This window comes from Pedobacter sp. ASV28 (assembly GCF_016428855.1).
Lineage (GTDB): Bacteria > Bacteroidota > Bacteroidia > Sphingobacteriales > Sphingobacteriaceae > Pedobacter.
The window spans coordinates 1-57,671 of the sequence record NZ_JAELTN010000023.1; the positions used below are offsets into that span (position 1 = coordinate 1).

Consider the following 57,671-nt stretch of genomic DNA (forward strand, 5'->3'; position numbering starts at 1 on the left):
CTAGAAATTGAATGGTTTCTTTTGGATGTTGTCTTCCTGAACCTTCGGCAATGTTGGATGGTACTGAAACCGCACATCGTCTAATTTGAGAAGTTAAGCCATATGTTTCTTCCTTTGGAAATGCAGCTTAAAAATGATGAATGCATCGATTTGGCAGGAAATTTCCACAGATCACATATGAAGCATTATAAAGAGGCTTAACATTTCCTACAATCAAAACAAAAATTAACCCATTCTTCATTGGCAAAAAGAGTGTCCAAAAATTCTACTTTCTCGCTAAATTAAGGAGATTTACGTTGAGGGAGTTTTCTTTTTAAGGAAAAGAGCTTATGGTTTTTTGGGCACTTTCTTAAAATAATTGACGTTGAGCGTATTCAAAAAGCTCGGCATTCTTTTTTCTGGTTTAAACTTTCTTAGTTGAGAACTCAGGAATCACAAGTAGCGGCAGCTTGATCCGATCTTTAACATGTTGGGTATGACTACCGTTAAAAATTCGATAGAATACACTATGTTTCTTGTGGACCATTGCGAGCATATTTACCTGTCTATGCTCTGCAAACCATTCTAAACCATGATTTATGTCAATATTCCACACATATTCATAATCAATCTTAGCATAGCCAACGCTATTCCCTATCTGTTTCATAAAATGATCTACCTTCTCTTGGTGTTTGCCTTCTGGCGCCTCATCACCAATGTGAACCAAAAGAATTTCTGCATTAAACTTCTTTGCAAAGTCAGCCAGTTGACCAATCAGTTCCACATCTTTTGCGCCAAGGTCTGTAGCAAATGCAATTTTATATATACCATTGAACCGGATATTTTTTGGGATCAGCAAAATAGGTATTTTGGCCGTTTCTATTATTGTTCTTGAACTACTTCCCAATAAAAACTGCGTTATTCCTCCAGATCCAGACATGCCCATCACAATCATCTCTACAACAGGATTACTTGCAAAAGTATTAATCGCTTCAGGAACTGACCCAACCCCTATTGAATAATCAATAGCTGGTCGGAAGGAATCTAAAATGGCTTCCGTTTCGAAAAGTTTTTCCAATTTTTTTGCCGTCATCTTCAGCTCCTGTGTCGATTCTTCTTCCAAGGTATCATACTCTACCAAAGGCCAGGAAGCCTGTGCCATTATGGGGATCTCCAGAGGTACCATAATCACATTGCACAATTTAACATTTACCTGCATTACCTTGGCTAAATGCATGGCATAAATGGCCGCATTTTTGGCTGGCCACGAAAAATCAGTGGGCACTAAGATCTTTTTCATTAGCATATGTTTTTAATGGTTGATGACCATGAGGCTACTTATTTAAATTTCAACAAATTACCCCCCTTAACTAATGACAACCATCATCCTTTCTCATGATATTGAACAAACGAAAAAATCAATTTATACACCTATAGATATTCTATTTTTATCAATTCCATTTGAGGGGAAAAATCATAAACAAGAGGCACCCCAGTAACCACATCAAGTTTTGAGATTTCTTGTTCATCTAATTTTTGCAAATACATAATCAATGCCCTAAGGCTATTTCCGTGAGCTACGATCAGCACCATTTTATTTACCTTTAATTGGGGCATTATTTCTTTTTGATAGTAAGGAACTACACGTTCAAATGTATCTCTTAGGCTTTCTCCACCCGGAGGTCTTATGCTAAAGCTTCTTCTCCATAACAACACTTTTTGCGGGCCATATTTTTTTGCTGTCTCAGCCTTATTCAGTCCCTGTAATTTCCCATAATTTCTTTCATTCAATGCTGGAGACTTGACCACTGGAATTTGGCGTCCAATTTCTTTAAGGATAATTTCAAGCGTACATATCGCTCTTTTCAATACCGAAGTGTAAGCAATATCAATGGGAAATTCTTTTAATAGCTTTCCTGCTTTTTTTGCTTCCTGTTCTCCCTGAAAGGTAAGGCCAATATCCATTTCACCTGTAAACCGGTTCTCCAGGTTCCACTCAGACTGACCATGTCTCAATAAAATAAGCCTAGCCATTATTGATCATTAACGTTCATCATCGGGCGCAAATGTGTTCAGCCTATTTCTGGCCTGCTGTAATTCATGCTGTAATTCAATGATTTGTTTCAACAAATTATTAATGACATCTATTCCTTCTAAATTAATACCCAGTTCATGGTGTAACCGCACCATTTTTTCTACCTCACTTATCTCCTCTATATAGAGATAAAGTTCTTCTCCCTGTTGCTTCACATTAATCAGCCCAAATTGATGAAGGGAAGATATAAATGATGGTTCAACATCATGGTGCAAACAGAACTTGGTGATCAATACCAAATGCTCATTTTCCATTTTTGATCTTACTTAACTCGGTGAACAATTCTATTTCCTTTGCTGAAAGATGGGTAGGCAGTTTAACCTGATAGGTGATAAAGAGATCACCAAAGTCATTTTCTTTTTTATACACTGGAAATCCCTTGCCTTTAAGTTTAACCTTTGTTCCAGGCTGGGTTTCTGGTGGCACTTTCAACTTTACTTTCCCATTAAAAGTATCAACCAGTATCTCTCCCCCTAATACCGCAGTGTAAAGGTCTAACGCTACGTCTGTATATAGGTTTTTTCCATCCCTTTTAAATTTGGTATCGTTGTTAATGGAAAAGGTAATATAAAGATCACCGTTGGGGCCTCCATTTGCTCCTGGAGAACCATGGTTCCTAATCTTAATGACCTGACCATCTTCTATTCCAGCTGGAAAAGTTAACCTAATGTTCTTTCCGTTAACCGTGAGGGTTTGTTGTTGACTACTGTAAACATCACGTAAGTTAAGCTGTAATTCTGCATTGAGATCGCTGCCCCTGAACTTTGGTTGCCGTCCCTGGTTGGCAGAACCACCAAACATGGACCCAAAAACATCGAAAAAATCCTCCTCCGAAAATGGTTGTCCCGCATTTTTTGCAGATGGTCTCTTTTGTTGGTATTCTGCTCTTTCAAATTCCTCTGCATGTTTCCAGTCTTTTCCATGTTGATCATATTTCTTTCTTTTCTCAGGATCACTCAACACCTCATTGGCCTCGTTGATCTCCTTGAATTTTTTCTCTGCCTCCTTATTATTGGGATTAAGGTCTGGATGGTATTTTCTGGCCAACTTTCGATAGGCAGCCTTAACCTCTGCTGCACTTGCCGATTTGGGTATTTCCAATGCGCCATAATAGTCTATATGGTCCATGCTTAAAATTTTAAACTAAACTGTCAGTATTTATTTGGCCAAATATCCCCCGTCAATTGGATAGTAACTGCCATTCACAAATGAAGATTTGTCACTTCCCAACCAAAAGATCAACTCCGCCACTTCTTCACTTTTACCCAACCTGCCAATCGGATGCATGGCCACCAGCTGGCTTTTCATCTGCGCATCAAGAGCGTTAAGCAACGGGGTATCAATAAAACCTGGGCCAACTGCATTTGCCCTGATATTTTGGGCAGCATATTCTAACGCTGCGGTCTGGGTAAGCCCAATAACGCCATGTTTGGCTGCACTGTATCCGGCAGACCCAGCAAAACCTACAGCTCCTAAAATGGAAGAAACATTAATGATATTTCCCCCACCACTCGCTAACATGGCGGCAATTTGGTACTTCATACCATAAAAAAGGCTATTTAGATTTACTGAAATGACCCTTTCCCAACCTTCAATGCTCATATCGGCAATTGGATTCTGCTCCCCGCCAATTCCGGCATTATTTACTGCAATATCCAGTTTACCATAGGTACTTACGGCAAAATCAACCAATACTTTCATCTCTGTTGCAACGGCAACATCTGTTCGGAAAAATGAGGCCTTACCTCCTGCAATATTGATCTCTTGAGTTAATTGTATCCCATCTGGCTCATGGATATCGGATACCACCACATTGGCCCCTGCCTTTGCAAATAATTGTGCCACTGCTTTCCCTATGCCTGAAGCGGCACCCGTAACAATTACTGTTTTACCTTCCATATTATGATTGTATTATTTTATGATAAAAAATGTATGTTTCAATCCATTCCGACAGACAATTTCTGTTGTTAACGATGAACATATTTGCACAACGTCTTAACATCGGTTTCTGTTTTACTTTTATTGAATTTACAATCAACAAGTTGCATCTATATATTGCTCAAGAACTAAACTTTCTACCGCGAATGTTTCTATAAATATACCCTGCCCCGTAACGCCAAGCCACTATAAGACAATTAAAACACTGATTATAAGCAATTCAAACAAACCATTATAGCTGCAACTAATAAGGAAAGATCAACATAGGTACAGGTTTATACAATGTACATTTGTCCTTAAAATACTGTTTGGTAAAGGTGTTAAAATGAAAATGCTGGTTAACAAATACCAACAGATCGGCGTTGAAATCCTTCACCATTGATTGGACTGTTTCTGAAATATCTTCCTTTTTGAGCATGTTTATGGAAATGTTATGATAGTTTACATGGTGGTCTATTTCATCTCTAAAAATAGCATTAGCTTCTTCGGCCTCAATTTCAGGAAGTCCACTAACCGTAGTATGTGCAATTGTTACATTTGCATTCCACTCACGAGCAAGATCTGCAATAAAACTAACGGTTTTCAAGCCGCAGAAGCGAAGATCGGTCAGATAGACCAAATCTCTAAATTCATTAAACTCCCACGAGGAGGGGACGATCAACAAAGGACATTTGATTTCACTAAGCAGCATGTTAATAGCCAAGTTGACATTTAGCAAAGCAGCAGGAAGGAACTCATCCATTCCCTTGATGACCATATATACATTATGATCAGTTGTCAATCGCAAAAGCTCTTCTCCGGTAAAATCTGTAAGTTCAACCTCCTGCACAACAGGATTAAAGTCGGTATAGCGTTTTTCAAGGAGCAATAAGCTACCCATCAAATCTGACCGATGCTTCTCCAAGGTTTCATGGGAAGTCAATTGTTGGTTTGGATAATAGACAGCACCTGTTTGAGGAGAAATGCTGGCCAAAACAAGGCCCATATGCATTTTTTTGGCCAAATCCAATGCAAATAAAGCGGCGTGTTCTGCTTGTGGACTATGGTCATTTAAAACAAGTAAGTTTTTCATCCAGCTCTTTATTTAAAACAAAGGTAGCTCGCCCAATGCTTGAATTTAATGACAGAGGTCATCAGTACAGTTGTTTAACATCAATTCATACCAATATGCAGATTAGGGTGTTATTTAGCATTTAATATACGTTGCGTATGTGCTGCAATCATAAGTTCTTCGTCAGTTTTCATAACCCTAATGGTAACCCTGCTATTAGGGTGGGAAATTAGGCTTCTGCCCTTAATATTGGAAAGATGGTCTAGTTTCACGCCCATAAATTCCATTGAGGCACAGACTTCCTGTCTTACCAAAGCCGAGTTTTCTCCAATTCCGCCGCAAAACACCAACAGATCAAGGCCACCAAGCGCTGCAGCAAATGAGCCTATATATTTTTTAACCTGATAACAGAATAGCTCAAATGCATCCCTTGCCTTTTGATCATGCTTACTTTGCTCAATTATCTCTTCCATATTTCCAGTACCCGCCATGGCCTTTAATCCAGATTTTTTACTCAACAGATCATCAAGTTGTTCAACAGAGAGCCGATCCTGCTTGAGGATAAAAAGAATAGCCCCTGGATCAAGGTCTCCTGATCTTGTAGCCATGACCAATCCGCCCATGGGACTAATGCCCATAGTAGTATCCTTGCCAATGCCCGTAGCAATAGCTGCTAGGCTTGAACCATTGCCCAAATGAGCAATGATCACCTTTTGCTTTCGGACAGTGGTATCTTCCCTAAGTAACTGTCTAAAGATGGACTCATAGGAAAGACCATGGAAACCGTAACGTATAAGTCCATTTTCTCTATAATTTTCTGGCAAGGGATAAAACTTGGAACGGCTTGGCATCTCTTTATGGAAAAAAGTATCAAAGCAGGCAATATGTGGTATGCCGCTATAGACTTTACCAAAGATACTTAAAAGTTTGAGCTCACTGGGCAGGTGATTGGGTGCCAAATAACTATATAAATTAAGATCTATAAGCAGTTTTTCTGTGATTTCCTCCGGGCTCACATGTAATGGGCCGCCTTGTACCACTCGATACCCAATGGCAAGTATTTCCGATTTGTTTATATGACTAGATACCCATTCCATAAGCATTTTAATGGCAGTGTCCAATGTTGGGTGCGAAAATGTCTTTTTAATTAATTGCCGATTCTCTTTTGAACTGATCTCTAACGTACCCTGATTTTCTCCAATTCCAGCTATTGAACCAACATATTCCTTTTCAAGGCTACCAAAGCGAAAGAGATTGAATTTCAAGCTCGATGAGCCCAAGTTAAGAGTAAGGATCAATCCATCTGATTTTTTCCACTTTAACAAAGTTTTGCCTTTCATAAGCGATTAATGAAATAGGAAACAATTTCTCCTAAATATAAATTGAAAATGATCCTTATAAAATGATCACTAAACGGTTAATTTGATGATGAAGATCACCAAATGACTGGATCTATTCATCGATCTTAAAGCCAAAAGTTTAGATAACCTATCATATTTTCAATGGACCATTTGCTGGTTTAGTAAAACAAAATCATCTTATAAATTGTATATATACCATGGCCGATCAACAACTGTAAATCCAATAATTTACAAGTAACCCTAAATGAAGACCTCAGACCACAGCCCTAAATCTGCCATCAAACAGCCAGGCAAAATAGCTGTATGGTTCTTGACGATTTATGACATTTATCGTTTTATTATTAGATTCTTTAAGGAAGCCCTCCTTCCACCTTATGAATTCAAGGAAGTAATGAGACAATGCTATGAAATTGGGTACAGATCTGTACTATTGATCTCTACTACAGGATTTATCACTGGGCTTGTGTTCACCAAACAATCTAGGCCATCGCTCTCAGAGTTTGGTGCAACTTCATGGCTCCCATCATTGGTTGGCATTGCGCTCCTCAGAACATTAGCTCCGCTGCTAACTGGATTAATCGCTGCAGGAAAAGTAGGTTCGAGCATTGGTGCAGAGCTCGGATCAATGAATGTGACCGAACAGATCGACGCCATGGAGGTATCTGCCACTAACCCTTTCAAATACCTAGTGGTAACCAGGGTGCTTGCCGCCACCATCACTATGCCAATACTTGCCTTTTATACAGTCATGATCGGCATGCTTGGCTCTCTACTTAACGTTTCCATCAACGAAGGTACCAGTGCCAGTGCATTTTTTCAGAGCTCCTTGGAGAGTATAACCTTTTTGGACATTACGGCCTCAACCACCAAGGCCATCCTCTTTGGTTTTACAATTGGCATGGTTGGTTGCTATCAGGGCTACAACTCATCAAAGGGTACTGAAGGTGTGGGTAAGGCCGCCAATGCCTCTGTGGTCATTGCCATGTTCCTCATTTTTGTAGAAGAAGTAGTATGTGTACAGTTTTTCAGTTTTTTCATAACCTAAATACTAATGCAACAAAAAGAATTAACCGATACCAATAGAGAAAAAGTAATCGAGATCAAGGGATTAAACAAGTCTTTTGGCGACATGAAAGTACTTTCCTCGGCTAACCTCGACCTCATTAAGGGAGAGAACCTGGTGGTACTTGGTAAGTCTGGCTCAGGAAAATCTGTCCTGATCAAAATTATTATTGGCCTTTTGAAACCAGACATTGGAATGGTGAACGTATTAGGTAAAACTGTTGACCAGATTACGTATAAGGAGCTTTTAAAGCTACGACTGCGGGTAGGCTTTTCTTTTCAGAGCAGTGCATTATATGATAGCATGACCGTTAAACAGAATCTGGAATTTCCCTTGATACGTAACCAAAGATCATTAACCAAGCTCGAAACCGAAAAACGTATAGATGAAATGCTCGATGCAGTAGGATTACTAAAAACCCTTAACCAAATGCCTTCGGAACTTTCGGGTGGCCAACGAAAGCGTATTGGTATTGCCAGAACACTCATTCTTCAACCTGAAATTATGCTCTATGACGAACCATCTGCAGGTCTTGATCCTATAACCTGCATTGAAATCAATAAATTGATCAACGATGTTCAGGAACGATTTCATACAAGTGCAATCATTATTACCCATGACCTTACCTGTGCAAAGGAGGTCGGCAATAGGATTGCCATGTTGGTAGATGGGCATTTTGAAAGACAGGGCACTTTTGAAAAGGTTTTCAATTCGGGCGATGAGCAAGCTCAAGCATTTTATAATTACAATTTTATTCAATAGCAAATGTCAGTAACAGATAACCGAAAAAAAATCATCGTAGGTCTATTCATTACTTTAGGTCTACTGATCTTCATCCTTTGTATTTTCACCCTAGGATCGCAGAAAAAAACCTTTGTAAAGAGCTTTACCCTAAGTGCCATCTTCAATGATATACAAGGGTTGAAGAAGGGCAACAATGTGTGGTTTTCGGGCGTAAAAATTGGCACCGTTAAAAAAATAGAGTTCTTTGGCACCTCGCAGGTCAGGGTTTTCATGAATATTGAAGAAGGCGTACACAAATATATCCATAAGGATGCTGGGGCAAGCATCAGTACCGATGGTTTTATTGGCAACAAGATTGTAGTCATTACAGGTGGGAATCCAAAATCTCCTTTCGTGGAGGACGGCGACAGCTTGGTAAGCAATACTTCAGTCTCTACTGACGAAATTATGAAAACTCTTCAAGTAAATAATAAAAACTTGTTGGACATTACCTCCGATTTCAAGATATTGGCCAACAACCTGGTCAATGGCAAGGGTGCTGCGGGTGCGTTACTTAGCGATGAAAAAATTGCGACCGATTTTAAAACCATGGTGGCTAACCTGAATAGCACCACAATGGCCACAAAACAAACTGCTCAAGACCTGAACAGATTCACCAATACCCTGAACACCAAAAACGGGCTAATGGACAAGCTATTAACAGATACTATTTTATTTGAAAAATTAGAAAAGTCTGCTATTTCTCTACAACATTCCGCAGCTTCGGCAGAGCTACTTACCAACAACCTACATACAGCCTCTGCACAACTGAAATCAAATGAAAATGCAGCTGGCTTATTGCTTAATGACCCTAAAATGGCTCAGCAAATCAGAACCATTATGACCAATCTTGAGCTGAGTAGTATAAAACTTAACGAAGACTTGGAAGCATTACAGAGCAATTTCCTTTTTAGGGGATTTTTCAAAAAAAGAGCCAAGGAAGAAGCAAAAAAAACAGGACAAAAATAATACAGCTTTATATTACCTAATCATTAAATATGATAAACTAATATCCAAAAAAAATAGCATTTCCAAAATTTATACAGTATATTGTAGTTAGCTAAATTTAACCATCCATTCATATTTATGCCCTCTAAGCACAAAACAAAGTTCCTGCTAAGAAGAATCCGAAAGTTATTTGGGCTTTTAGGGCCCGGAATCACTACTGGTGCCGCTGACGATGACCCTTCGGGCATTGCTACCTACTCGCAAACAGGTGCACAGTTTGGCTATGGACAACTATGGACTGCATTATATATGCTGCCCTTTATGACCGCCGTGCAGGAAGCCTGTGCAAGAATAGGACTGGTAACAGGAAAAGGTATAGCCGCTGTTATAAAAGAGCATTATAGCCGTAAAGTTCTTTATTCAGTAGTGGGGCTTGTAGTGGTGGCCAATACCATTAACATAGGGGCAGATATTGGAGCTATGGCGGCGGCCGCACAGCTCCTCATTCCTGTACACTTTGTTGTGCTCACCCTACTTTTTACCGCACTAATCCTAACCTTAGAAATTTTCACCAATTACAGAACTTATTCTAAGATCTTAAAATGGCTGGCACTCACCTTACTGGCTTATCCAATTACGGCATTCATTGTAGATCAGCCGTGGCCAACTGTACTAAAGGCAACCGTAGTACCCCATTTCGAATTTTCCTTTGATTTTCTGTTTATCATTACCGGTGTGTTTGGTACTACCATTACCCCCTATATGTTCTTTTGGCAGGCCTCACAAGAAGTGGAGGAAGAGAAAGCCAAAGGCCTCATGAGAGACGGAAAGCCCAGAATTGGTTGGCCGCATATTCACGCTATGCGCAAAGATAATAATGTTGGTATGATCATTTCAGAATTTACAACATGGTGTATTCTCTTAGTTGGTGCCACAGTTTTGCACAATAGTGGTGTAACCGATGTAAAAAATGCAGCCGATGCGGCCAAAGCATTAGAACCCTTGGTGCATTCTTTTCCAAATTCGGGTTATTTGGCCAAACTGATCTTTTCTGTGGGTATCATCGGGCTGGGTCTACTTGCAGTCCCTGTACTTTCTGGCTCTGCTGCCTATGCCGTTTCCGAGGCTTTCAATTGGAATGCAAGTCTCAATCTTAAGCTTAGAAAAGCGCATGGATTTTATGGCGTAATTACCATCTCTACACTTATAGGACTAATTATCAACTTCATAGGCATAGATCCGGTAAAAGCATTGGTTTATACGGCCGTTATCAATGGTATAGCTGCTGTTCCCTTATTATTTCTGATCGTTAAAATTGCAGCAAGTGATAAGATTATGGGCGAATACAAAAGCAGGTGGTTATCAAAATTTTTTTTATGGGCAACCTTCTTCATTATGGGAGCAGCTGCCGTTGCATTGTTTTTTACCATATAAATCTCGTAATGAAACCTGATAGACATTTTAACCTAGGAAATGTCTGTTTTAAAATTGAACCATTCAAGAATTTTGTTAGCTTTATGGGCAATACAAGGCCTTCAAATGAAATATCACTATCAACCCGTTTCCAGAACAGCTGTCCGTATAGAAGTTATACCAGAAGATCCAAAAGAAAGTACTTTCCTCAATTCCTTTGAGCGAGAAGAAACCCTGTATCATCAAGACCTTATAGCATGCTACGAAAAAGGATTAGAGGCCTATAATACCGATGCTATCTTGCGAAAAACCACTTTTATGCAGTTTCCAAGAGTAGCCCTTTGCAGTTTCGAGCCTGCACAAAAAACTATCGAGCAACTGATTTAGCTGCCTATCATCTACCCTATTTTTCAATAATCTGCTAGCCCCCTTCTACTGGTGCATTCATCTTTTATACCTATTCGATGATGAACCATGATTTTGACTTAGGTTTCACAAAAGCTAAACTCCCCTTATCAAGAAGTACTTCCAACATCGACACGTGTATTCTGCTTCACAACTTCTTGCTCTGTGAGATGGCTTTTAACTTAACATGGCCAAAGTAACTTCGATCACTCTTTTAGTTTCTTCCGGGTCCCTAACCTGTATACAGGTAGCTGCTGTTGCAAGAACGGGATAATCATTCCCTCCTTCGAACAAGGCATCACCTGCAAACATCATCTCAGAGGTTTCGATCCCTAGCATTTCCTTCAGCTTAAAGATGCCATAGGCTTTATCAATTCCCTTATGCGTTACATCAATTGATGTAGCACCTCCTATCTGTACGGAAAAACCCGCCAAGCGCTTATCTAAAATTGCTTTTATCCGCTTTCGTTTGCCAAAGTCTAGATCCCAAATCTTTTTTTCTGCCAGTGGGGCCTGCTGTCCAAGACCAGAATAGGTAATTTGACTTCCCCTATCCTCAATAAGCTCGCCCCATTGTTTTTTAGGCAGAAGACCTTCAGCGGCAACTGCATGACCTAATTCTTCCAAAATAAGTTTTCTTTCTTCAGCAGTAAAATCTTCTTCATACAGCTTTTCCCATCCCAGGTTATAACTATAATATTGGGTACCACAAACTGGTAGTATGGATAAATTGGCCAATCCATCCCCAACCGAAAGTCTAGGTAGTACCTGTTTTTGAAATTGAAGCCAATTTCCTCCTGAAATGATGGATACTTTCATCAAATGAAGCAAACGATCCAATAATCCACCCATCTCGCTATCAATAGGTAATTTGCTTAAAGCTAGAGTACCATCAAGATCAAACACAAAGAGTTTTTTCATAACTTTTTAAAAGGACATCAAAAAAAGAAACAAATATTGGACCGTCTTTTCCATCTCCTAAAATCTATAGCTCCACAATGTTAAAATGATACCTATCATACCTATCGCAAATATTAATCAAACCAACAAACTAAGAGCATCTAGAGGAAATAGCCAGCAGAAGAGACTTATTAACAAGTACAACAACACCAGCATAGCTTTTAGCGATTCTTTAGTCAATGATGAACATCTAATAATACCTTGACGACCATCATTCGTTAAATAGTGGCCAATCATGAATTTTGTAGAGAGCAAACGATATTCAGCAATATTGTTTTGCCTTCCATTAATCTAATCGTTTCAATCATGAAATTACATATCAGGAACATGGTGAGCACTCCCTGTAAGATCATCGTAAAAAACGAACTCGATGCACTTGGGTTAAAGTATCACCATATTACCCTCGGAGAAGTTGATCTGGTAGATGTTCCAGCCGAAGAAGAATATACACAGTTAAAGACGGTATTGAGCAAATTTGCCATGGAGCTGATCACAGATAAAAAAACCATGCTTATTGAGCGCATTAAGAACACTATCATTGATATGGTACATTACACCGAGGAATTTCCCAAAGTGAAAAACTCAAATTACATTAGCGAGAAAATCAAACATGATTATACCTATCTAGCCAATGTATTTTCGCGAGAAACGGGAATGACCATAGAACATTACATCATCAACCACAAAATTGAACGGGCAAAGGAACTGCTGCTTTATCATGAACTCAACCTTACCGAAATTTCCTACCTTTTGAATTATAGCAGTGTTGCACACCTTTCCAGACAGTTCAAACAGGTTACAGGCCTAACGGCGTCATTGTTCAGAAATACCTCTTTTGAAAATAGGATTGCGCTTGAAAATGTATAAGAGATCAATTGCCCTAAATTTTCAGCTTAGTCATTCCATAACCTAAAAGTGTGAATCATGTAACGAAACCTAAGAATTCCATAACCATCATCATTTTAAAGCAAATATTTTTGAGCAGATCGGATTTTTGGTCTTTTAAAATATAAAATAATCATGACAACATCAACAAAACTGGGTATTTGGATGGACCATTCTATAGCAAACCTCATCGAATTCCAAGACGCACCCATGCTTACAAAAACCCTTGAATGCAAATTTACGCATCAAGAAAAAGAAGAAGCCATAAAAAGGGGTGAAAATACCATGCATACCAAGGAACAGGGTGAGCAGGCCGCTTATTACAAACAACTTGCCGAGATTATTAGAAATTACGAGGAAGTTATTCTTTTCGGACCAACCGATGCAAAAGTAGAATTGTATCATACCTTTAGGGATGACCATCTATTTTCGAAGATCAAAGTTGAAATTAGGCAAGCGGATAAGATGACCGAAAACCAACAGCATGCTTTTGTACGCAAATACTTTACAGAAAAAACCCAGGCACGTTGACTATAATATCTTTTCTCCCCCAAATGCAAAAATGATAGAGGATGTCCAAAAAGCTGCTTTCTCCTTTCATTTAATTTAGTAAAGATACCCTCTTATAAAAACCACATTTTATTTATGATGATTTTTTTGGCACCTTATAAAGGATCATGCTTTTTTGGACTTCCTTTCTATGTGTTAATCTACCAGATAGTAATCATATTCAATGACAATGTCATTATCTATGAACCATACGCCGGGCGCTTTCCAAGCCACTCGCTCTGCTTCGTCTTTCTGAAATATGGAATTCACTGTACCGCTAAGGGTTACACGGTTTCCTGAAACATCTACCTTGATATCCTGGTCATTGATGGACCAGTCGCGGGCAATGGCCTTTTCTATTTCTTCTTTTTCCACCCTATCTTTTACTACTGAAATAATATTAATATTATTGATCACACCCTTTATACCTAAAAGATTTTTGACCGCTTTTTTCACTGCATTCTTCTGATAATACCAATCCAAATCGCCTTCTAGGGTTACCCATCCTTTTTCAACCTTCACTTTTATCTTTTCATCTGGCACCTGCCAATTCCATCTAAGCGCATTTAACACTTCCCCGGCAATATCACTATCATCCTTAATGTCTTTGTTGGCAAACTTTACTTCAATTTCTTCTACCACAGCCTTAACTCCGGCCACTTTCTTCGCTGCTGTTTCTGCTTCTGTTTTTTTGACATAATTATCTACAGTGCCCGTTAAGGTGACTACTCCATCCTTAACTATTACACCTATTTCTGCAGCATGTAAAAGTGGTTCCCACTTTATGGCATCCTGAACGTCTTTCTGTAAACTTTCATTGCTTTTCATCACTTAAAATTTTAGGGTGAATTATTTCACAATGCAAAGTTTGCCGATATCACCTATTGTTTGTTATATGTTTAAACAAAATAATTACACAATTCACATTTCCGGTCCCTTCCATCCTTTCAGGTTTTCCTACAAACAGCTACCACTAAAAAGTGTGAATTTTATAAATTTCACTTAAAGTTGTACAAAAAAACGACGAATTTCTCTCCCCTTAGGGGCGCATTTTAGATGCACAACTAAGTGAGCACCAATGTGAAGGTTGGCTTTAAGGCTATTTGCTCACTTGAAGACATGGGGTATTCAATAGCTACTGTAACAGTACAGACCATCAATGTTAATAAGAATGGCAAAAGCCTGATCTTTATGATAATTTTCCTATAAAAAGACAGTTCTATTTACTTTGAACCAGCTATAGATCTAATGAATTAATGGGATGTTCATGTTTTAAGTACCCCTCTACCTCAAGCGATAATATAGCAAAAAACAGGTGAGCAATATTTCATTACTAAATTTGTAATTTAGACTTTACAACCAGCATTTTTAGTACCTCATCATGCAATTGTTATCCCATGGAACAGCATAAAAAAAATCCAGAACCAGATCATACAGCAGTTAGAACGGCTTTGTGGAGGGCACTCCACCTTCAAGTGGATTCGGAACCATACTTAATTGAAGATGAAATAGGCTTAAGATTGATCGCCCCTAGCGAACAGTGGCAGCAACGCCCAGATATGCACCCCACGTTTACCAAACGCCTTCGGGCATCTATTTTGGCCCGTGCCCGTTTTATTGATGACCTCCTTATCGAACAAAGTAATCAAGGGGTTCACCAGTATATTATTCTTGGTGCTGGGCTCGACAGTTTTGCCCAACGTAGGCCAGATATAGCTTCCAAAATCGAAATCTATGAAATTGATCAGCCTGATACGCAAATCTGGAAACAAAAAAGGTTAATGGAACTTGGCTTTGGCATTCCAAAATGGCTACATTTTGTTCCTGTCAATTTTGAAACTTCTTCTTGGTGGGAAGAGTTATTAAAAGCAGGGTTTGATTCCCATAAACCTGCACTGATTACCTGCACTGGTGTTACCTTGTATCTTACTAAAGAGGCAATTGAGGCTATGCTCGCTCAAATAACAAAACTGGCACCCGGCTCTAAGCTGGCGATTACCTTTTATTTACCATTGGAATTAATGGATGAAGAAGACAAAGCCTTACAATTGATAGCAGAAAAAGGCGCCAAGGCTGCTGGCACACCATTCATCAGCTTTTTTACTCCAGAAGATTTATTGAAGCTAGCACATGAGACGGGGTTAAAAAATATAGAAACCGTAAGCAGCAGCAACCTTGCCCAATTTTATTTTTCAAACAGGACAGATCACCTGAGCCCTGCCACTGGAGAAGACTTTTTGATAGCTACTATATAAACAATAGGTCATCTTTAGGCCATGGGGTTCACACCCACTCAACAAACAGCTATTTCTTCAGCTTTTCCTGTAAGATTTCCACTTTTGGTTTTCTTTTAAACTTATGGGGTAACAAATTGGGGCTGGCCTTTATATACAGTTAAGTAGCGAAATATCAAATAAAAAAGCTACCCCATCATGAAGAAAAATATACTTATAACACTTCTATTACTGCTTGCCAAGGTAACATTGGCACAACAAGCCTTCACCGTTTCTATAGGTGGTGGTATAAACGATCCTACATCATCGCTAAAAACTAAATCGTATTTAGGCAATGGCTACAACCTTAATGCAGATGTATTTGTTCCGTTTTTGAGCAAAAGCTGGGATAGTTCCGTAAAAGGCAGTGACAAGTTCGCCTTGGGAATAGTAGCCGGTGGTACTTACCATACCGCTAAAAGTCTTCTGCCAAATGTAGAAACCTTACAGGAATCCTATAAATTATACAATGGAACCCTAGACATCACCAGTGTAAAAAAAGGAGCTTCTGTTAATAAAGGTTTTACTGGTTTCGCAGGTTTACAAGCTGACATTAGCTTTGGATCGCTTAGCTTTTCTCCTTCCCTTAGTGGAGGATATTTTAGTTTAGAACAGGATGGTTTTATACAACGCAGCACAGTGATGGTAAATGGTGCTGCTCAGTCTATTGTGCTCTCCGAATCGCCAAAAACAAAAACTACTGGTTTTATCACCAGGCCTCAGCTCAAACTCAGCTATTCCATTACAGGAAATTTTAGTATTTATACTTCGGCTGCAATAAACATAGGTCCAAACATAAAGAGTGCACAAAGTTATCTTGTGCCTTCAGGTGGATTTAATGAGGGAAGAACTTACGAAGCAACCCAACTTGCCTCTGGAAAAATGTTTGAGCAAGCTACCGAAACTCATTACCAGGCTCTAACGGTAAATGCAGGTTTGAGTTGGAATTTTAGTTCCCGTTCAAAACGTTTAAGAGGTAAAGTGACCAAACCCAGTGATGGAGGTATGCTGTATTCAGCAGTTGCCTCAAAACCTAATAGTGGCAATGGTGCGGCAGCTGCCTCTTACGCTGCTACCGGAAAATGGATAGCTCCAGCAGAACCTACCGGAAAAAGCATCAGTGAAAAAGGATTGAGCGGTACCAAATCACATGCCCTCGTTGCGGGTCAACCCATAGGTGGCATTGTGGTGAAGGGCGGCAAAAACCCTGGTGGAAATGCCATGATAATCAACACCACTGATCAAGGGGAGTTGGAACTTAAAGGATTAGAAGCTGGTCGTTATACCTTTACTATTACCGCACCCGATGAGCCCCAAGGTAAAAGCATCAGTCAAAAGGGTGTAAGCAGCACAAAAGAAAGGCCGAAGGCACATGCCCTGGTAGCTGGTAATCCCATAGGTGGAATTATTGTGAAGGGAGGGAAAAATCCGGGCGGAAGCTTAATGGTCATGATGACTGATCCCAATGGTAAATTTTCTTTTAATGTCAGTGAAGCAGGCAATTATAAGTTTATCCTAATTGCACCTTAGTTAAAAGCCATATATTTAGCAAAACCAATAAACCACAAAAAAGTCATCTTAATAAACTTAAGATGACTTTTTATTTTTCTAATTACTTATTGTTACCACAGTCCCCTTTAGCTACCGAGCATTTTTCCTTCTTTAAGCAATTCTTTTTCTATAGCACTGGTCAGCATAGCTAAACTAAGTACTGGTTGTTCTAGTTGATATAGCTGAAGGGCACAGCGCTGTATCACATTTACCATACTACCACCGGCCAACTTATAATGGGTAATTTCCTGTAGCAAATTAACTGTGGACTTGACAAGCCATTCTTTTGGGATCATTTGTTGCCATAGGTGAAGCCGCAATTGTTGATCAGGCATAGGAAAATACAACACAGATTGAAAACGACGAAAAAAGGCTTCGTCTAAATTATCTTTTAGGTTGGTGGCCAATACCACCGTGCCTGGAAAATCTTCAATACGTTGCAACAGATAAGCTACTTCTTGGTTGGCATGCCGATCATTTGAGGAGTTGGTTTCCGAACGTTTCCCAAACAAGGCATCGGCCTCATCAAAAAAGAGGATCCAATTTTGGTGTTCGGCACGGTCGAAGATCTTGGCCAGGTTCTTTTCTGTTTCGCCAATATATTTGGAAACCACCATCGACAGATCGATACGATAAACATCCATACCATGTTTTTTACCCAGTAAGGACGCTGCCAAGGTTTTCCCCGTTCCAGGCGGACCATAAAACAAACAGCGATAGCCTGGCTTAATGTATTTATTCAGCTCCCAACGCAAACGAATAGCCTGTTCATGTTCCAGCCATTTCGAAATGTTTTCCAAGTCTTCCAATAAATGGAATGGAACGACCAGATCGTTCCATTCCAAATGTGTTTCTACCCGTTTGGCCGGAAAGTCACTACTATAATCGGGACGGTAGTCTCCGTTGTGAAGTATTTTAGCCAGAAATTCATCTGACACACACAATTTTCCACTTAAAAATGGTTCTCCCGCTCCTTGGCCTTCTAGACGCAAAATATTTTGTTGATGAAACCAATGTTCTTTGCCGAATAACTCTATCAGCAGTGAACGGCTTTCCTGGTTATCTATAGCGAGTAGAAAAGCAGCTGTTTCGCCTGTGGGCAAAAAACCATTGTGCAAGGTGCCTTTCCAGCCACCAAATTCGGTATAAGGACGGTCCAGCTCTTTGTTGTGGATAAAAAACAGATCCAATGCCTGCGGGTTAACGTGCGGCATGAGCGCTAACAGTAAAACAATTTGCTCTTCCCAAGGTAATTCCCTTCCGATCAGCTCCCTTAATTCATCTCCGCCTAAAGGGATTTTCCGCAGGGAGGTGTATTCACCTTCTTGTCTAAAATAAAGCGATAAAGCAGTGTGGAGAAGGGTTTGAAATTGCGAGGTTGACAGTTTCATTTTATACATGTTTTTCATGAATAAGGTAAAATTCTAAGCTAATAGAAGTTTAATAGCGTATAATTTTTAATGTGTTATTTAAAAATTTAAGGATGAAAGTAGAATTGGATCTATTTATTTTTTGGTATGGCCTGAACCCAAGTTCTAAGAAACTGTCTCTTTTTATCAGTTGCTGGTGGCAATTGATGCGTCAAAAGCATTTCACTCATTCTTCTTGTTAATTTTCGTTGTTGTGGTGCTTTTATGGGATAGGGCTTCGATTCTACACTAGAATCACAGTGGTCTTCACATCCAGCAAGACTTACGCTATCCATGTTAGGTTTTTGATAATGAGCAAATAATTCATTCACAAAATTACTATCCAATCCAGCCTGTAATAGCTCATCTTTATCATAATGTGTGGCCCCCCTAGTTAATTTTACAGTATTTACTACTATAGGATTTTTTAGAACTAGTTCTTGCATTTGAATATATTCTTTTTGACCTTTAACTTGTGATTTCATTGCTTGACTACTGGCATACTTTCCATTTGGACACAAGAAACTTATTTGTTCTTCAGTGAGTTCTATCTCTTTCAAATATTCAATAGGTACCAAGGCACGTGAAACTTTATTTACCAAGGTACAAAAAAGATAAGCGGTTCGAACGCTCTTGTATAAATCTCTTTCGTTTCCATTTCGTATAAATGTATCAAGTTGTATATTCGAAATACCCCTGTGGTCCCTATAAGGGGTAGTATGATGGATCATTTCGTCCACAAAACTTACCCGACCGCGTTCGGGTATTCTTGTTGCTTCTATTTGTCCCGGTATTGGAAGACGTGTTCTTTCACTAGCTAAATCGCTAAAAAATTCAACTGGGAGTTTAGGTTTTATATGACTATCATGCTCCTCGACAACCATTGGATTAAGAATATATTCTGGCCCAACCAGTTCATGATCGGGATTATTGAAGTTTAAATTTACAAATAGCGATCGTCCAATAGTGTCTTTATGAAATCCAACAGCATCTGCTGGACGCTCATAATAAAAATCAACATCCACGATAACCCTCCATTGATCATCAACCAATTCATTACGCTGGATGTAATCTAATTGACCAGATTGTTCAAGCGTATGTCGAATGTTCTCTTTAATAGCATTTTGAAGTCCTTCATTATCCGCAATCAGGCCATAACCCGGAGCTAATCCATTAGGCACGACCAGTATGGGCGCCGTTAAACTCAAGGCTAAATTTCCGTCAGGAAAGCTAACTTCTACGGTACCAAGCCGATAAACATGTTTTCTTTCCCTTTCATCTATCCCTGTTATCTTTTGATCAAGTTCTTTCATTAATTCAGCCTGTAATTGAAAATGCTCTTCAGAAAGCTGTTCTACTTTAGGTCTAGAGAGTTTATTTAAACTAGCCGCGTCAGCAGTTTGACGTATTACTTCCCAATCGTCTTTCGTAATCTCTACCCAAACAAGATCACCAACATATTGCGGTGCACCTGGTATTCCAGAGTATTTTGCAACCCAAGCTTTATTTTTTGGAGAAAGGGAAATCATAAATTGTGTATCAGTATCAATTCTGTAATACTTCACCATCTCTTTAGCCAGGCCAGCAGGAAGTTGATCGGAAGCAATGTGTTCCCTATGAAAACTATTGGAATTTGAGAATCGAACCCTTTGATATGCCTTCGAACTGTTCTTTGGGGTTTTAAATGACGTTGGTTTAGCTTGATTGGCATTCTGGGCCCTCCCTCCCATCATATCTGCCTCTTTCTCTAAGCCTGTGTCATCATTGACCGGAACCGTTCCCTTTAGCTGCATCGTTGGTTTCACACGTCCCTGCTTTTGCTGCACCACATGCCAAGCTTCGTGCGGTAAATGTTTTTCCTGCCCCGAGGCAATGTGAATATCGGTTCCCTGGGCATAGGCATGCGCCTGCAAAGTAGCCGGTTGGGTGGAATTGTAATGTACTTTTACATTGTCCATGCAGTAACCAGAAAGATGTTCAACACCACTTTTCAGGTTATCGGGCAAGCCTGTATTATTTTCTTCTTTTTGTAAAGGTTCTTCCTCCTCAACCCCATTCTGGGCAGTACTAAATTTTCCCTGAAACAGCTCCTCTTCTACTGGTTGACGTTGGGCAGTTTTATCCTTATAGCTTTGTAAAATGGCATTTACCGGAGCCTGTTTGTTTACCTTAGCCTGTATAGATTGAGGCATTTTGGCATGTTTTGTATGTTTTTTCATCCGTATAAATTTTGTTTTTCACGAGTTCCCATTGCTTAAATAGAAAGAAATAGCGATGTGGAGGAAAAGAAAAAATGTGTTTATTTTCGTATACTTTATAAATTGGACATCGATTATTCAAAAGACTTCAATATCTTAATCATCCTACATAGCTTCCCATCTTCGAATTTTTTCAGTAGTAAGGAATTCGCCAAGCTCCTCAAGTGTCAAATCAGAAATAAAGTCATCACTATTCGGATAAGCTTTTTTTAGATCTTTCAGCAATTGGAATAATACAGGTTTATGATGCGTTTCTTCGCTTGGTACCATATCTCCATGTTCCCATTTCGATATACTTCCTTTTAGGACGAATTCGCCAAGATCATAATTATTAAGCATATCCAAATGCATTTGCTGCAAATTTGGATATATTATAAAAGCTGCCCGTAACCATAATACTAATCTTTGGTTTTTACGAAACTCTGGGCTATTTTTATATGCTATTTGTTTTGTATCTATGGCATCTTTAGTATAACTATCAAAAAAATCACTGACTAAAATATAGGGAATACCCAGTGCTTCAAATCTACTTTTTAAGCGCATTAAATGTGCATTTCCCATATTTGCAAAGGCAAATGAGCCTTGCTTTTGTGCTTCCAATATTCTTACGAACATATGTTCGTCTCGGTAATCATCTGCTTTCCATCCTACTCTATCACCTCCCCTAATTTTATCACGATTCTCGGTATTGTCCAACTTTGCATACTCTAGGGAAGCTCGCTGTTTTGCCGCGTCATAGAGAAATTGGCACACGTTTATTTTAATATTAGTTTCTTTTTCTTGTCCTATCCATGCCCTCTTTTTAAAGTAGCCCCAAGACTTTGATACACTATCCGCATTAGGCAATGGCTCAAAATTAAGTTTCGAAATTTCAACAGCAAAAACTTTTTCGAAAAGGTCTTCAATTGCAGCCAACATCTCAGCCTGTGGATCATAACCAATTGAAGGAGCCGATACTGCCCCGGTAGGTTTCCAGTATTCCTCTTCGCCTCCTTCACCATGAACGATTAGACGCTTAGTACCTCCTCTTTCTTCCCTAATACTGGTATCTCCCCTTGGTATTTTAGGTAAGCTTGGTGCAGCTCCTCCTTCAACCGTTGGTACCCGAACGAGAATACGCCACATTTCAAGAGCACGTAATAACTTTGAAGAGTTTTCATCAAGCCCGGTATCGTTATCTTTTTCCAATTCATCTTTTATCATTTCATCTGAATTCCAACCACTTCGTGCTTCATCAAGAATAGGCGCTGTAATATTACTTGCAGCTTTGATTTGACTACCTTTTACAGCCGAATGATGTTCTCCAAATACAAAGAAACGGGTATTTAAATAAGGAATTCTGTACCACAAGGCACGGGGTCTAATCAATCCGAAATTACCCGGAACATTTTTATCTATATGGTCTAAAGCTTCTTCCTTGTTTTCATAATACCTTAAATACTCATCTTCAATTGCATCTTTTAATACAGGAGAAGATTTTTCGTCAGATTCTGGTGTAAAAACTACATTGTTTATCAATACCTTCCTTTGAATAGACTTTACATTATTGATGTCAAGCGTAGAATTCAATGGTTTATTTATATAGTCATCAACCTTCATTTGCAACGCCTTTGTTCCCATTACATCCGCCTCTTTCTCCAAGCCAGCATCATCATTAACCGGAACTGTTGCCTTCATCTGCATGGTCGGTTTTACTCTTCCCTGCTTTTGCTGCACCACATGCCATGCTTCATGTGGTAAGTATTTTTCCTGCCCGGGTGCGATGTGGATATCGGTTCCCTGTGCGTAGGCATGCGCCTGCAAGGTGGCCGGTTGGGCAGAGTTGTAGTGTACTTTTACGTCGTCCATACGGTAACCAGAAAGATGTTCAACACCACTTTTCAGGTTATCGGGTAGCCCTGTATTGTTTTCCATTTTTTGCAAAGGTCCTTCCTCCTCAGCCTGAAGCTGGGCAGTACTAAACTTTCCCTGCAGCAGCTCCTCTTCTTCGGCACTTTTTAGTTGGGCAGTATCCAATTTGCCTTGCAATAATTCCTCCTCTTCAGGGCTTTGCAATTGCATGGTTTCAAATTTACCCTGAATGGGCTCTTCTTCCTCCAGCTCCATTTTCTGAACAGCTTCAAACTTGCCCTGCAACAACTCCTCTTCTTCTGCCGATTGGCGTTGGGCAGTTTTATCTCTATAGCTTTGTAAAATGGCGTTTACCGGAGCCTGTTTGTTTGCCTTAGCCTGTATGGCTTTAGGCATTTCGGCATATTTTGCAGTTGTTTTCATTCTTATCCATTTTTAAGTATTTGCATAATAGCTTCGGTTTTGCCTACCGGCAAAAACCTTAGTGCACAGCACCTTTCCATCCATCAAATTCGGTATAAGGGCGATCCAAGTCTTTATGTGGAGACAGGTAGTTTCATTTTCTAATTGAAGTTTGTATAAATTCATTAACTTGTTAGTATAACTTACCTTCTTTCCCGTAAAACCGTCATTACTCCTGGTTCCGATGCTGTTAATTTGATTAATGGGTAAGCATTTGTCATGGGAGTGGTAAGTGAAAAACCCCCTATTTCTCTCGGAACACCAGTTTTTGGAATAATGATTGCATTAAGGTGTTCATCTGCAAATATTGTTGTATGAGGAAGCTGTGGCCTTAGGGTTTCACGGATCTGATGTGCAATCCTTTCTAGCGCCAAACTCGCTTTTGGAGATAGGGAAGGATGCCTGAGAAGTTCCAATGCTGTTTTGGGCATCATCGATAAGGCAGATTTTGCAGCAGTACCTTTTTTGAATTTTTTTGAGGTAGAAAGGAGTTCTTCGGCCATTTTTATGATATCCTCTGGGACACCACTTACCGTAACATGTTGTGGTGCTTGTTTGAACGGAATGTTATCTGCTTTGAATGTGTTAAAGTATGAGTTAAATTTACCCAATGCTTCATGGGCAGTACCAATTACAGGTACTAATCTACCTTCCGTTGTTGGTGCCACTGTTGGCCAGGTTTCTTTTTTCCTATTTTCCCGTTTCTGAATTTCTACATTAGGGCTTTCTATATTTATTCCTCCATCCATCGCCCTACTTGCAATTTCAAGTGGCAAGGGTTTTTTTAATCCATTTAATAAGCCTTCCCTTTCAGAGAAAACATTGTCGATAGCGAGATTGCCATAAGGTGTGGTAACAAGAGGGGTTCGTTTGAAATAGGTTAGCATTTCAGTCAATTTTATTAATTTTTGTACATCATCACCTGTTGCACCCTTTGCCGTGTATCTAAATCGTTTTTTTAAACTTACCCATACTCTCCCCCCTTCTGTTTCTGTACCCCATTTAGGTCCAGCCTGTTCGCCCATAGTAATCTCCGGCCACGCTTCATAGCTTGGAACTTCACTTTCGCTGGTTGGTTCATGGAAGGGCTTACCCTGAAGTCTCACCAAAACAAACTTGTTCATCTTTTCTCTCATGATGGCATTAGCTGCTAATGAATGCCATGCGTCTTCTACTTCGTGCCATGAGTGGAGTCCAATAGTTCGTACCAGATCATGGTTATTCCAGTCATCTGCTAATATCACTTTTCTCAAGCAACTCGATACAGAACTTGGAACTCCTGCTAACTGCTCCAATATACCCTCCCAATGTGATAATACAGTTAGCAATTTGGATTGTTTGGCTATTCCCTCTTCGTCAGTTTCATGTAATTCGGTTACTTGATCCAAATAATAGTGTACCATTGTTAAATATTCCCCTGCCTTTTCTACCGTATCCTCATCAACTTCATCAAATACCATCTTCATGTCGTCTATTACTGTGCGGAAATCTTCATATATTTCCAACAACCTTACCGAAGCAAGTTGAACTACTTTTCGTTGCACACGATTGGCGGATGGATGAAAAGTTTTTGAAGTAATCAGATGTCGAGTAGTGGTATTACTTAGTTGTGCGGCCTTGGCCCCCATTACATCCGCCTCTTTCTCCAAGCCAGCATCATCATTAACCGGAACTGTTGCCTTCATCTGCATGGTCGGTTTTACTCTTCCCTGCTTTTGCTGCACCACATGCCATGCTTCATGCGGTAAGTGTTTTTCCTGCCCGGGTGCGATGTGGATATCGGTTCCCTGTGCGTAGGCATGCGCCTGCAAGGTGGCCGGTTGGGCAGAGTTGTAGTGTACTTTTACGTCGTCCATACGGTAACCAGAAAGATGTTCAACACCACTTTTCAGGTTATTGGGTAGCCCTGTATTGTTTTCCATTTTTTGCAAAGGTCCTTCCTCCTCAGCCTGAAGCTGGGCAGTACTAAACTTTCCCTGCAGCAGCTCCTCTTCTTCGGCACTTTTTAGTTGGGCAGTATCCAATTTGCCTTGCAACAATTCCTCCTCTTCAGGGCTTTGCAATTGCATGGTTTCAAATTTACCCTGAATGGGCTCTTCTTCCTCCAGCTCCATTTTCTGAACAGCTTCAAACTTGCCCTGCAACAACTCCTCTTCTTCTGCCGATTGGCGTTGGGCAGTTTTATCTTTATAGCTTTGTAAAATGGTGTTTACCGGAGCCTGTTTGTTTGCCTTAGCCTGTATGGCTTGAGGTATTTCGGTATTTTTTGCAATGGTTTTCATTCTTATCCGTTTTTAATGATCTGCTGAATAGCAGTTACATGAAGCTTGGCGATCCGTTCTTTACCTTCTTGAGACAATATAAATTCACAGTCTTTCCAAGTGTCCATAAATAAGTTTTCGGTAAGTACAGATGGACATTTTGCCTGTCTTAGGATCTGGAAGTTCTCTGATTTCACCCCTCTATTTTTAAATTCGGGCAATGCTTTACTGGCCACTTGGGCAAATATCTGGGCATAAGCTTTAGATACTTCGGAAGAGGGGTAATGAAAAACTTCCCATCCAGTTCCACCACCGGCATTGGCATGCACCGAAACCAGTATACATTTTATTCCCTTGCTGTAATAGACGTTAGCGCGGTTTGCCCTTTCCGCCAAAGAAACATCTGTAGTTTCCGGTACAATAACTTGATGCTCTATATCCAACTGCTGAAGTTCCGCAGCAATAAGCGCTACCATTTCCCGGTTAAATTTCCATTCTAGCAGCTGCTTGCCATTTGGCCATACTGGCGAGCGTTTGCCCGGTGTTTCGGCTCCGTGTCCATTGTCTAGTAGTATTTTCATGAGCGTATTATTTTTTAATAGTGAACAAGTATGTTTTACGGCTTGGGGTCATGCAGCCCTTTCATCTCCATTTTACCTGGATGGCTTTTTCCATCCAGCTGAATTTTATGGTTCTAAAGCTCCAGGGAAGGCTATCCAATAACATATCGAAAGCTTTTGCTTCTACAGTAAGCTCAAACTCTTCTTCTTTTTCTTCGAGTTTTCCTTCTCGCTGCAGAAATCCTTCGCGCAGGCCCTCCACTGTTTTTACCTTGCCCCAATGCTGCATGGCTCCGTTAAGCATCTGATCGACGGTTTCTTTCTCCTGATCCGTAAGCAAATACTTACGGGGCACGGGCACAACCGTATGAAAACTTGTAAGTAACTTGTTAAGCTGTAATTCATGCTCTGAAAATTCGCTTGTTCCAAACACGGCATACTGCATCAGGTATAGGGCCTTTATATAGGCATTTTTATCTTTTATCTTCCCATTTTCTGTTAGGTTTAAGAGCTGAAAAAGCCTGGGCAGAAATGGCGCAAGCAATACTAAACCCGCATTATTGACAAAAGATAGCACAGGGGGTGCGGCTTCAATATCATCTTCTGGTTCGGCCAAAGGTTGATTGGCTTCTTTAAGCAATTTTTCTTTTAACGCTATAGTGTCTTTCAGAAACGGATTCAGGGCTGCCATATGCTGTAATTGTTGACTGAATTGTTCTTGTTGTTCTTCACTCTTTAAGTGATCGGATAAGAGGGTTATAACCTTGATCAACACCTCTACCCTGCTCCATTTGTTATAGTTCGCTGCCAAACGCAGTAATAGAGCGAGTATTTGCCTATGATTGACCCGAATATTATTATGCAGTAGCATAAAGTTACACAAGGCGGAATATACTTGCAGCACAGGCTCCAAATAAGCTACAAACTCCGTATTTTGGGCCAGTGCAATCCTCATTTTTTTTAGTCCAGGTTCGCTGCCCAGATAACGTTCCAACAAGTTGTAACTCTTGTCTTCTCGTTTCTTGGTTTCTAATTCTGCTGACTGATGTATAGTCTTTTCCGGCAATGGTACGCCTGTATATTCCTGATAAAGGTCGGCTATTATTTTTATCAATTGGTATGGTAAACCGAACCCCTTGTTTTGGGTTTCCCGATAAAAGTAGATCAGCAATTCCTTGATGCTAAGATTATAATGTGACCCTATTTTTTTAAAGGTACGCTCTACAATGTGTTTTTTATTGAATGACTGATTTTGGCTTTCGTAGAGTACATCATGTAAAAAGCGCCATTTAAGGTGCTGATACCTACCCGAAGTTTTACCTTGTAATATGCCTTTTTGCTGCTGCTGTTTGATGGTAGCTACATAGGCCAATAGGAATCGACTTTCTTTACCGTAAAGCATTTTTACCAATTGTTCATGCTGATGTTCTTTCAGCTGAACAAGCAATCTGTTCCTAATGGTTTCGTCTTTAAGTAGCTGTTTCCACTTCGGGGCGATATCTATTTCGAGATTATGAGTACCAGATAGCGCTTTAGTTATTTGCTGAATATCCCAAACTGTATCTTGTTGATGGTGGGCTGTCTTAAGGTTAAAACGAGCATATAATTCTTCCAATATAGCACACAGCTCTTTGCTTATCGACAGGTTTTCTACTTGAAGATTAAGGTATTGCAATATGTCTACCATACGGAGGTTATAATGGCCAGCCACTTTCTGCAACACCTGTTGTACAAAATGATGACGGTTAAAACCTAGCCCATTATCTGCCAACAGAATAGGAAACATAATCTGCCATTTAAGCAGGTGGAAACCTGTTCCCGTCTTGCCCTGCAGCAATCCCCTATCTTTTTGACGGTCCAGCTCTTGTGCATAAGTAGCTACAAAAGTATATTGTTGGGGAATAAGCAATTGCACCAACTTTAGAATCTGTTTTTCTTTCAACGTTTGCAACAGCAGATAATTAGTACTTTCATTTCTAAGCAGGTTTGAAACCTTTCTTTTCCAATCCAGGCCAAGGGTACCCTTTTCCTCATCCCTGGTGTTTATACCCCTTAGTAAGTGGTGTAATTGTAGCCAGTTATTGTTCCATTGATGATCTGTTTTATGTTCAGCTTTAAGTGCATTTAACAGCTGAAATAATTCTAGTGAATAATCATTGTCTTTATGTTGGCTATAAAGCAAGAGGTTCAGTAAATTTAAATAAGTAGTGAGGTAGCGATGTGCCAGTTGGCGTATAGTGTGCTCCAAAAATACCTTGCGATTAAAGAATGAACTCCGATTGGTCAGCAGCCAAGCATATACTACCTGCCATACGGCTTCTTTATAGGGCGACTGGCCTATTTTGGGAGAGTTTAACTTTTTATACCTGGATTGTACAAAACGAACATACGACAAAATAAAGACTCCTTCTGTCGGCGCAATTACCCTTATGCCTATGGTAAGGGTCTCTTCTTCCAACTGTAACACTAATCGTTGCTGTAGACTGGTATAATGACCATAGCGCTGCAGGAAATGTCTCAAACCCCTGCTGTCTGTTTTGGCTACTTCTGTAAAGAGGCTATCTATGTTCTTATAGTCAGAAGAGGTATTCCAAGGTAATGAGCCATGCAGCAGAAACTGAAACAGTAGGGCGGACAGATTCTGCTTAAGAGATACTTTACGAAGGCCTACAGGTGAATTTTCGTACAGTAATTTTAATAAGGCATCTTCTAACTGTTGTTCATATAATGCGATAAAGCGCTGTTCAAAATCTTTCTCTTCGATATCTCCCAGATCAAGCTCAAGGGCATCAAGTGCAAGCACATGGTCAACATCGTCTAATTTACTAAATATGCGCTCGGTAGATTGCTCGAGCTGGGTTAACCAGAAATTATCCCAACGTGCATACATTGCACTAAAAAACGCTTGCGAAGTTCCGGCAAACTGAAAGGCTATTTTTTGTACGCTGTTCATTTAGTCCATTTCAAAGTGTTTTTGCGTATTGGGTGTTTCTGCTCAAAAAACGACGGATAGCACTACCGGCAGGCATGCTGTTGCTCGGCTCATTTTGGGCCAAAGCCTTGCGCCAGTTAAAGTAAAGATGTTCTAAATGATTAAACTGTTCTCTTGGTACATAGTATAGCTGTACATGGATATGGGCCGGCAATCTTTCTGCCAATAGTTCTTCTATATGCTGCTTGTCTTTCTTACTTTTCGCCTCACCAATGGCCACTACGGCCAATTTCCCCTTATCGTGTAGGCAACAGGGCTCCAACAACAGCTGCTCTATAAAATAGAAGCTATTGTTTTCCTCTTTATGCTTAATCTTTTTCATAAATTCCCAAAAGAGATTGGCAATTTCGGTCAGGGCCTCCATACTTTTAAAGAAAAGCCCCATATTAATCCATTCATTTCTTTCGGGATGTTTGAATACCAAGAGATATTCATTTTCTGGCAAGATCAATATCTTATAATATTCACTGTTATCTGCATATTTCAGGAAGCTCTCAAAAAGTACGTTATACCATAAAAGATTAATATTTTTTCTGAGCAGATGAAAGGTACCTTCACCATAATCTACCTTTTTGTGGGCTATATCCCGAAGTAGGGTTTGATCATTGATTTCGAGTCCGAAAGCAAAATTCTTAAGAAAGGTATATTTATCAAAAAACTCCTCATCGCTTATAATACGCAATCCGTACTTATTAAAGGTATCCGTTGCCGAGCTTCTGTATTTATGATCGGTAAGTAAATCTATCATCAACTGTATAGTAGGCACACTATTGCTGTCGTTGACATTGAACGACTTAAACCTAATGGCATTGAGTTGTGGCAGTTGGCGTATGAGTTTTGCCCTTTTCTCATTCCGTTCGTTATCGTTTTTAGCATATATATCGGTATCTTCTCCATAAATGATATCAAGGAGATCGAGGTAGTTTGATTTTTGTTCATTGTAATAGACATCCCTATTCAGGTTTATTTTACTTTCCCGCTCCTTATCCACTATTTCCTCCCATCCGGAAATGGCTATTTCCGGCACGCTACTTTTTGGGATTTTACCTGAAAAATCGAGCAGATCTTTTACCACACTGGCCTGTTGTATGGTATCGGCCAAAACAAGATCAATAATCAGTAGATAGGCCTTTAATTGCATGATCTTGGATTTATCTTCTATGCTCATGCCCAATGGTGCGCCTCTTTGTCCTATACCATAGTTTTCCGGAAAATCATATTGTATGGATTCATAAACTTTCGAGAACATACCTATATTCGTTTCTACTTCTACAGGTGATTTTTTGTACTGAGGATATTCGTAGGGCTGTGTTCCATGAAAAACATCTTGTACATAGTGCAATGGATCCTTGTTTCTATCAAAATCGAAACTTACTTCTCCAATATTTTCGCAAAGATTACGGTGTTGATGATAGGTTTTCTTTATTTTTTCTTCCCATTTTGTCTGCTCGGCTGAACTTAAAGCTTGCCCTTCATCAAACTGAATAAAAACATCATAGCGTACTGTGTGCTTATTGTATTTCACCCTACATGCTTTTATTTCCCCATGTCTACTTTTAAAAAGTTCCTCGTAATCTGTTTCGGTTACAATACCCTGTACAAATACTTCTTCTGCCGATAGTAATCCTGCATGATCTAATTGAACCGCCTTACTCTGATGAGATTGAAGATAGCTTATGGCCGGAAGGCTTAGGCGATAATGGAGCTCTAAGAGTGCGTAGTTAAAGTAATCGGCAATGGTAATACCGGGATCATGGGCGTTATAGTCTGTCCATTTCTTTCCGCATAGCTGTTCTATACGTTCAAGTGTTGTATCTTGCAGTTGCTTGTAATAGTTATCTTCCTTGTCTCTTTTGGTGATAAACATAGGCTTAGGTATTGGCTACATGGTTCCAAATATGATTGATACTGTATTGGACAATTCCACTACTGTTGCGATATCTGCTACGCAGACACAGCATACATTTGGTTTTACTTCCGCGATCGTCCCTCACTTTCATCCATTTTAACTGTAGTTTATTTTGCCAAAAAAAAGAGCGGGGACACATTCTTCTTATCTTTCTTTTTTTGCCTCCACAATGACTGGCCCAAGCCAAGATTGTACCATACCTATTGTTGTTACCCATATAGGATGCCCTTATCTCATACATGTTTATCCCACTTCGTGCTTCGCTTATACCATACCATTTACCATCAGTAGGACATGTTCCCGAGATGCCTTGTCTGGTGTGACCTACAAGACTAATTTCTGAGGCATTAAATTCAATTTTATTATTTTTCCTTATGGCCAGAAACCCTTCATTTTGACTGTCTTTTTCAGCACTTCGTATATAGAGATCTCCATTTTTTTCTACATCAATGTTCCATCCAGCTTCATTTGCTTTACGTTCTGTAAAAATTGATATTACCGTACGCTGGTCGTCTTGGGCAGCCACTTTCAGCATTTTTTCTTCATTTTTCGAAAAATCATCATCATATATGTTTACCGTCGAGTCGATCAAGTCTGCAAACGCTTTCTCCGAAGGCTGTTGCCCTGATCTGAAATAGTTTTTCAATGTTTCCCGATTTAATTTTGCCATAGCTGAAGCTTTATTTAATGATAAATGTATTTCCCAGCTTCATTTCTTCAATTCCGAAAGTTGCTGAAAAGGGTTGGTTAGGTTGTTCTATATGTAGAATATGTTCTTTTGAAGGTATGAATATGGTATGCGGCTGGGCAGGTGCTATGGTTACCTCTTCTGTAATGCGACGCTCTTCTTCATAATCAATTACCCTATAGCTGTTGGGATGCTTACCGAAACAAATGGCCTGAAAGTTTTTGATGGTAATTTCTGTTCCGAATTCTTCGCTTATTTGCTGGTACATGTTAGTGATGGAAACCACGTATCCAAACTGGGGCAGTACTTGCTGATCTTGCCAAGGAGCGATGCAGTTATTTACCAGATCCAAAATTTTTTTTCTTCTTTTTTTTGAAAAATAGCTTTCCTTGAATTCCAAATTCATCCTTATCATCACTTCCTCATAATTGGGATTGGTTATTTTTATGTGATCTGCATAGCTAGAGTTGATCCGTTGGAGAAAACGTTCCATCTTGACCATGGCATAATTAGCCACCAATGGTTTTTCCGAGTAACTGGCCGGTAGTACGGCAATGGTCACCATATTTTTTTTATTGATGATCTCGTTGTAGCATTTGGCCTTACCAATATCTGCAAACACTTGGAGTATGATCCGTTCATAATCACGGGGCGTAACGGCCTTGCCCAAATGCGTAATATGCTCTGAGATACGAATGAGCATATCATTGTCGGTTTCTTTTGTCCGTCCTTCGAAAAAAGGGCTTAGTGGACGCCAAGCAATTATGCCCGGTATATTTTTTTCTGGTTCTAGCTCAGCTTTTACTTTTGTAAAAGAGGTGTTTGGTGCCATAACTGTCGTATCCAGTTGTAACAGTACGGGGTTTAGGGAGATAGATTTCAAAAGAAACAGGTTTGTTTGTTGCGAACTGATCCCAGCCCTTATCCACAAGTGTCCGTGGTGATCATAAAGAGAGGCATCAATCTTTTCGGGGAGGAAAAACTGTATGCGTCCCGTTAATGAAAGGTGCATGGTTTCATCTATCTGTACAAAATAATCTTGGGAAACAGCTTTCCATTTACGCATATGGCCAATGTACCACTGAATAATGGGCTGGTCATTTTTTGCGGTTTCTTCTTGGGAAGGTTCAAATTCGAAAAATACATTCAATAAATGGCCTGGTGCTGCATTTTGAAGACCAATCAAAACATTAACCTCATCTAATGGGGCCGCAAAAGTGATGGGGTTATCTATATGTAGTGGAAAATTGGTAAGATCATCAAGAGGTAAAATATAATCTACCGCACTTTCTTCATTGATATGAAAGGGGTCGATGATATCTTCGGCCACATAACTGAGTGTTATCCGGTCAATAAGGGGGCTTATGGGTGGGTTTAATTCAGGATATTTCTGATCTTTCCGTGCGCTTTTCATCATTAATTCTGTAAAGCGTTTATGGTAAACACTTTCACCAAAGCCCATTTCTGGCGATTGTAGTACCAACTCTATAAATCCAGATCTGGCTAACTGGTTATATTCATATTCCTCCTCACTTATTTTTATAGGAGGCATTTTTGTCACATCGATATTGGCCAAGCAAGTTTTGCGGTAAAGCTTCGCATTGTTTACAGGGCTTTGATTTATACTACTGTTGTGGGTAGCAAAAAGATATTGGTCGGCATTTTCCTTACTTGCTTTCCAATCAAAATCGGCAAGGTAATAGGTGCGAAGTTTAAAACTGGTATTATCTATGTTCTGGCCATATGGTGCGTAATAGCCTAAAAGTCCTGTTTCATTATCTGGAAGCTGTATCCATCGCATATCTACCGATACGGTTTTGGTATTTTTTATGGCCATTTCATAATTGCCCAGGGCAAACCAGCTTCCTTTCTTATTGCTTATTCCAAAAGGAGCAAATGGTTTTGAACTATCTACTTTTCCCAGTTCATTATATACCTGCACATTACTGCTATTGCTCACTTCGGTCCTTATCAAAATCTTGTTAATCTTAAGGTCTTTGATCCAAGAGTATGGGTACATCCAAGCTTCGAAATTAAGATGCAGGTTTAACTTGGGATATTTCGAAGTAAACTTGTGTTTTTCTAGGGTACACCGTTCCGTTGGCGGAAATTTTTCATCCAATGTAAAAGATAACTTAAGTCCTTTACCTATTTTATCTCTGGTTACGGTATATCTATAGATATTTTTCCAGCCTTCTGTAGTACTGATGGTCAAGAAAAATATATTATCAAAAATCTTTTCGGAAATTGCCCCCTCATATTCCAAACTTTTCAGGTTTGGTTTTCTTCTTTTCAGTTCCCTGAGCTCGTAAATCTTTTGTACCATATCTGTCATCCATTCCTCTTCACTAAAAATGGTAATGGTTACCATACGCAGACCATCCTTTAACAGCAAGGAAGGTGAGGTGATCTTAATACCCAATGTTTTAAGCACATTGGACATATTACTTACCGGGTTTTGTTCTGTGCGCAGCGGTGTTACCCTAACAGCGGTGGCTAACTGTAGATATTTTTCTGGAACTTTCCGATGATCCTTTTCCAAGTTGATCACATAAGCACCTATAAGGCTAGCATTGGTCAATGAAATATCATTCAAAGAAGTATAATATAGTGGTTCATCCTGCTCGTTACGGGTTATAAAGCGGGTTCCCTCTTTAACGGTAACGATTTCATTAGGATCTTTTTGCAGGCCTAGCCATACCTTATTCCCTTTAACTGGCAATGGTTCTACCGCTAAAATATATTTTAGATACCATTCTGGATATTCTTTCCAACGTTGACTAAATTGTTGGGTGGTTTTATTCAGGTTCTCCAGAAAAATAAGCAGTATGGCCATAGCAGGCTCAAAGTGTCCACTCGCGTTATTTTTATCTGCTTCCTCAACTAATAAATCTGGATTTTTAAATGCTTTTAATAACCGATCAAAATGGCCATCGGGCTGGTGCTTAAGATTATAATAGCGTAAAAAGCCAGAAAATTGGTAAGCCTGTGCCATCAGGGCATTCAGATTGGTATCTAATACGGCTAATTTTCTTTCTTTCTGTACACGCAATAGGCGTTTTACATGATCTAAACCATCCTGTTGTTTCATATCTTCTCAATTGATCATCTTGCTGAAACTATTTTTAAATCGGTTCCCTCTTTAAAGTAGAAAGGATAAACCATGTTGCTTCTGCTGTTGGTTTCCTTGATATGGTAATAGAGTTGTATCTCTAGCCTACCTTCCAGTCTATCTATATTTTTTATTTCTATTTTCTCCAATAAAATTCGTGGTTCTCCCATAACAATGGCCTGTTCTATGCTGTCGATAATGAGTGTAGTTTGGGAGGTGTTCATTTCTAAGAATACCCAATGTTCGGTATTACAACCGTAGTCGAACCTAAATATTCGTTCTCCAGGCATTGTAGACAATAATATTTTAAGGCTTTGTACAATATCTACTTCTGTTTCTACCAACACAGCCCCATAGTAATCATCATTGGACATGTCTCCATCACTTAAAGTAAAATGAGGTGGAAATGCCCATCCCCTTCCCAAATAAGGTTTGTCTTGTATCTTTTCCATTTTAACCTCCTATAATAACGTTAACACATCCCAATACTATGGTTCCGCCATGGGCACAGGTGTCGGCCATTCTTGCGGCAGGCTTGCCACCTATCAATACGGTTACCGATCCCTTTACAATACTATCTGGTGGCCCCACACAGGTACACATATCTCCCATTACGGCAGCGGGCATTTTCCCAATGAGCACCGTGGGTACGCCAGGACCAATGATGGCTCCACCTACGTGAGGTATGGGAGGTAGTCCGGGGGTGACCATAGGACATACATGCATGTCGCTTATTCTTGCTGCTGGTGGCATATTCTTTGGTTTAAGTAAATTAATTGATCATCACCATGGCCCCTTTTATCACTGCCTGTCCGCCTGCCGAGAGTTCTGCTTGTGCACCACCCTTGGCCGTAAAGGCCATGTCTGCCTTGGCTTCTATGTTCGCACTTTTCATATTGATGGCCGATTTTCCCTTCATTTCTATACTTGTTCCGGCATTGATCTCTATTCCTGTTTTTGCCTTTAACAACAAACTACCTTCAGATTCGATCTTGATGCCACTGGCACTCATTTCAATCTTGTTTTTATTTTGGTCGGATATGGTAATGCTTTTTCCCTCATCACTAATCTCGATGGTATTCTTACCAGGGGTCTGTATGGTAATGATCTTCTTCTCTTCTTCAAACTCCAACTTTAACTTTGATCTGGTAATAATGCTGCGAATATTATTTTTTGCCTCGATTTTGTTTGCAGGTGGCTGCTTACTGCTATATAAGCTCCCCAAAATAACAGCATGACAGGGATCGTTATTAAAAAATCCTACTACTACTTCATCGCCCACATCGGGAATAAAGAACCCTCCATATTGATTGCTGGCCCAAAGCGTAGCCAATCTTGCCCACACCTTATTGGTTTCTCCATTGAGGATAGGAAGCATGATCTGTATCTTATTTTCCTTATCTGGGTCACCTTCTATGGCCACTACTTTACCAATGTGCATCCCTTGTATGCCGGGTAACAAGCCCGCAGCCAGTGGAGCAACTACATCTGTATTTTCGGTAATGTTACTGGGCGATACCCCCAGCCCAGCCGTAGTCACCCAGCTGCCTTCTTTAATTTCATGTTCTACCATGCCGATGTAGGCATTGCCATTGAAACGTTTGCTCAATCCGGCCAGTTCTATCACATTACCCAATGCAATGTCAGCATTTCCCTGAAATTTAACCTCTCCCCTTATACGTGCCAATCCTGTTTTTTGCATTTGTGCATCGGCCCAGCTTTTTAAGATCGTTTCGTCTGAAATGGCAGTTGTTTGTAAAACCGCCTTTCTTTTGCCTACCGTTCCAGCCAGTTCTTTTGGCGATTGGCTGCCCTGCTTATTGAGCGCTGTACTACTTCCACTGGCCTTTATCAATTTCTGCTTGGTACTGTCCCAGGCTACAGCTTCTGCCGCTATCAACTGCTCTTCCGTTTCCAGATCGCCTTTAAAAGCCAACATGTCTTTGCCATAGGTAACTGTTAATACAGCGCTGGCATTATACTTAGGCATGTCAATACTTATTTTTTTACCTTCTGTAATGACAAACAGTCCATTCATGTCGGCCCGGGATAAAATGAAATCCCAATCGGAGCAATAATATTGTACCAGCTCATTATAGGTAGCGTTGGTATCTTTAACTGTAGGTTCTAGTTTCGAATATTCGCCCAAAATAGTCTTTATGGCATCACTGTCTTTCTTTTTCTCGAAAATCCTATTTTTTCTGGACAAGGTGGTTGGGTAGGCAAAATCCCTACATTCAATAATGAGCAGATCTTCCGATTCTGCAATTTCTACTCCATGAGAAGTAATAATTCCTTCAAAAATCACATTCTGACTGCCTTTGTAGCCTGCTTCTATGCGAATATGCTTTCCTGGGGCAAAAGTTTCATCTTCGCTTTCCAGAATTTCCTGCTTGGGCATATTTCCTGCTTCCAACACCAATTGGGCCTTACCTATCCGGTTGATCTCCTTACGTACCCAAAGCGATATTACGCCAAAATGATCTTTAATTTTGGCATTCTCGCTATAAATGCTGCAGGTAATCAGCCCTTCGCTATGCTGTTCCGGAGAGTTGCTCATTTTGGGAGAAGTTAATTAATGGAGGAAACATGATCTTCGTTCCCGGTGGTATATTTCTAAAAGTTTGCAAATTGTTCAATCTGGCCAGTTCTACACAATAGGAAGCATCGTTATAAATCTCCCGGCAGAAAGCGGCCAACTTATCTCCGGCCTTAAAGGTGATGGTACGTGATACATCTGGCGAATTTTTCACCGTTACATCTTTATCAAAATGTCCTATAAATGCTACCGATACCTTTACTCTCAATGGAACACCATTGGGCAAAAAAAGGGTATAGTCATAACTCAGGCTTTTTATCCTGCCATGAAAAATAAGACTGCCCCACACAATTTTGGCATAACCGGGCTCGTGGCTTTCCGCATTGGTTTTATAAAGTGCATTTTCAAGTTCATCGATAAGTGCTTTAATATTTTTTTTCTTCCCTGGTATTACGCCCGTATCGTCCAAAAAAAGGTCGAAAGATAAATTTGCAGCATCATGATGCCTATAGCGGGCTGCTTTTTTTTCCTTGCCCAAGGTATTATCAGGCTTATAGGTAATCTGCTTGCCAACCTTTACTTGTGCTGGATTGATCTGTGCGGCAAATTGCCTGCTTAAATCGGTTGTAGTATAACTTGAATTCACATAACCAATAATCTGTAGTTTCTGCAGTTCCATTATCTCTTGGCTTTTCTTAACGTTGTTTTCTTTAACACCGCTTTTATTTCTTCCATGATTTCGGCCTTTAGCTGTTGAATATCTTTTTCGTTTAGCAAGCTATTATTGGATCTAGCTTCGATAGTAGCCTTTACCGAAATTTCTTTGATTACAATGGCCATTGTTTTATAGTCTTCTTAATTGTGAATAGGCAAATTCCATGGTCTCGATCAAGATCACATTCTTTTCAGAATCTAGCGTTTCTACCTGCCATTTTATGGGATAGGCATTTTCGCACGACCAATTATAAATGGCTGTACCCTGATCGTTAAGCAACTGAATTGTAATGGTTTTCGTACTTATCAATAAAACAAAATCGCCTTCCAATATTCGTTGTATCCACTTTACTCCTGTACTGCTAAGGGGAACCAAAGCACGCTTGAGCACCAGATTGGCATGTTTTATCTGTTTAGGAAGAAGGTGCGTGAAATTATTCACGCCCCCTTCACTAATACTTTCTGTTTCCACCTGTGCCGACAGGCCGGATACTTCTTTAAAGGCAAATTCTTCATTACCTATCTTTACACTAAAATAAAATGATACGGGCAATTCCCATGCAGTAGTATTTGCCATTCAATAAGATTTATCCATTAGCTATTGTTAACCCTTCATGGGCTACTTCGATAGATTCAACAGCAATTTCATTACCGTCAGATTTCATATCGGTGCCCGTGATCTTGGTTGGCCATGCATTTATAAGCGTCCAAATCATTGTAGGACTCCCTGCTTCATCGAGCAGGTTAATAACAATAGTTTGCCTTTCAATGGTATTCATCTTAATTTTATTAAACCAGTCCCAAAAACCATTATCCTTAACAAAAATTCCTTTTTTTAAGGTTACGTTACCTGTTTTCTTAATACCAGGCATCTTGATTGTTGAAAACTCTTTACTGTTACCGTGACGGTATTCTATAATCTGTGCTTCAATGTCAAGCCCCGAAACTTCTTGAAAAGGAATTTCTTTATCGCCTATTTTTACCTGAAAGTAAAACTTTGGCAATGGCCATACATTATCTTGTTTATCTCCTGCCATAATTGTATTTTTTTAATGTTATATAAATTTTTATTGATTAGCTTTTTTGCATTTGCTGCATAAACGTGATCTCGATAAACTCTGCCGGCCGAGATATGGCAACCAGTACTGTTATCAGCATTTTGCCCTCAAGAATATCATCTGGTGTCATGGTTTCGCCAAGTCCTACATGCACGCTGAAAGCATCTTCAGGCACTGCACCTGCCAGACCACCTCGTTTCCATATACCTGTAAGGAAATTACTTATTGTACTCCTTACAATCACCCAGGTATTGGCTACATTAGGATCAAATACAAATGCTTTAGCTGCATTTTTAATAGATTCTTCAAGCATTATCATAGTTCGTCGCACATTAATATATCTCCAGTCAAGTGAGTTACCATCAAGTGTACGGGCGCCCCATACTTTTATGCCTTCTCCGGTAAAGTAGCGTATAGCGTTTATGGCTTTACCGTCAAAAGGTACATTCAGGTCTTCTTGGTCTGCATAAGAAATATTTACCGTAGTGCTGATCACATTAGACATACCTGTATTAGCAGGCGCTTTCCAAACCTCCTTTGTCTGATCGGTCAATGTGTATATACCCGCCATAGCTGCCGAAGGTGGTAAAAGGTTAACTTGTTCAGCCATGTCTTTCACGATAGTTGCATAAAGCGGGCTTTGTTTGTAAAGCACTTTATGATTGGTGTCATTATCTGCACCTATCATTCCAATTTTGTTTGCAAAAGCATACAGCCTTGGAGTTGTTCCCAATATTACGTTTTTAAAGGTATCTACGTCGGCCGGATCAATATTTATAAAACTAAGTTCATTATCAGGCACTATGGATGTATTAAGCCAAGGATAATAGGCCGAAGCATAATCAAGAAAATCTGTTCCTATTTTTTCCCTGAAGCTCGTTACAACATCACCGCTTTGGTCTTTCCTGTCTTTGTAGCCATCATACACATCCAGTATCGCCACCCTGTTCATATTAAGTCCACAATGTTTTAAAACTGCCGTTTGTACATCATAACAAGCTTGTGCGCTATCAAGGTTAACCGCTTCAGGAACAAGCACCATAGTAGGTTCCTGCTCTTTTAAAAGTGGGTCAATACCATTTGTAAGCTTTTCTCCACTTAAATCGTCAGTATAACTACCTACTGATACCACATAACATGGGCCTCCGCCATTGGCAAAGAAAAACCTCATATTATAATACAGGCTGTAAACATCGGTACGGCTTACCGAATAATATTTTGTAGCAATTGGTGTGGTCGTAGCTGGTGTTGCTGCTGGTTTTGGCTTGTCGCCTGCTGCTGTTTCTTCGTCTGCTACTGTTTCTGCCGTTGCATCATTAGCTTTGAGGGCTGTGCCGCCCACCCCATTTATAGCGGTAACAAGAACATCCGTTTTGGCTTTTAAATCTGCCGCTGTAGGTGTTGTTAAAGGTATACCGGTTGTGTCAAATAAAACACTTCTAAAGGCGGTATTAGCGGTGGTCAATGCAGTACTATCAGCAAAAGCTACTGCCTTCAGGCTCAAAAGCAAATCGTTAACGACCACCGAAAAAGAGCTGGCTACGGTAACAGCAGCTTTTAAAGAACTCTTTGCTTTTGCATTAGCAGCCGCTTTTGCATCATCAGTTGCTTTTGTATCAGCGGTTACTTTTGCTGCTTCAGTAGCATCATCATTAGCGGTTTTAATTGTATCCTGTAAAGATTTGGTTTCACTTTTAGCTGCATTTAGAGCCGGATTAGCATCAACTGCGATAAAAGATGTTCCAGTGGCTAATGCCTTAAAGCTGAAAACAGGCTTCGGAGCCGCACCGAAATATTGAACAAACTCTGCCAAAGAACTAATTCTCCAAGGTGTATTGGTCAAAGATTTCGTCCCATTTATAGCCTTTTCGGTATAGCCTATAAAAGCTGGTACCGCTGTGGCCACTTCAACTACGGAGTTAGGGAACGCGTTCTTCTCTACGACATATACTCCGGGTGTTTTCATTGCACTCATAATGATTATAGATTTAGATTAAAAATAAAAATAGCTGGTGATGGTATTTAATGGATTAATAATAGATTGCGAGGATGCCTCTGGAAATGGAATGAAGTTGCTCAGCAATACCTCTGCATTTCCCAATACTTTCCATAGGGTTAACTTATAAGCATATACTTCTTTTAGGGCAATTGGCTCTTTTGTTACAAATCGATAGACTGGTTGGCTTTCTCCCGGAAATGCTATGGTAGAGGAGCTGAACTGCAATTGGTTTCTATCTTCTTTTAGAACCAACACCTCCTTATTGGCCGATCGTTGAATGACTATAACCTCTACAAACTTCTTTACGCCGTGAATAATTAGATCAATCTTATTTTCCTTGACAAATTCTTTTTTGGTTAGGTTAAGGGTCAGCTCTTTCCAGATTCCATTTTTGCCTAGGTATTGCAATTCCCAAATGCTTTCACTTGGTGTATTTTCATGATCGGTATAGTAATAAAATCCTGCATCTACATTCTTTAAGGAGAACTTGAACTGATAAGCTTCCTTTTCGTTTATCAGTTCACTAAATCCATCTGGTATTAACAGGCCCCAACTATTTTTTCCAAGGCTCTTAAACAATAGGCCTAATTTGGCAAGCAATTGACGGGTTTCTACTGTGGGCATAAGCGCTATATATTCGCCAATTCCCGAGAAATATTCATGGCTAGTGTTAAGGGTGATCCAAAGACGATAGTTTGCCATATAGTTTACATTGAAGGTTTAGGATTTTGAATACCCATGTTTAGATCGCTGTGACTGAAGATCGGCAGTATTTCCTGTATATCCTGCATGTCGATGGTCACAAATCTCAGCCTAAACATCATCGATGGAAAATATCCGCCACCGCAAATGCCCCATAGGTTGGCCATTTCCTGTATGGACAGGTTTACGGGTTCAATAGCAAATTCATTGGATCGATCTGGGGATCTCAACACCGGGCTTTTTTGGATAAAGGAGAGAATTACGCTTAACAGCTGTAAGGATTCTTCATACTGTTTGTCTTGAAATACCACAGATAGCAGCACATTGATGTGAAGCTGCCACGATGGGCTCATGCGCTTGGTATGCTGACCTGATATGGTGGCCTGCGGAAAGTTAATACCTCCTGCGGTTTCCCTACCCAAGCCCACCAGCATTACGCTAACCCTATTGGCCGGAAACACCTTATGATCATCTTTTACCGGAGAGAGAAATACCATATCTTCCCGTAGGTTAAACGATAGCTTTAGGTATTCGTTCAACTGTTCGGTCAATAGCTGTAATGTTCTATAGATCATATTTTTCACCAACAAGAGATTAATATAGCTTTGGTCATTTAACGAATTTGATCAAACAACCAAAGGCTAATTTAAGGCATAAGCTGACAAGGAAATCACGTAATTATACGTGGTTTTAACTTAATTTGAATACATGCAACCTTACTGGTACTCCATCAGGTGATGTAGGTCTACGTGGTCATGTAGCAGTGCATAAACAATGAGGCCTATGGTATTCTTGGATTCGGTTTTCTGCAGCAGGTTGCTTTTATGCCCTTCAACGGTACGTGGGCTTAAAAATAATCGTTCGGCAATTTCTACAGAACTATATTGCCTACAGATCAGTTTCAGTACCTGCACTTCTCTTTTGGTAAGTAATTGCGCACTAAATCGGCTGATCTTCTTTTTTGCCATGCTATTAAAAGGTTCGCTAATTACCCTTTTGATGCCCTCGTTATAATAGGAACCCATTTTATGCACTTTTTGAATGGCATTGATCAACTCTTGTGGGGTGGTATCTTTAACAAGATAGGAAGAAACACCTAGGCTAACCATGTTATTTACATAAGCCCTGGTGTGCATATTGGTAAGTACAATGATCCGAATACCCGGAAAATGATCTTGAAGAAACTTAGTGGCTTCTACGCCATTGAGTACTGGCATTTTCAAGTCTACGATAATAATATCGGGTATGTTTGAACTGTATTGAAGGAAATTGACCAGCTCTTTCCCATTAGCGGCCTCAAATATAATTTCCATATCTTCATTTCGCTGTATAAGCAGGGAAATTCCCTTTCGAAATAACGGCTCGTCGTCAGCTAGAATTATTTTGATTTTCTCCATAAGGTTTTAAGGTAAACACTACATTACAGCCTTGTTTCATTTTAGAGCTGAAAGTGATCTCTCCATTCAAAAGCCGTATTCTGTTTTTGATATTTCTTATTCCAAGTCCCCTGTACTGCATTTTGGGATCAAATCCAATACCGTTATCCTTATAACTGCCCATCAGCGTATTTTCCTGTCGATCAAACCGAAGCGATATGGAGTTTGCATTTCCATGTCTAATGGAATTATTAAGCAGTTCTTGTACCATCCTGAAAAGATGCAATTGTTGTTCTTCATTTAAATCGCTGAAATCGACCCGGCTTTTATAGCATGTCTCTACCCTTTTACTGTTATAAACCTCAAAAAGTTCCTGCAGGGCCTCATCTAGTCCAAACTCACTCGATACTGGCGGCATTAGATTGTGGGTAATGGAGCGCAAGCTTCGGAGCGCCCCCCCCACTTGGTCTATGATCACCACGCTAATATCTTCTACTTCTTCTGGAGAAATTTGGGGGCTTTTGAGCAAGTAGGTATGAACAGATACTACGCTAAGTCGCGAGGATATTTCATCATGTAGTTCCTGTGCTATACGTTGTCTTTCTTCCTCTTGTACTGCTAGGGAAAAGCGGAGCAATTCTTGTTTGTATTCAACTTCGGGATTTTTCTTTTTTAATCCTCTTTCTATCCGTATCCTTTGTAAAAAATAGATAGAAAACATTACAATACTTATCAAAAACATAACAGCATATTGATCGGAATTTAATAATGTTATTAATCATTGAGTCTAATCATCTCTAGGAGAAAATCGCATTTTTATGCTTTGGCTTACCTCCTTTTAGGATGGCTATTTTCCTAAGAATCAAAAAAAAATGGATCTAACTTAGGCTATGCCAGGTTGGCATTGACAATAAGGGTATAAGAAATTAGGTTTGAGCATTAGATCATAAAAGGTCGTCAGATTTTCCTTGTCCGTTCATTTTTATTTTTTTTAAGGTGGTTAAAAAAGATAATCAGGCCAAGCGGGAGAAAGTCGTTAGGTTCCCAAAAGCAAGTTATCACGTTAATTTAAAGCTCAATATAGGAAATAATATTCTGAACGACCAAAATTCCGCCCAAGATTTACCGAACAAAGCATGGATGCCATCCATTTCAAATGGTTGTGGTCTGTGATTTTAAAAATTATTCACAACCAATTAACATACAAATACTTAAAAATAAATATTTAAAAAGAGGGGAGCATTTTAAAGATAAAACTACATGTGTTTCTTTGCATATGCTTATTGTAAGCATTCTGCTTTACCTATATGGAGAGACTATCCAGTACCTTTTTATAGCTTTTGTTTTAATCAAGCCTAGTTTCTAGAGTATTCTTCAAATCCGCTGTCCAGTTCTGTATTAAATTCGTTAACGGTCTTATACGTCTATAACTTTACCGTTTTTGATAAACCAACAGCGATCAATGAAGAAAGAAGCGATAGTATGATTGAATGATCCTCAAGCACTCAAAGATCAATCTGGCAGCACAGAGGGCAACCGAACCCATTCAAATCCCGCATTTTTTCTCCGTACATGGCCAATGCCCGGCCAAGGAAGATGATAAGAGAATACCATAGCCTTTGATAACGCAAGTTTCTCTAAAACTTTCCTTCTGGATGTTATAGCAAGCTCGAAATCCGTATCTCCTTCAAAGCCCCACTCCGGATGTTCTAATGAAAGTACCTGCGAATGGATCAGATCGGCAATATGATACAAACTTTCTGAACCAGAATATAACTGTACAACACAATGGCCTGGTGTGTGCCCAGGTGCCATTTGCATCTTGATGCAACCCAGCATTTCGGCTCCGTCATCCAATAGCTGTAAACGTGGCTTTAAAGCAGTTATATTCTTTCGGGCGATTTCTACTACCAAATTTTTAAGCGTATTGTCCCTTAACTTGCTCTTTGAGAAATCAGGTGATGGTGACATCCAGAAGTCGTGCTCGATCCTAGAAAGATAAACACTTGCGTTTGGAAACACAATCTGACCGCTATTATCGGTCAGTCCGCCTATGTGATCGGGATGCGCATGGCTGATCACGACATCGGTAACCTCAGCAACCTTTATGTCGGCATTGGCCAAGTTGGCCAACAGCCAACCGGAATTTCTGCCAAAGTTTGAACCACAACCACTATCTACCAAAATAACCCTATCTGCCGACCTGATCACAAGAATATTGATCCCAAGGTCTACTTCCTGTTTTGAGGCAAAATTATCCTCTAAGATTTGCTCAACTTTAGAAGGGGCGATACCTGGTGCGAAATTAGGCTGTACCGGCTTCATGAGAATATGCCCATCTGTAACTACGGTAAGTTCGAGTTTGCCCATTCTAAAACGATGGAAGCTTCTGGTCTCCTTCTCGTTGTTTATGGCCGCAAACAAGCCGCTAATATCTGTCAGTCCCAATAAGGCGACCATTGCTGATAGTTTAATTGCTTCTTTTCTGTCCATATTTTTTCTTTCAAAAGTAACCGAACAATATATTTGCATCAAGTATGTACTTTTTAGTACCCTACATACTTTTAGGAACCTATTATTGATTATCAGCAGATTAATTTTAGACAAAATGAAAAATAACGAGAACAAGGCTTATTGTGCGGTAGATTTTGCCTTCCAGCGAATTGGCGGAAAATACCGGGGAAGAATACTCTGGTACCTGAATCATGATCAGGTACTTCGATATGGAGAACTTAAACGATTGCTCAAGGGAATAACTACAAAAATGCTCACCCAAACCCTTAGAGAACTAGAACATGATGGTTTGGTCTCGAGGAAAGTTTATCTGGAAGTACCACCCAAAGTAGAATATTCCCTGACTGCTGCCGGCCTTGAATTGATACCTATTATCGAAAGTTTAAGACAATGGGCTGACAGAAGGATCATTGAAGAGCCCATAACAGGTGAAAAATTGGAATGTTAGCTTAATTAACGTATTATATTATGCACTGCTCATTGGAATTGAAAATTTCAATGATAGAAGATCAGCTCAATCCAATCTGCCTAAAGGAAAAGGAATGGGCGTTCATTAGGAAAGACTTTATCGAGGCGATAGAAAAATTGTAAAATCAGCGCAATGTCCAGAGCATTGATATATACAGTTATACAATATCACTTTTTCCTTTTAAATAGGCGATACAGAGCTGCCTCCCATGATGGCTGAGGGAGGCAATATATATTGCTCTGGTATTAAGATCATGTATTTCAGGCAACATTACATTATTTTTATTCAATCTTAGGGAACTGTTTTTGTAATTGAAGACCTCCAGATAATCAGGCCGATTTTCAGTATAAATCACCTTTACTTCATCGAATGAAATGTTATTTTGCAAAGCTACTGTGTGAAGAAAATTTCCGCTGATTTCAGTAGTGCAAAAAAAATCTTCGCCTTTATAGCTTACTTTCCCTATTGCGGAAAATCTGTCTATTTTAAAGGAACACTGAAAAGCTACCGGATTATAGAAACGTAGTCCGGTAATGCGGTTTACAATTTTATATGCGGCCTCTTTCATGCTCCAGACCAACCATACAACCAGATCTGGATTTTCTGCTTGGAAAACCAATGCTTGTTCTTGGAAAGAAAATATCTTGGAAAGATAATTCTTACGTTTCCAATCACTCTGTCGCCCAGCAAGATTTAGGTCAATCACATCATTGCCCAACATTGTCTGCGAGTTTACTTTCAATGATTTCCACAGTTGCTTTAACAGTCAGCATTCTTGACATGGAATCATTGTCGATTGAAACACCAAACTTCTCTTCGATATCCAAAACAATATCAACCAGATTGGCCGAATTTATTTTCAAATCGGCAATAAAGTCAGTGTCTTCATTAAGATCGGCAAGTGCATGCTGTTCTTCGGTATAAGGAGAAACGATTTCTCTCAATGCTTCGGTAATCTGGTTCTTATCCATTTTTATATTTTTTTTAAAATTATGCAGGCATTAACATCTCCGAAACCAAAACTTGCTTTTGCCAGGACATTAAATTTTTCCGTAATCAATTTGCGCGGTACCCGGGTTTCATCTATCAACGAACTGATCTCAGCATTCAAATCCTCACAGTTAACATTTGGAAAAATGAAACCTTTATAAAGCTGAAGAACTGACGCAACACATTCAATGCTGCCCGAAGCGCTGATACAGTGGCCAATCATACCTTTCAGTGAATTTACATAGGGAAAATCTTTTGCCGAAGAGCCAAGAGCCGTTTTCCAGTTCTCTATTTCCAGGGCATCTTTTGCCGTAGCAGTTAAATGTCCATTGATGAGCTCGATGTCTTGAGCGTGGATTCCAGCATTTTCAATAGCACGGCGAATACAGCGCTGGACTGCCTGTGGATTTGGCGCTGTCATCGTGCCCAGGCCACGCTGTCCCCCAGAATTAATGTTTCCACCGAGCACCTCTGCATAGATCTTTGCGTTCCGGGAAATGGCACTTTCCAATGATTCCAAGACCATAGCACCTGCTCCACTGCCTGGCACAAAGCCGCTTGCAGTGGCACTCATCGGCCTGCTTCCTCCCTCTGGATTGTCATTGTGCCTGAACGTACAGACCTTCATGGCGTCAAATCCACCCCAAATATAGGGCCCGCTATCACTTGTACTTCCAGCTAGCATCCGTTTCGCTTTTCCCGACCTAATGTGCTCATAGGCCATCAAGATACTTTCTGTTCCTGTGGCACAGGCAGATGAATTTGTACCCACCTGATTGCCCAGCCCCAACTTACCACTGATGAAAGCGCTGACCCCACTAGCCATTATCTGGACCACGACACTGCTCCCAAGTTTCCTCACCTGTAGCTGGTCGATTTGACTTATTGCCCATCTAAACTTATCAGTTCCGGAAGTTCCTGTACCAAAGAATAATCCGCTGTCCCAATCTGGTTCCTGCTCACCGGCAACTTCAAGTCCCGCATCCTTCCAGGCATCCAAACCAGCTATTACGCCATAAACAATACCTGTACTAGCCAGGCCCTTAATCTCAAGGGGCGTAAAGTATTGTTGAATTCTTATTTCATCAAGTTCAGGCGTTGCGGCAATCTGACAGGAAAAGCCCAGGCGTTCAAGCTCTGGTTGGTGCTGAACACCTGAAATACCATTTTGTATAGCATTGGCAAATTCCGAAATGCTGGTACCGTTGGGTGCACAAATCCCCAAACCTGTAATCACTACTCTATTTTCAGCCATTTGATTTAAAGATTAGCATACCTGAAATATTTCCTTTGCAAATGGTATCGCCATCAGCATTTTCCATTTTAACCCTGCAACTTAATTTATTGAATCTAAAATAAACTTTCTCACTGCTCACCAGCACTTTTTCCCCAGGATAGACAGGTTTTAAAAATTCGAGTGCGTTTGAAGTCATTGCAACACTAAATTTTTCCTTGACAGCCATATCCCCTAAAAGATATATCCCCAAGCATACCAATCCAATCTGGGCCATTGTTTCGGTAAGTATCACCGCAGGGGTAACTGGTAAACCTATAAAATGACCTTTATAAAAAGAGAGTGTTTTCGCATACTTATATGTCCCGCTAGTGCCATTTTCATCTACGTACAATAACTCATCAACAAATAAAAAAGATTTGCCGTAAGGAAGCTTAGCTATGATTTCATGTGCTTTCATATTACCATTGTAAAAGTATTCTTTGTGCAGAAAATCCAGGGCCAAAACTCAGCATCAGGCCCTTCTCTCCCTGGGCAGGTTTGCTTTCCATGAAACGTTCCAAAACATACAGCACAGTGGCGCTGCTCATATTGCCATATTGCCTTAATACGTCTTTTGTCTGATCTATATTTTTACCTAACTGGCTGAATAATTCTTCTACAACCTGTATGATCTTCTTTCCTCCCGGATGAAAGATCAAATGGTCTACATCTTCAATACCCAACCCGTTGTTCATCAGAAAAGGATGGATAATAGCAGGAAAATGGGCTGCAATGGTTTCTGGCACTGCAACATCAAGTACCATTTGCAAACCGGTATTTGTAAGTTTAAATCCCATCATATCTTCTGCCTGAAAGAAATGGTACATTTCCCCCGCAAGGATTTCTGGCCCATCATCATCCTGATTGGAACTAAGTAAAACACATGCCGCACCATCACCAAATATTGCAGCACTCACGACGTTGGCCATTGAAAAGTCGTTGAGTTGGAAAGTTGCCGTTGGCGATTCAAAGGCAACAACAGCTGCCCGTTTACCCGGATTAGCTTTTAAAAAATTTTTGGCATAAATGATACCCGAAACACCAGCAGCACAACCCATTTCGGTAACGGGCAAACGTACAATATCCTGCCTGAGGCCAAGCATATTAATAAGGTAAGCATCCAAAGAGGGAATCATGATGCCCGTACAACTCACCGTGATGATAAAATCAAGATCAGTTGGTTCCCAAGCTGCCTTTTCTAGCGCATCTGCAAGACATTGCCTACCAAGCTTTTTTCCTTCACGAATGTAAATATCATTTCGCTTTTCAAAACTCAGGTCACTGAAAACTTCTTCGGGCGCCATTATCGAATACCTCTTTTCCACTGAAGCACCTTCGAATATTTTCTTCACTTTCTTGATGAAACGCTCATCCTGACCATTTAACCAGATACCTAGGAAAGGCAAAATCTCAGCTGTAGTTCTGGAGAAGCCAGGTAAAGCCTTGCTTACCGTTTTTATTTTTACGCCCATTATATTTTGATAACCCACAAATACCTAAAAGCCCATTTCCACTTGATATAAGCAGAATTTACATTTAATTTTTCTTCATAACCAAGCAGATCTGCTTTTTTAAAACCACGAAGAATAGAGACTAGGCCATCTTCACGTGACATATCATTTAGTTTGAACACATAACTTAAAGCTGTAAACAACCTGTAAGCTAACGCACTCCGTTCCAGATCATTTACAACGATCCCCACTCGAACCGTCTTTTTAAGGTTTTGCAAAAGATTGATAATCTCTCTATCGGCAAAATGATGAAGGGTAAGTGTGAAAAGTATAATGTCACATTTTTCCGGCCACTGGTTTTCATCAAAAATATCGCTGCATTGATAACTAATATTTGGATATGCTGATGAAAGGCTCCTTGCGTGTTCAATCGTAGCCTTATTTGCATCAATTCCCTTCAGTTCGAAAACTAAACTATTTTTCTTGGCATAATCAGCAAGCATCCTGAGCATGGCACCATTTCCGCAACCTACATCGGTTATCCTCACTTTCCCTGATGGCACCTTGTTTTTTAGCAAAACCTCAATTCCCTGGAGGGTTACCTTGTTGCCACCCAATAACTTATTGATCTCGGCGATCTTGTCCAAAGCATCGGTCAAGATGTTTCCCTGTAGCTCAAAATCATCCATGATCTCTAGAGCGGAGCTTCTGTATCTTGTATCTATTGACATTGATTACAATATTGGTATGGGTTTTCCATGGGTCATATTGACGATCTTGCCCAGTAACTGCGGCATTTTGGTTAGCGTATTGAGCGCAATATGTTGAATGGTGTTATTTTTTAGGACTGAAGACAAAATTCGTCCGGTCCTGAGACGTGATCTGAAATTATAGTTCCACAATTTAGCATAATTATCCTCCATTTCCTTTCTCGAACAGGTTTTATCCCTCATAAAAGCAACGATAAGTGTTGAAGCAATTTTTGCACTGTGCATGGCCATGGCCATTCCGTTACCACAAAGCGGATGAATAAGGCCTGCCGTATCTCCTATCATCAAAATATGATCTAAAATAGGTTCCTTGGATTGGAAAGAAATTTGACCAATCGTCAAGGGCATCTCGAAAATCATCTCTGACCGCTCTAAAATATCTTTTAGAAACCTATTTTTGTAAATCACCTCCTGCTGATAGTTTAAAATATTTTTATATCGCCTAAAGCTTTGGTAATCGGCCAGGTAACAGATATTTAATTTTTCATTTTCCACACGGGAAACACCGCAATATCCACCGCTAAAGTTATGCAGCCCTACAAGATCAGATTGGAAATTCCCATGATAATGTGCCTTAACGGCAATGTAAGGAGATTTTTTTTGAATAAAATCACGTTTAAGTTTCACATCAACCGATGATCTTTTACCAAATGCGCCGAGAACCTGACCGGCAGTAAAACTTTGCCCAGATGTAGTTTTAACGTTGAACACATCATTATTGAACTGCACATCAGTAACTGTATCGTAAATAACCGTGATATTCCTTTTCAAAAGTTGCTGATAGAGAAAATAGTCCATGGCATATCTGCTCAATCCAAATCCGCCCATAGATAATTTTGTAGTTATACTTGCCCCAGAGAGGGAAGTCAACTGTAGGTTGCTTATCGAAGTAGGTCCCAAGCTTTCAAAGGAAATTTCCAGCCATGCCAAATAAGGCAAAACTTCATTCGAAATGTACTCGCCACAGACCTTGTGTTGTGGATATGTATTCTTTTCTATTAAAGTGATGTTAAAATTAGACTTTTGTAGGTGCAATGCCGCGGTTAGGCCAGCCAAGCCACCACCAATGATCAGGATTTCGGTTTCGAATTGCATATGTAATATGACAACAATTTTTATGACTTTTTGTTCACCCAAAAGAAATCACTATCCTTTACTAACCATCAAAACAATACAGAGGTCAATAGCTTTTGCTGAGTTTTTGTCGCCACGATCAAAAAATAACAAAACAGATAAACTTTAACAGCAACTGGAACTATACCTATGGTTCAATTGGCATCTAAAAGACTACGTGTTTCTACATCGTGTAGGTAGGCGATTACTATTCCTGCTATGAATATGGAAACCTACCTCTGGGGCGGAAAGATATTAATAATAATGACCAACCGTTACATCGAGTTCAAGGTAAGGGCGCATGGTACTGGCGATGTTTAAATAAACCATATACCTTACGTGAGAACTACGTTCGGAAAAATCGAAAAAGTAGACTCCATTGGCACCATAAGAAGCGCTAATTTTGTATTCAGAACAAAAAGGAACCTAAATGACAAATTAAGTGGTTTACTATGATTTTGTTTGATTGTTTTTTGACTTGTTTTGTATAGCTATTTACCGATACAGAACTTCGTAAAAATATTCTCTAATAAATCGTCTGTGGTAACGGTACCCGTGATTTCTCCAAGGTAATGGAGCGCCTGTTTAATATCCATGGCCAAGAAATCGGAAGTTACCGGATTGTTGATGTTTTCCAGTACCCGGTTTAGGGCATTTTGCGTTTGCTTTAAGGCTTCAACATGCCTAACATTAGTTACCAAAGTTTCGCTGGTATTGATATGGTGCAGGTTTACCTTTTCTAATAACTGTACTTTCAACTCCTCTACCCCTACGCCGTCTTTGGCAGCCAATAGGAAGATGTCTTTTTCCTTAAAGGTCTGTTGCTGCGCTTGATCCAAAAGATCACTTTTGTTCACAATGGCCAGATAGGGAATATTCAGTTGCTGTAACTCCTGTAATTGATCTTCTATTTCTGCCGGGGTTTGTAGGGCATCGACCAGGTAAATGATCAATTTGGCTTTCTTCATGTGCGCCAAGGTACGTTCTACGCCTTTGGCTTCAATTACATCGGCCGTTTGGCGTATGCCCGCCGTATCTATAAACCTGAAGATTACCCCATTGATGTTCAACTCATCTTCTATGGTATCTCTGGTGGTGCCCGCAATATCACTTACAATAGCTCTTTCTTCATTGAGCAAGGCATTCAGCAGGGTCGATTTGCCTACGTTTGGCCGACCTGCAATAACCGTAGGCACTCCATTTTTCAGTACATTGCCCAGTTCAAAAGAAGCAATCAAACGCCTAAGCACAGCATTGATCTTTTGGATGAGTACCATTAACTGTTCTCTATTGGCAAATTCTACATCTTCTTCGGCAAAATCGAGTTCCAGTTCGATCATCGAAGCAAAATGGATCAGTTGCTCCCGAAGGTCCTTCAGTTCGTTGCTAAAGCCACCACGCATCTGCTGCATGGCCACATCATGAGAAGCCTTGCTGTCCGAAGCAATCAGATCGGCTACCGCCTCGGCCTGGCTCAGGTCAAAGGCACCATTTAAAAAGGCCCTTAAGGTAAACTCGCCCGGTTTGGCCGCCCTTGCCCCGATCTTCAAAAACAGGTTGATGATCTGTTGGATAATATAATTAGACCCATGACAGGAAATTTCTACCACATTTTCCTTGGTATAAGACCTCGGCCCAACATAAAGAGATACGACCACCTCATCGATAATCAAATCACCATCCTTAATAAGGCCAAAGTGTAACGTATGCGAGGCCTGCATTTCCAGATCCTTACCTGAAAAAACCTGGTTGCTAAGGCTAATGGCCGATGGTCCCGATAAACGAATTACTCCTATGGCTCCACTTCCCGGAGGAGTGGACAAGGCAATGATGGTATCTGTTGTGTACATGTAATGGAAGATTAAAGAACAAAGTGCAAGAGCTTGCCCATTCATTCTGATGCAAAAGTAATACTTTTTATCTGGAGTTTTGGTAAGTGCAAAGTAAGGTCTTCTAGGTTATTATGGGTTCATTTTCCTTAACACAAACAATTTATTTACTTTAGTGTTAGGTATCAAAAAACCCAAACTACGCTATATGAGAGAATTTCCTTTAACTGTAAAAAGATCCATAGAATTATTAGGCCTAACTTTGATCATTGCCATATTGGTAGTCGGTAGAGATATTATTATGCCCGTAATCATGGCTTTTTTCATCAGTATACTACTACTGCCCATTTATCGATTTTTAAGAAGATATAAATTCCCAGAATCGTTGTCGATTATATTGCCCATCTTAATTGTCTTTATCTTTGTAGCGGGCATTATCTGGTTCTTTTCAGCACAGATCGGCATCTTGGTGAACGATTTCCCCCAGATCAAGAGCAACGTGGCCAAGCACCTGAAATCATTGCAGGAATGGATCAGCAGTTTTACCAATTTCTCGCTCAGCAAACAGGAAAAGTTTATTAATGAGAAGAGCGATGACCTGTTGAATATGGCGGGCAAGGCTGCTAGTGGTGCTGCCGTTACCTTAAGTGGAATTTTTGTATTTTTAGGCCTAATTCCCATCTATATCTATCTTATTCTATTCTACAAAGATATCTTGCTGCGTTTTATCTTCATGTGGTTTAAAATAGACCACCACCCAAGGGTAAAGGAAGCAGTATATGAATCGGAATCCATCATCAAAAACTATCTGGTGGGCCTATTGATACAAATTACCTACATGACCATTATGCTGGGCGGTATCCTAATGCTTTTTGGCATTAAACACGCACTGCTTATTGGGGTAATCTTTGCCATTTTAAATCTTATTCCTTATGTGGGTGCCCTCATTGGCAATATACTTGGGGTATTGATCACTTTAACTTCCTCCCCACAATTATCGCCTGTCATTACGGTATTATTGGTCATTGCCTTTGTTCAGTTTTTAGACAATAATATTCTGATGCCAAGAATAGTAGGCTCTAAAGTAAAAATCAATGCACTGGTTTCTATTTTGGGTGTGGTTATAGGCGGTACAATTGCCGGCATATCAGGCATGTTCCTGTCTATGCCAATTATAGCGGTACTGAAGGTCATATTCGACCGAAGCGAAGGGTTTAGGCATTGGGGTGTTCTATTGGGCGATGAAAGACCCGCCAAAAGTCCGATGAGTTTTTCCATGTATAGAAAAAAGGGACCTGTAAAGACCAAATCTGGGGTGATAGATAAGAAATAGTCGGTTGGTTTTTTGGTTGGTTAGTTAGTTCGTTTTTTGGTGGAACTGGTTAATTGTTTAACTGCTGAATTGTTTAATTGGTTAATTGACTAGACATTAACCATAGCCGATATGGCTTAATATTTAGTATAATATGTAACAAGCCACCGTTGGGCCATCCAAAGTGGCTTGTTGATTATTTCTTTATCCACAAAATCCTGTTTGGTTACAGGTATCGATAATAATAGAATAAACAAAATTTTCATACATCCATGCATTTGGAGAACTAGCTGGTTCGCCAGGCATACGTATTTTTGTATAACCAGAAATTGTTGCAGTGATTAAGCCATCTGTTTGGTTAATCTGGCTGTATATTGGTGTATAAACATGAGTACTCGTTGTGGAAGGTCCAGTGTATAATGGAGATTTTCCAGCACCAAGCGACTTGATTACCAATAGTCCATTCTGACGTTCATAAGAGATATAGACCCTTACCGTATTGTTCATATCCCATACCCCGGTTCCGGCATTACAATCAAAGGAAGCATGCCCCCCACCTTCAGGTACCCAGTCAATAATCAGGTCACAATCAGGACATTCAGGGCCATTCATTTTCTTTTCTTTTGCAGCATCGGTTTTAATGGTTTCAAAAGAGGCCTGTTCTTTCTTGCAAGAAAATAAAACAGCAAAAAACATTAAAAAAAGGGGTAATTTGATTTTTTTCATAATCGAGTTAATTTTAATGAATTGCAATGTAATTCTTTTTTCGCAGAACATTATTGTTTACCCAATGTTTTCACAACCACAACTAATCACCTCAAAATCAAAACATAAACAAACCTTAAGATACTAACTGGTCACCTATTTACAATTTAACCCGACTTAAAGATCAACATACAATAAACTCAATTAAAGCAAAAAATAAACGGTCGATACTACTGCAAACTGACAACAAAAGCGATGATCAACCCACAATTAGCCATGTGATGGCTCCTTTCAACCTTCAACCCATAACTACTTCCAGAACACATCGTAAGCAAATCTTAAAATGGTACCAAAAACAACGATCAAAAAGAAGATACGGACAAACTTATTGCCCTTGAGCAGGGCCAGCTTGGCACCCAGAAAAGAACCTAGTATATTAAAGACGGCCATTGGAATGGCATATTGAAAGAGCACATGTCCGGTAGAACTGAAATAGAGGAGTGCGGCGAGGTTAGTGCCTACATTTACGATCTTGGCATGGGCACTTGCCCCAATGAAATCGAAGCCCAAAGCACCAATAAAAACCAAAATAAGAAACGAACCGGTTCCAGGCCCTATCAGTCCATCATAGAAACCGATGACCAGGCCAAAAACAGCAGCCAGTAAGACTTGTCTGGCCAAGGTTTGGTTTCTCTGCTGTTGCACTCCAAATTGCTTGTTGAAATAAGTATACAGAGCAACTGCGATCAGCACCACCAAAATAATGGGTTTAATATGTTGATTATTGATCCTACTTACCAAATAGGCCCCTGTTAAAGAGGCCAGAAAAGCTGTAAACGTACACGTGGCCAAAACTGCCAGGTTAAACTTTACCTGCTTGGCATATTTTACCGCAGCTACTGCCGTGCCTGCCAGTGATGGAATCTTCACGGTTCCCAATAAGGTAGCTACTGGATATTGTGGCAAAATCAACAAAGTAGCGGGCGTTTGCAATAAGCCTCCGCCACCTACTATGGCATCGATAAAACCTGCAGCAAAGGCCGCCAGACAAAGCAATACCAGTTCAGTTGCATTGGTGCTGAGCACACTTAAGATTTCATGCATATTGGCAGTTCATTAGTGCCTATTTTGATCCTTATTATCTTATCTTTTGGGTTCAGCCTACATCCTTTCGGGTACCTTAATTCCCAAAATACCCATTCCAGCTTTGATCACATCGGCACTTAACCTGCAGATGTTCAAACGATGCTGTTTAAGCGCTTCATTTTCTTCCTTGATAATAGGAGGCACTTCATGATAAAACTTATTGAACAGCTTGGCAACTTCATATAGGTAGTTGGCAATAAATGCCGGACTATAGGCCTTGGCCGCTTCAGCTACTTCTGTTGGATATTTGGCCAACAACATTACCATATCCAATTCTGTAGGTGTCAAATTCAGATCTGCGTAACTAGGCACCTTAAACTGATACTCTGCCCTGCTCAATAAGGATTTGATACGGGCATGTGTATATTGGATAAACGGACCTGTATTTCCTTGAAAATCGATGGATTCTGCAGGATCGAATAACAAACGTTTTTTAGGCTCTACCTTTAAAAGGAAATATTTCAGGGCCCCTAAGCCAATGGTACTATACAGTTCTTGTTTGTCAGCCTCCGAAAAGTCGTTCGTCTTGCCCAAATCTTCTGTCTTCTGCTTGGCCGTATCCACCATTTCAGCAATCAGGTCATCGGCATCTACTACTGTGCCTTCCCTACTTTTCATTTTTCCGCTTGGCAGGTCAACCATACCATAAGAAAGATGGTATAAACCTTTTGCCCAACTTTTGCCCAACTTTTCAAGGATAAGAAACAACACTTTAAAATGGTAATCTTGCTCATTACCTACCACGTATATGGATTTGTCCATTTTAAAATCATCGTACTTCATTTGCGCAGTACCCAGATCTTGGGTAATGTAAACCGAGGTACCATCGGCACGTAAAACCAATTTTTGATCTAAACCATCGGCCGTAAGGTCAATCCATACCGACCCATCTTCTTTTTTAAAGAAAACACCCTTAGCCAAGCCCTCCTCTACCGTATCTTTCCCCAACAGG

At 40.0% G+C, this 57,671-nt stretch carries 53 protein-coding genes and 1 pseudogene (1 of these 54 running past the window's edge); 11 read left to right on the plus strand and 43 right to left on the minus strand.

The window, feature by feature from the left end:
• The 8 genes and pseudogenes from JHD79_RS10325 to JHD79_RS10360 form a co-directional block, all read right to left on the minus strand.
• Window positions 1–127, minus strand: a pseudogene (locus JHD79_RS10325) (four helix bundle protein); the annotation flags it as partial.
• Between the two features lie 276 nt (window positions 128–403).
• Window positions 404–1,279: a universal stress protein gene (locus JHD79_RS10330; protein WP_199119152.1), complete on the minus strand. Its 876-nt coding sequence runs from the start codon at window positions 1,277–1,279 to the stop codon at window positions 404–406.
• A gap of 131 nt (window positions 1,280–1,410) precedes the next feature.
• Window positions 1,411–2,013 carry a 2,3-diphosphoglycerate-dependent phosphoglycerate mutase gene (locus tag JHD79_RS10335; protein WP_199119153.1) on the minus strand — a complete coding sequence of 201 codons (603 nt, stop codon included), beginning with the start codon at window positions 2,011–2,013 and terminating at the stop codon, window positions 1,411–1,413.
• 9 nt (window positions 2,014–2,022) lie between these two features.
• Window positions 2,023–2,328, minus strand: a complete 306-nt coding sequence (locus JHD79_RS10340; protein ID WP_199119154.1) for a chaperone modulator CbpM — start codon at window positions 2,326–2,328, stop codon at window positions 2,023–2,025.
• Window positions 2,318–3,202, minus strand: coding sequence for a DnaJ C-terminal domain-containing protein (locus tag JHD79_RS10345; RefSeq protein ID WP_199119155.1), 885 nt, complete (start codon window positions 3,200–3,202; stop codon window positions 2,318–2,320). The genes JHD79_RS10340 and JHD79_RS10345 overlap by 11 nt, the downstream gene beginning before the upstream one ends.
• A 30-nt stretch (window positions 3,203–3,232) precedes the next feature.
• The gene (locus JHD79_RS10350) at window positions 3,233–3,973 is read right to left on the minus strand and encodes an SDR family NAD(P)-dependent oxidoreductase (protein WP_199119156.1); all 741 of its coding nucleotides are present in this window, start codon (window positions 3,971–3,973) and stop codon (window positions 3,233–3,235) included.
• 283 nt (window positions 3,974–4,256) lie between these two features.
• Window positions 4,257–5,084, minus strand: a complete 828-nt coding sequence (locus JHD79_RS10355; RefSeq protein WP_199119157.1) for a universal stress protein — start codon at window positions 5,082–5,084, stop codon at window positions 4,257–4,259.
• 110 nt (window positions 5,085–5,194) lie between these two features.
• Window positions 5,195–6,403: an acetate/propionate family kinase gene (locus JHD79_RS10360; RefSeq protein ID WP_199119158.1), complete on the minus strand. Its 1,209-nt coding sequence runs from the start codon at window positions 6,401–6,403 to the stop codon at window positions 5,195–5,197.
• Between the two features lie 265 nt (window positions 6,404–6,668).
• Between JHD79_RS10360 and JHD79_RS10365 the strand changes: the two genes are divergently transcribed.
• From JHD79_RS10365 to JHD79_RS10385, 5 genes are all read left to right on the plus strand, one after another.
• Window positions 6,669–7,469: an ABC transporter permease gene (locus tag JHD79_RS10365; RefSeq protein ID WP_199119159.1), complete on the plus strand. Its 801-nt coding sequence runs from the start codon at window positions 6,669–6,671 to the stop codon at window positions 7,467–7,469.
• Between the two features lie 6 nt (window positions 7,470–7,475).
• Window positions 7,476–8,249 carry an ABC transporter ATP-binding protein gene (locus JHD79_RS10370; RefSeq protein ID WP_199119160.1) on the plus strand — a complete coding sequence of 258 codons (774 nt, stop codon included), beginning with the start codon at window positions 7,476–7,478 and terminating at the stop codon, window positions 8,247–8,249.
• Between the two features lie 3 nt (window positions 8,250–8,252).
• Window positions 8,253–9,239 (plus strand): MlaD family protein, encoded by a 987-nt coding sequence (locus JHD79_RS10375; protein ID WP_199119161.1) that lies wholly within the window; start codon window positions 8,253–8,255, stop codon window positions 9,237–9,239.
• Between the two features lie 117 nt (window positions 9,240–9,356).
• Entirely contained in the window at window positions 9,357–10,652 is a 1,296-nt protein-coding gene (locus JHD79_RS10380; RefSeq protein WP_199119162.1) for an NRAMP family divalent metal transporter, read from the plus strand.
• 105 nt (window positions 10,653–10,757) lie between these two features.
• Window positions 10,758–11,018, plus strand: a complete 261-nt coding sequence (locus JHD79_RS10385; protein WP_199119163.1) for a hypothetical protein — start codon at window positions 10,758–10,760, stop codon at window positions 11,016–11,018.
• A gap of 195 nt (window positions 11,019–11,213) precedes the next feature.
• Here JHD79_RS10385 and JHD79_RS10390 read toward each other — a convergent pair whose 3' ends face one another.
• Entirely contained in the window at window positions 11,214–11,957 is a 744-nt protein-coding gene (locus JHD79_RS10390; RefSeq protein WP_199119164.1) for an HAD-IIB family hydrolase, read from the minus strand.
• A 345-nt stretch (window positions 11,958–12,302) separates the two neighbouring features.
• Here JHD79_RS10390 and JHD79_RS10395 point away from each other — a divergent pair, with 345 nt between their 5' ends.
• Window positions 12,303–12,863 carry an AraC family transcriptional regulator gene (locus tag JHD79_RS10395; RefSeq protein WP_199119165.1) on the plus strand — a complete coding sequence of 187 codons (561 nt, stop codon included), beginning with the start codon at window positions 12,303–12,305 and terminating at the stop codon, window positions 12,861–12,863.
• Window positions 12,864–13,016: 153 nt separating this feature from the next.
• Window positions 13,017–13,412 carry a hypothetical protein gene (locus tag JHD79_RS10400; RefSeq protein WP_199119166.1) on the plus strand — a complete coding sequence of 132 codons (396 nt, stop codon included), beginning with the start codon at window positions 13,017–13,019 and terminating at the stop codon, window positions 13,410–13,412.
• A 174-nt stretch (window positions 13,413–13,586) separates the two neighbouring features.
• On the opposite strand, the gene JHD79_RS10405 is transcribed toward JHD79_RS10400, so the two are convergent.
• Window positions 13,587–14,258 (minus strand): BON domain-containing protein, encoded by a 672-nt coding sequence (locus tag JHD79_RS10405; protein WP_199119167.1) that lies wholly within the window; start codon window positions 14,256–14,258, stop codon window positions 13,587–13,589.
• Window positions 14,259–14,827: 569 nt separating this feature from the next.
• Here JHD79_RS10405 and JHD79_RS10410 point away from each other — a divergent pair.
• Together JHD79_RS10410 and JHD79_RS10415 are read left to right on the plus strand one after the other, a co-directional pair.
• Entirely contained in the window at window positions 14,828–15,685 is an 858-nt protein-coding gene (locus tag JHD79_RS10410; protein WP_199119168.1) for a class I SAM-dependent methyltransferase, read from the plus strand.
• Between the two features lie 177 nt (window positions 15,686–15,862).
• Window positions 15,863–17,233, plus strand: coding sequence for a hypothetical protein (locus tag JHD79_RS10415; RefSeq protein ID WP_199119169.1), 1,371 nt, complete (start codon window positions 15,863–15,865; stop codon window positions 17,231–17,233).
• A gap of 107 nt (window positions 17,234–17,340) precedes the next feature.
• On the opposite strand, the gene JHD79_RS10420 is transcribed toward JHD79_RS10415, so the two are convergent.
• From JHD79_RS10420 to JHD79_RS10525, 22 genes are all read right to left on the minus strand, one after another.
• Window positions 17,341–18,645, minus strand: a complete 1,305-nt coding sequence (locus JHD79_RS10420) for an ATP-binding protein (RefSeq protein ID WP_199119170.1) — start codon at window positions 18,643–18,645, stop codon at window positions 17,341–17,343.
• A 110-nt stretch (window positions 18,646–18,755) separates the two neighbouring features.
• Complete coding sequence (locus tag JHD79_RS10425) at window positions 18,756–20,882, minus strand: DUF4157 domain-containing protein (RefSeq protein ID WP_199119171.1); 2,127 nt, start codon at window positions 20,880–20,882, stop codon at window positions 18,756–18,758.
• Between the two features lie 144 nt (window positions 20,883–21,026).
• Entirely contained in the window at window positions 21,027–23,195 is a 2,169-nt protein-coding gene (locus tag JHD79_RS10430) for a DUF4157 domain-containing protein (protein ID WP_199119172.1), read from the minus strand.
• A 182-nt stretch (window positions 23,196–23,377) separates the two neighbouring features.
• Window positions 23,378–25,516 carry a DUF4157 domain-containing protein gene (locus tag JHD79_RS10435; protein ID WP_199119173.1) on the minus strand — a complete coding sequence of 713 codons (2,139 nt, stop codon included), beginning with the start codon at window positions 25,514–25,516 and terminating at the stop codon, window positions 23,378–23,380.
• A 2-nt stretch (window positions 25,517–25,518) separates the two neighbouring features.
• On the minus strand, window positions 25,519–26,076 hold the full coding sequence (locus JHD79_RS10440) for an N-acetylmuramoyl-L-alanine amidase (RefSeq protein WP_199119174.1): 558 nt from the start codon (window positions 26,074–26,076) through the stop codon (window positions 25,519–25,521).
• 61 nt (window positions 26,077–26,137) lie between these two features.
• Window positions 26,138–29,008, minus strand: a complete 2,871-nt coding sequence (locus tag JHD79_RS10445) for a contractile injection system tape measure protein (protein ID WP_199119175.1) — start codon at window positions 29,006–29,008, stop codon at window positions 26,138–26,140.
• 10 nt (window positions 29,009–29,018) lie between these two features.
• Window positions 29,019–30,914: a hypothetical protein gene (locus JHD79_RS10450; RefSeq protein WP_199119176.1), complete on the minus strand. Its 1,896-nt coding sequence runs from the start codon at window positions 30,912–30,914 to the stop codon at window positions 29,019–29,021.
• A gap of 4 nt (window positions 30,915–30,918) precedes the next feature.
• Window positions 30,919–31,626: a hypothetical protein gene (locus tag JHD79_RS10455; protein ID WP_199119177.1), complete on the minus strand. Its 708-nt coding sequence runs from the start codon at window positions 31,624–31,626 to the stop codon at window positions 30,919–30,921.
• 10 nt (window positions 31,627–31,636) lie between these two features.
• Window positions 31,637–34,735, minus strand: coding sequence for a hypothetical protein (locus JHD79_RS10460; protein WP_199119178.1), 3,099 nt, complete (start codon window positions 34,733–34,735; stop codon window positions 31,637–31,639).
• A gap of 14 nt (window positions 34,736–34,749) precedes the next feature.
• On the minus strand, window positions 34,750–35,208 hold the full coding sequence (locus JHD79_RS10465; protein WP_199119179.1) for a GPW/gp25 family protein: 459 nt from the start codon (window positions 35,206–35,208) through the stop codon (window positions 34,750–34,752).
• Window position 35,209: 1 nt separating this feature from the next.
• On the minus strand, window positions 35,210–35,509 hold the full coding sequence (locus tag JHD79_RS10470; protein WP_199119180.1) for a PAAR domain-containing protein: 300 nt from the start codon (window positions 35,507–35,509) through the stop codon (window positions 35,210–35,212).
• A 19-nt stretch (window positions 35,510–35,528) separates the two neighbouring features.
• Entirely contained in the window at window positions 35,529–37,316 is a 1,788-nt protein-coding gene (vgrG, locus tag JHD79_RS10475; protein WP_199119181.1) for a type VI secretion system tip protein VgrG, read from the minus strand.
• Entirely contained in the window at window positions 37,291–37,974 is a 684-nt protein-coding gene (locus tag JHD79_RS10480) for a hypothetical protein (protein WP_199119182.1), read from the minus strand. The genes vgrG and JHD79_RS10480 overlap by 26 nt, the downstream gene beginning before the upstream one ends.
• On the minus strand, window positions 37,974–38,135 hold the full coding sequence (locus JHD79_RS10485; protein WP_199119183.1) for a hypothetical protein: 162 nt from the start codon (window positions 38,133–38,135) through the stop codon (window positions 37,974–37,976). The genes JHD79_RS10480 and JHD79_RS10485 overlap by 1 nt, the downstream gene beginning before the upstream one ends.
• 4 nt (window positions 38,136–38,139) lie before the next feature.
• Window positions 38,140–38,586, minus strand: a complete 447-nt coding sequence (locus JHD79_RS10490) for a phage tail protein (protein WP_199119184.1) — start codon at window positions 38,584–38,586, stop codon at window positions 38,140–38,142.
• 10 nt (window positions 38,587–38,596) lie between these two features.
• A complete protein-coding gene (locus JHD79_RS10495) occupies window positions 38,597–39,046 on the minus strand; it encodes a phage tail protein (protein ID WP_199119185.1) in 450 nt (149 codons plus the stop codon).
• Window positions 39,047–39,083: 37 nt separating this feature from the next.
• The gene (locus tag JHD79_RS10500) at window positions 39,084–41,033 is read right to left on the minus strand and encodes a phage tail sheath family protein (protein ID WP_199119186.1); all 1,950 of its coding nucleotides are present in this window, start codon (window positions 41,031–41,033) and stop codon (window positions 39,084–39,086) included.
• A gap of 27 nt (window positions 41,034–41,060) precedes the next feature.
• A complete protein-coding gene (locus JHD79_RS10505) occupies window positions 41,061–41,768 on the minus strand; it encodes a hypothetical protein (RefSeq protein WP_199119187.1) in 708 nt (235 codons plus the stop codon).
• A gap of 5 nt (window positions 41,769–41,773) precedes the next feature.
• Entirely contained in the window at window positions 41,774–42,343 is a 570-nt protein-coding gene (locus JHD79_RS10510) for a DUF4255 domain-containing protein (protein WP_199119188.1), read from the minus strand.
• A 141-nt stretch (window positions 42,344–42,484) separates the two neighbouring features.
• Window positions 42,485–43,165: a response regulator transcription factor gene (locus tag JHD79_RS10515; RefSeq protein ID WP_199119189.1), complete on the minus strand. Its 681-nt coding sequence runs from the start codon at window positions 43,163–43,165 to the stop codon at window positions 42,485–42,487.
• Complete coding sequence (locus JHD79_RS10520) at window positions 43,137–43,865, minus strand: sensor histidine kinase (RefSeq protein ID WP_233164644.1); 729 nt, start codon at window positions 43,863–43,865, stop codon at window positions 43,137–43,139. Before JHD79_RS10520 ends, JHD79_RS10515 begins: the two co-directional genes overlap by 29 nt.
• Window positions 43,866–44,656: 791 nt before the next feature.
• Entirely contained in the window at window positions 44,657–45,637 is a 981-nt protein-coding gene (locus JHD79_RS10525; RefSeq protein ID WP_199119191.1) for an MBL fold metallo-hydrolase, read from the minus strand.
• Window positions 45,638–45,752: 115 nt separating this feature from the next.
• Between JHD79_RS10525 and JHD79_RS10530 the strand changes: the two genes are divergently transcribed.
• On the plus strand, window positions 45,753–46,106 hold the full coding sequence (locus JHD79_RS10530) for a helix-turn-helix domain-containing protein (protein WP_199119192.1): 354 nt from the start codon (window positions 45,753–45,755) through the stop codon (window positions 46,104–46,106).
• Window positions 46,107–46,284: 178 nt separating this feature from the next.
• Here the strand turns inward: JHD79_RS10530 and JHD79_RS10535 are convergent, their stop codons facing one another.
• The 8 genes from JHD79_RS10535 to mnmE form a co-directional block, all read right to left on the minus strand.
• Entirely contained in the window at window positions 46,285–46,869 is a 585-nt protein-coding gene (locus tag JHD79_RS10535; protein WP_233164645.1) for a 4'-phosphopantetheinyl transferase superfamily protein, read from the minus strand.
• Window positions 46,835–47,098, minus strand: coding sequence for an acyl carrier protein (locus JHD79_RS10540; protein WP_199119194.1), 264 nt, complete (start codon window positions 47,096–47,098; stop codon window positions 46,835–46,837). The genes JHD79_RS10535 and JHD79_RS10540 overlap by 35 nt, the downstream gene beginning before the upstream one ends.
• A gap of 2 nt (window positions 47,099–47,100) precedes the next feature.
• On the minus strand, window positions 47,101–48,372 hold the full coding sequence (locus JHD79_RS10545; protein WP_199119195.1) for a beta-ketoacyl synthase: 1,272 nt from the start codon (window positions 48,370–48,372) through the stop codon (window positions 47,101–47,103).
• Window positions 48,365–48,811, minus strand: coding sequence for a 3-hydroxyacyl-ACP dehydratase FabZ family protein (locus JHD79_RS10550; protein WP_199119196.1), 447 nt, complete (start codon window positions 48,809–48,811; stop codon window positions 48,365–48,367). The genes JHD79_RS10545 and JHD79_RS10550 overlap by 8 nt, the downstream gene beginning before the upstream one ends.
• 1 nt (window position 48,812) lies before the next feature.
• Entirely contained in the window at window positions 48,813–49,865 is a 1,053-nt protein-coding gene (locus tag JHD79_RS10555; protein ID WP_199119197.1) for a type III polyketide synthase, read from the minus strand.
• Entirely contained in the window at window positions 49,865–50,575 is a 711-nt protein-coding gene (locus tag JHD79_RS10560) for a methyltransferase domain-containing protein (protein WP_199119198.1), read from the minus strand. Before JHD79_RS10560 ends, JHD79_RS10555 begins: the two co-directional genes overlap by 1 nt.
• A gap of 3 nt (window positions 50,576–50,578) precedes the next feature.
• Window positions 50,579–51,709 carry an NAD(P)/FAD-dependent oxidoreductase gene (locus tag JHD79_RS10565; protein ID WP_199119199.1) on the minus strand — a complete coding sequence of 377 codons (1,131 nt, stop codon included), beginning with the start codon at window positions 51,707–51,709 and terminating at the stop codon, window positions 50,579–50,581.
• 509 nt (window positions 51,710–52,218) lie between these two features.
• The gene (mnmE, locus tag JHD79_RS10570) at window positions 52,219–53,577 is read right to left on the minus strand and encodes a tRNA uridine-5-carboxymethylaminomethyl(34) synthesis GTPase MnmE (protein ID WP_199119200.1); all 1,359 of its coding nucleotides are present in this window, start codon (window positions 53,575–53,577) and stop codon (window positions 52,219–52,221) included.
• Between the two features lie 187 nt (window positions 53,578–53,764).
• On the opposite strand from mnmE, the gene JHD79_RS10575 reads away from it, so the two are divergent.
• Complete coding sequence (locus JHD79_RS10575; RefSeq protein ID WP_199119201.1) at window positions 53,765–54,889, plus strand: AI-2E family transporter; 1,125 nt, start codon at window positions 53,765–53,767, stop codon at window positions 54,887–54,889.
• A gap of 183 nt (window positions 54,890–55,072) precedes the next feature.
• On the opposite strand, the gene JHD79_RS10580 is transcribed toward JHD79_RS10575, so the two are convergent.
• From JHD79_RS10580 to argS, 3 genes are all read right to left on the minus strand, one after another.
• On the minus strand, window positions 55,073–55,594 hold the full coding sequence (locus JHD79_RS10580; protein WP_199119202.1) for a hypothetical protein: 522 nt from the start codon (window positions 55,592–55,594) through the stop codon (window positions 55,073–55,075).
• Window positions 55,595–55,882: 288 nt separating this feature from the next.
• Window positions 55,883–56,677, minus strand: coding sequence for a TSUP family transporter (locus JHD79_RS10585; RefSeq protein WP_199119203.1), 795 nt, complete (start codon window positions 56,675–56,677; stop codon window positions 55,883–55,885).
• A gap of 57 nt (window positions 56,678–56,734) precedes the next feature.
• A protein-coding gene (gene argS / locus JHD79_RS10590; protein ID WP_199119204.1) for an arginine--tRNA ligase crosses the window boundary here: on the minus strand, window positions 56,735–57,671 show its 3' portion. Its footprint extends 836 nt past the window's final position; 937 of the gene's 1,773 nt are visible here — the last part of the coding sequence; its start codon lies off the right edge, out of view; the stop codon is at window positions 56,735–56,737.

Bases quoted from the DNA above. Each gene is read 5' to 3' on its own strand.
- JHD79_RS10330 (WP_199119152.1), bottom strand. From the start codon at position 1,279: ATGAAAAAGATCTTAGTGCCCACTGATTTTTCGTGGCCAGCCAAAAAT.
- JHD79_RS10335 (WP_199119153.1), bottom strand. From the start codon at position 2,013: ATGGCTAGGCTTATTTTATTGAGACATGGTCAGTCTGAGTGGAACCTG.
- JHD79_RS10340 (WP_199119154.1), bottom strand. From the start codon at position 2,328: ATGGAAAATGAGCATTTGGTATTGATCACCAAGTTCTGTTTGCACCAT.
- JHD79_RS10345 (WP_199119155.1), bottom strand. From the start codon at position 3,202: ATGGACCATATAGACTATTATGGCGCATTGGAAATACCCAAATCGGCA.
- JHD79_RS10350 (WP_199119156.1), bottom strand. From the start codon at position 3,973: ATGGAAGGTAAAACAGTAATTGTTACGGGTGCCGCTTCAGGCATAGGG.
- JHD79_RS10355 (WP_199119157.1), bottom strand. From the start codon at position 5,084: ATGAAAAACTTACTTGTTTTAAATGACCATAGTCCACAAGCAGAACAC.
- JHD79_RS10360 (WP_199119158.1), bottom strand. From the start codon at position 6,403: ATGAAAGGCAAAACTTTGTTAAAGTGGAAAAAATCAGATGGATTGATC.
- JHD79_RS10365 (WP_199119159.1), top strand. From the start codon at position 6,669: ATGAAGACCTCAGACCACAGCCCTAAATCTGCCATCAAACAGCCAGGC.
- JHD79_RS10370 (WP_199119160.1), top strand. From the start codon at position 7,476: ATGCAACAAAAAGAATTAACCGATACCAATAGAGAAAAAGTAATCGAG.
- JHD79_RS10375 (WP_199119161.1), top strand. From the start codon at position 8,253: ATGTCAGTAACAGATAACCGAAAAAAAATCATCGTAGGTCTATTCATT.
- JHD79_RS10380 (WP_199119162.1), top strand. From the start codon at position 9,357: ATGCCCTCTAAGCACAAAACAAAGTTCCTGCTAAGAAGAATCCGAAAG.
- JHD79_RS10385 (WP_199119163.1), top strand. From the start codon at position 10,758: ATGAAATATCACTATCAACCCGTTTCCAGAACAGCTGTCCGTATAGAA.
- JHD79_RS10390 (WP_199119164.1), bottom strand. From the start codon at position 11,957: ATGAAAAAACTCTTTGTGTTTGATCTTGATGGTACTCTAGCTTTAAGC.
- JHD79_RS10395 (WP_199119165.1), top strand. From the start codon at position 12,303: ATGAAATTACATATCAGGAACATGGTGAGCACTCCCTGTAAGATCATC.
- JHD79_RS10400 (WP_199119166.1), top strand. From the start codon at position 13,017: ATGACAACATCAACAAAACTGGGTATTTGGATGGACCATTCTATAGCA.
- JHD79_RS10405 (WP_199119167.1), bottom strand. From the start codon at position 14,258: ATGAAAAGCAATGAAAGTTTACAGAAAGACGTTCAGGATGCCATAAAG.
- JHD79_RS10410 (WP_199119168.1), top strand. From the start codon at position 14,828: ATGGAACAGCATAAAAAAAATCCAGAACCAGATCATACAGCAGTTAGA.
- JHD79_RS10415 (WP_199119169.1), top strand. From the start codon at position 15,863: ATGAAGAAAAATATACTTATAACACTTCTATTACTGCTTGCCAAGGTA.
- JHD79_RS10420 (WP_199119170.1), bottom strand. From the start codon at position 18,645: ATGAAACTGTCAACCTCGCAATTTCAAACCCTTCTCCACACTGCTTTA.
- JHD79_RS10425 (WP_199119171.1), bottom strand. From the start codon at position 20,882: ATGAAAAAACATACAAAACATGCCAAAATGCCTCAATCTATACAGGCT.
- JHD79_RS10430 (WP_199119172.1), bottom strand. From the start codon at position 23,195: ATGAAAACAACTGCAAAATATGCCGAAATGCCTAAAGCCATACAGGCT.
- JHD79_RS10435 (WP_199119173.1), bottom strand. From the start codon at position 25,516: ATGAAAACCATTGCAAAAAATACCGAAATACCTCAAGCCATACAGGCT.
- JHD79_RS10440 (WP_199119174.1), bottom strand. From the start codon at position 26,076: ATGAAAATACTACTAGACAATGGACACGGAGCCGAAACACCGGGCAAA.
- JHD79_RS10445 (WP_199119175.1), bottom strand. From the start codon at position 29,008: ATGAACAGCGTACAAAAAATAGCCTTTCAGTTTGCCGGAACTTCGCAA.
- JHD79_RS10450 (WP_199119176.1), bottom strand. From the start codon at position 30,914: ATGTTTATCACCAAAAGAGACAAGGAAGATAACTATTACAAGCAACTG.
- JHD79_RS10455 (WP_199119177.1), bottom strand. From the start codon at position 31,626: ATGGCAAAATTAAATCGGGAAACATTGAAAAACTATTTCAGATCAGGG.
- JHD79_RS10460 (WP_199119178.1), bottom strand. From the start codon at position 34,735: ATGAAACAACAGGATGGTTTAGATCATGTAAAACGCCTATTGCGTGTA.
- JHD79_RS10465 (WP_199119179.1), bottom strand. From the start codon at position 35,208: ATGGAAAAGATACAAGACAAACCTTATTTGGGAAGGGGATGGGCATTT.
- JHD79_RS10470 (WP_199119180.1), bottom strand. From the start codon at position 35,509: ATGCCACCAGCAGCAAGAATAAGCGACATGCATGTATGTCCTATGGTC.
- vgrG (WP_199119181.1), bottom strand. From the start codon at position 37,316: ATGAGCAACTCTCCGGAACAGCATAGCGAAGGGCTGATTACCTGCAGC.
- JHD79_RS10480 (WP_199119182.1), bottom strand. From the start codon at position 37,974: ATGGAACTGCAGAAACTACAGATTATTGGTTATGTGAATTCAAGTTAT.
- JHD79_RS10485 (WP_199119183.1), bottom strand. From the start codon at position 38,135: ATGGCCATTGTAATCAAAGAAATTTCGGTAAAGGCTACTATCGAAGCT.
- JHD79_RS10490 (WP_199119184.1), bottom strand. From the start codon at position 38,586: ATGGCAAATACTACTGCATGGGAATTGCCCGTATCATTTTATTTTAGT.
- JHD79_RS10495 (WP_199119185.1), bottom strand. From the start codon at position 39,046: ATGGCAGGAGATAAACAAGATAATGTATGGCCATTGCCAAAGTTTTAC.
- JHD79_RS10500 (WP_199119186.1), bottom strand. From the start codon at position 41,033: ATGAAAACACCCGGAGTATATGTCGTAGAGAAGAACGCGTTCCCTAAC.
- JHD79_RS10505 (WP_199119187.1), bottom strand. From the start codon at position 41,768: ATGGCAAACTATCGTCTTTGGATCACCCTTAACACTAGCCATGAATAT.
- JHD79_RS10510 (WP_199119188.1), bottom strand. From the start codon at position 42,343: ATGATCTATAGAACATTACAGCTATTGACCGAACAGTTGAACGAATAC.
- JHD79_RS10515 (WP_199119189.1), bottom strand. From the start codon at position 43,165: ATGGAGAAAATCAAAATAATTCTAGCTGACGACGAGCCGTTATTTCGA.
- JHD79_RS10520 (WP_233164644.1), bottom strand. From the start codon at position 43,865: ATGTTTTCTATCTATTTTTTACAAAGGATACGGATAGAAAGAGGATTA.
- JHD79_RS10525 (WP_199119191.1), bottom strand. From the start codon at position 45,637: ATGGACAGAAAAGAAGCAATTAAACTATCAGCAATGGTCGCCTTATTG.
- JHD79_RS10530 (WP_199119192.1), top strand. From the start codon at position 45,753: ATGAAAAATAACGAGAACAAGGCTTATTGTGCGGTAGATTTTGCCTTC.
- JHD79_RS10540 (WP_199119194.1), bottom strand. From the start codon at position 47,098: ATGGATAAGAACCAGATTACCGAAGCATTGAGAGAAATCGTTTCTCCT.
- JHD79_RS10545 (WP_199119195.1), bottom strand. From the start codon at position 48,372: ATGGCTGAAAATAGAGTAGTGATTACAGGTTTGGGGATTTGTGCACCC.
- JHD79_RS10550 (WP_199119196.1), bottom strand. From the start codon at position 48,811: ATGAAAGCACATGAAATCATAGCTAAGCTTCCTTACGGCAAATCTTTT.
- JHD79_RS10555 (WP_199119197.1), bottom strand. From the start codon at position 49,865: ATGGGCGTAAAAATAAAAACGGTAAGCAAGGCTTTACCTGGCTTCTCC.
- JHD79_RS10560 (WP_199119198.1), bottom strand. From the start codon at position 50,575: ATGTCAATAGATACAAGATACAGAAGCTCCGCTCTAGAGATCATGGAT.
- JHD79_RS10565 (WP_199119199.1), bottom strand. From the start codon at position 51,709: ATGCAATTCGAAACCGAAATCCTGATCATTGGTGGTGGCTTGGCTGGC.
- mnmE (WP_199119200.1), bottom strand. From the start codon at position 53,577: ATGTACACAACAGATACCATCATTGCCTTGTCCACTCCTCCGGGAAGT.
- JHD79_RS10575 (WP_199119201.1), top strand. From the start codon at position 53,765: ATGAGAGAATTTCCTTTAACTGTAAAAAGATCCATAGAATTATTAGGC.
- JHD79_RS10580 (WP_199119202.1), bottom strand. From the start codon at position 55,594: ATGAAAAAAATCAAATTACCCCTTTTTTTAATGTTTTTTGCTGTTTTA.
- JHD79_RS10585 (WP_199119203.1), bottom strand. From the start codon at position 56,677: ATGCATGAAATCTTAAGTGTGCTCAGCACCAATGCAACTGAACTGGTA.